Here is a 57,671-nt window from a genome sequence, read left to right as displayed (position 1 = left end):
TGTCATACGGGTGATATTTTTGGTAGTAAACGTTGTGATTGTGGGTTCCAATTAAAGCAATCCTTACAAATGATTACAGAACATGGCGCAGGCGCTCTATTCTACCTAGCAAATCATGAGGGAAGAGGAATTGGTTTGTTTAGTAAAGCGATGACGTATATCCTGCAAGAAAACGGCTTAGATACAGTAGAAGCTAATTTAAATTTAGGTTTTGATGATGACGTTCGTAATTACGATGATACAATTGAGGTATTAAAAGCATTACGCTTAAAACCTGTAAAGTTGATTACAAATAATCCAAGAAAACTAGAAGCGTTGCAAAAAGCAGGATTAAATGTTACGAGTCGTGAGCCATTATGGGGGGACGTCTCAGAATTTAATGAGAAATACTTACAAACGAAAATCCATCGCTCTGGGCATTTGGAGGGAGGTCATTCACATGGGTGAGCATGAGAAATATATGAGGTTAGCCCTTGAAAATGCTAAGGCTATGAAGGGACAAACTACTCCAAATCCACTGGTTGGATCCGTAATTGTAAATAACAATCGAATTGTAGGAATCGGAGTACATATGAAGGCAGGGGAACCACATGCCGAAATACACGCGATACGTATGGCGGCAGAACAGGCCCGTGGTGGCACGATTTATGTTACCCTAGAGCCTTGTTCTCATCATGGAAGAACAGGTCCTTGTGCAGAAGCAATTGTACAAGCAGGAATTAAAAGAGTAGTAGTTGCTACACTTGATCCTAATCCTCTTGTTTCTGGACGTGGAATTAGAATTCTACAAGATGCTGGTATTGAAGTAATTGTAGGAATCTATGAAGAAGAAGCGAGAAAGATGAATGAAGTCTTTAACAAATATATTATGACAAAACGCCCATTTGTAACAGTTAAATCTGGTGTTACATTAGATGGGAAAATTGCTACGTCTGAATCGGATAGTAAGTGGATTACATCTGAAGAAGCAAGACAGGATGTACATCAGATAAGAAATGAAAATGCAGCTATTTTAGTAGGGGCTAATACAGTACAAAAAGATAACCCTTCATTAACAACGCGTATTCCAAATGGACGAAATCCAATTCGGGTGATAGTAGATTCTACCTTACGGATCTCAATGAAATCAAAAGTTGTTACAGATGGAGAAGCTGCTACCTGGATCTTTACAACAAATAATCATGATGCAGTGAAAAAGCAAGTATTAGAACATGCAGGTGTCAAAGTGTTTGTTACTAGTGGAGAAAAATATATAAATTTACATGAAATGCTTGATATTTTAGGACAAAAAGGGGTTTCTTCTCTTCTTATTGAAGGTGGAGGAGAGGTGAATGCATCGTTTATTGAAAATAAATTAATGGATAAACTTGTATTGTATATCGCACCTAAGATTATTGGGGGAAGAATGGCACCTAGCTTTGTAGAGGGTACTGGCATTACTAAAATGCAAGATGCAATTGAATTTAAGGATATATCATTTACCCAAGTTGGAAAAGATTATAAATTTATTGGTTATCCTGAATGTGGTGAATATGAGGAAGAAGGAAAATAAAAAACTACTTATTTTTTACATTAAATGAAGTACAGAAAGGGGCGATGAAGAGTGAAGTTTGGATTTGATATCGATGATACTTTAATTAATTTAAGACAGCATGCTTTTCATTTATATAACAAAAAATTGAACAAAGAAGTAGGATTGGATGTATTTCATTCTTTAAAAACAATTGAAATTCATGAAGCATTTGGCATGACTTCGGAAGAAGGTGGTCAGATGTGGAACAGTTTGCTTGATGAAATTTATTATACTTCTTGTTTACCATTTCCGTATGCAGTAGAGACATTGCAAGAATTAGAAAGACAGGGACATGAAGTATATTATATAACTGCGCGACCTAAAGAACATGGAGAGCAAACAAAAAGATGGTTACTGGAAAAGAATTTTCCAGTACATGAGGATCGCTTTTTCTATGGGATGAAAGATGAAGAGAAAATTCACTTTATACAGGAAATACAGCTAGATTATTTCTTTGATGATAAGCCAGCTGTATTAGAAACTTTAATAGGGCAACCAATTAAAGTGTATGCAAAAAATACTTCTTACAATGATTACCTTAATATTCCCCGCATTACAAGTTGGAATGAATTAATAGATATCGTAAAAAAAGATACATATGTAGGTAACTAAAAAGAATTCAAATGGAGTCAAAATTATCTGGGGCTATATATTTTTAAAAGGAAAGACATATGTGGTATGTCTTTCCTTCTTTTTGTATATTATCATTATTTTACATTTAGAAAATAGGAAATATTTTTACAAAAACGATTAATATCTGATCAGTTGTTAAATCTTAATTTAAAATATATAATTGAATTTCATAAAAGTTTGTGATATAAAGCACATATTAATTTTTTTAATACATTATTTATAATTTGAGGTGTATAGAATGGGGAAATCCCGCGAGCAGACGATTGAAAACATCTTAGAAGCGGCTAAGAAAAAATTTGGAGAGCGTGGTTATGATGGTACAAGTATCCAAGAAATCGCAATAGAAGCAAGGGTAAATGTTGCTATGGTTTCATATTATTTTAAAGGGAAAGAGAATCTTTACTTAGAAGTGTTTAAAAAATATGGTTTTACAAAAAAACTACCCAATTTTCTTGAGGAAACGCAGCATAATTCTAGAAATGCCCTTAGACAATATTTAACTTTCCTTATTACACATATAAAACAACATCCTGAAATTGGAGCGCTTGTATATGAAGAAATTATCAAGGAAAGTTCACGATTAGAAAAAATTAAACCATACATCATTGGGAATTTCGAACAATTAAAACAAATTTTATTGAAAGGGAAAGAACAAGGCGTTTTTCATTTCTTTTCAACGAATCATGCAATTTATTGGATTACATCTATTGTCTTATTTCCGAAATTTAAAAAATTTATTGATTCCATTGATCAAAAAGATGCTGACGATATGAAAACAGAGTGGATAACAGATGATCTTGTAAACAGAATTATTTCTTCATTGATACATAATCCAACATTGTGAACTACTCGCCACTTAGCAAAGCTTGAAGTGGGAGCTTCTAAGTTCCACGACAAAAGTAATCTTTCGACTCCCTGAGCGTTACTTCAGGGTGTTTCACCCCAAGATGTCCGATGCATGAACGCTCTTTTGGTAAGGTTGATATGTTATGCAGAGACCGAATGGCTTGTTTTTCGCACTCTATTTTCTTCCTGCAACTTCTTATATCAAACTATCAAAGAACTTCATATAGCTCGTTTATCAAGAGTTTCTGGCTATGACAAACCGAAATTCATTTCCCACTTATAATTGACGCTTCACATCTTCACAATTTTGAGGAAGGTGTATATTATCGAAAAAAATAAAATTTTATTAATTTTTCAAGTAATAATTACTTTAATCCAATGATATCAATATTCAAAATATGTTACGATTTAAACAGGGAGGCGAAAATATGAAAATGATACAAGAGGATATGTATAAAGAACTAATAGATACAAAAAGAACGGTTACTATATTTTTGAAAAGTGGTGTTCCGATACGAGGACAAATACTTTCAATGGATACATACTCTGTCCTTGTAATGGCTCATAATAAACACCAATTAATTTATAAACAAGCTATTTCTACTATTACTAAGTAATTTTTAAAAGTTAATAAAATTATAGTTTCAAGAAAATAGATCTTATAAAATGCAAAAATGATATTGGCTTAATATATTCTATTAAAAAAGAAAAAGCATAATTCTTCTTTCTCGCAATATAAAGAAGGGTTATACTTTTGCTTTTGATATAGATGTTCAAATAACCCAAGATGATAAAATTTTACTAAACGCACAAATTGGGACAAGAAAGCGTAGCTTTTGATTAAAATTTAGGGTTTTAAAGATTTCAAGGTTAATTTCATATAAGTATCCATTCGCTGCACTAGTGAATACCCACCACCTAAAAGACACCAGTCTAATATAATTCCTCTTGCAATTATAAAAAGATACGTTGTTATTTCTTCTACACTCATATCATTTGTTAATTCTTTTTTCGTTTGTCCTTTATAAACAAGATTATTTAGAGTTCTATAAATTAAAGAAGGTTCATATACAAATATTCTTTTGTTGAAATCGTTAAGGAGATTTATATGTAACTCTAATTTAGTTGTATATTCTGCTATGCATTGGAAGAAATTCAAAATAGTTTTTTGCACTGTCGTATGTTGAGCTATATTTTCTAATTCAACATGTAGGTTTTCTTCAATTTGTTGAAATAATTTTTGATAAATATCTTCTTTGGAAGAAAAATAATGATAAAAAGTGCCTACGGAGATACTTGCCTTTTTACAAATATCCTCAATAGTAATATTTTCAATTTCTTTTTCTTTCGTTAAATTTAAAAACACAAGAAATATATTATTCTCTGTTTGTATAGCTTGTTGTTTTCTTTTCGTTAAATTTTTTTTATGCAACCCTTATTCCCCCTTACTTATATAGTAACTGATATCTTGAAAGTGAAAAAGTATTTTGAAAATTTGTGTTATTATTGTATAATTCTCAATACACCGAATATGATTCAATGAATATGATTCGGTGTATTGAGAATTATTTTTTAGAGGGGAGATTGTTATATATGAAAACACCTTATCAATCAATTTTTATGATTCCTACAAATAAGTTGGTAGGAAAAAAGGCTTTAGGAGATCCATATGAACCATTTGCATGGTATAAGGAGATGCGAGAAAAAGAACCGATTTATTTTAATCCGCAAGCTGACATGTGGAATGTTTTTTTGTACGATGATGTAAAAAGGGTTTTAGAGGATAAAGAGTTTTTTTCAAATGTTATGCCAGAGAAGAAAAATTCTCCATTTCCACAAAGTATTCTTGGGATGGATCCACCAAAACATACGCAAATTAGGTCTATTGTACATCGGTCCTTCACTCCTAAAGCATTAAAGGTATGGGAGCCGAGAATTCAGCAAATCACAAATGATATTCTTATTCAATTATCTAATCGTGAAAATTTTGATATTGTTCAAGAGTTATTTTATCCTTTACCGGTTATAGTAATTGCTGAAATGTTAGGTGTTTCTGTTAATGATATGGAAAGATTCAAGAAGTGGTCTGATATTATAGTAAGTTCACCCAGTCATGATGATCCGGATTATTTGAAAGAATTTTTTCATATACGTTTACAAGCAGAAAATGAATTAGAGGAATTTTTTGAAGAAATCATAGAACTCAATCGAGGGAAATCCAAAAAAGATTCAAATGACATTATTTCTTTATTAGTTCAAAGTGAAGTAGAAAAAAACATTTCGGGTAAGGAAGTAGTATCATTTTGTAAATTACTATTGGTAGCAGGAAATGAAACTACGACTAACTTACTTGGAAACGCATTATATTGTTTGATAGAACATCCAGGTGTTTATAAGCAAATACAACAGGATTTATCTCTTGTTCCAAAAGCAATTGAAGAAGTACTGCGGTATCGTTCGCCAGCTCAAAGAATAGTACGAAAAGTAAAAAAAGAGGTTCAATTAGGAAGCCAAACTCTACAAGTAGATCAAATCATCTCAGCTTGGCTCGGATCAGCTAATCGTGACTCTCTTCATTTTAAAGATCCTGATAACTTTAACATACATCGTAGTCGAAATCCCCATCTTGCATTTGGCCATGGAATACACTTTTGCTTAGGTGCTCCCCTAGCTAGATTAGAAGCTAAAATTGTATTGACGGAATTAATGAAAAAATATAAATCATTTTCGTTTATTGACCATAATCTTCCCGTTCCTATCTCAAGTGTTAGTTCTGTATATGGTTTGAAATCTCTCCCTGTTAAAAGTGAAATTATTCATATAAAGTAAATAGTTTGGCTCTGGTACAGGCTGTATTAGAGCCAACTCTATTTATAAACTAGAACTATCAAAAAATTATTGCAAAGATAGTTATGATTATAGTGAAGTTCTTGATTTTGATTTTTATAAAGAGAAGCCAGAAAAAACAAGGGTTGTCATTACTTTCTGAATATTTATATCGATATATGTCTCCCGATACACTTAAACAATTAGCTATATAAATCTTACTTTTTAATTTTCGATTTTATCGTTGATTGTTATGTGTTAATAAAAAGTTAAATATTTCTGCACAACTTCTGCACATATCTAGGTAGTTTCTATGTCATGATATATCAGTCAAGTGAAATATTTCACATATGGGGTAGGATACATATTCACTATAGTTCCTGCGTAACTTACGCATACCCGAAACGATTTACTCTCTTGTTATACTTTTACATCAAAGCCCACATCACACTACAAAGCATAACAAGAAGGGGACAGGAATAACCAAATGATTAAACACCTAAAAAACTTAAAAATGAACAAAAACAGTCTAGGGGCTGTTGCATTAGCAGCTGGAATTATTGGCACGACACTTATTCCTCAAAACGTATACGCGCACGGTTTTGTTGAAAAACCTGGTAGCCGTTCCGCTTTATGTAGCCAAACTTACGGCGCGCTAAATGTAAACTGCGGAAGTATTATGTATGAACCACAAAGTTTAGAAGCTCCAAAAGGATTTCCGCAAGCCGGCCCAGTTGATGGACAAATTGCTTCTGCAGGAGGCAAATTTGGTGGTATTTTAGATCAACAAACGGTAGATCGTTGGTTTAAAAATACAATTACTGGCGGGGAAAATACGTTTACTTGGAAGTTTACAGCGCCACACTTAACAAGCAAGTGGCATTATTACATTACAAAAAAAGGTTGGAATCCAAATAAAGCGTTAACAAGAGCAGACTTTGAGCCAATTGGTACTGTACAACATGATGGTTCTGCAGCCTCAAATAATGTAGCGCACAAAATCAATGTACCTACTGATCGTAATGGATACCATGTGATTTTAGCTGTATGGGATGTAGCGGATACTGTGAATGCGTTCTATAATGTTATTGATGTGAATCTGATTAATGATGTGAAACCAGACACAGAGGCTCCAAGTATTCCGAATGGCCTTCAAGCTCAAAAAGTAACAGCAAATAGTATTGAACTAACATGGAACGCTTCTACGGATAATGTGGGGGTAAAAGGATATCAAGTATTCCGTAATGGAGAGCTGATTGATACCGTACCAGGCACTCATTTTATTAATAAACAATTAGAACCAAGTATGGAATACACTTATACTGTAAAAGCAATTGACACAGCTGGAAATGTATCAAAAGAAAGTGAAGCGCTTACAGTGAAAACGACTGTTGAGGCTCCTGATACAGAAGCACCAACACAACCAAAAGGATTACATAGTATGGGAACAACAGCGTCAAGTGTAGATTTAATGTGGAGTCCATCTGACGATAATATTGGTGTAGACCATTACGATATTTATAGAGAAACAGAAGGATCAATGAAAAAGATTGCAACATCCACTACGACTTCTTATATGGATAAAAACTTAGTTGCTAATACTACTTATAAATATGTAGTGAAGGCGGTTGATGTAGCTGGAAATGAATCTGTACAGAGTGATACATTCACAATTACTACAAAAACTGAAAACGCTCCATATGAAGCATGGGATGCAAAGAAAGCATATAAAAAGGGAGATAGAGTTCTACACGAGGGAAAAGTGTATGAAGCAGTCCAGAATTATCAAGGAAATGGGGATCCAAGCTGGATTTATGCTTTATCATTATGGAAAACAGTGTAAGCTTTACCTGAATATAAACTAAGAGATAATTGGCTTTGATGTAATAAGAAAACTTTGAGAAATCACTTTGCTCTTTATAAAAAAGACGACGTATTCAGCGTCGTCTTTTTTTATCCTTTTAGCCAAGAAGACTCCTTCCTCAAGGAGCGCGAAGTGAGTAGGTGGGAGATGAATTGGCTTCGAACAAGGGATGGCAGGAAGCCATCTTAATTGTTCGACATACAGAAAGTGTTACTTCACTATCAATCGAATGTATGTTTGGTGTATAATAGTCATATACCGAAATGGAGATGAATCAAATGATAATTAATAAAGCCTTTAAGTTTCGTATCTATCCAAATCAAGCACAAGCAATTCTAATTAATAAAACGATAGGTTGTTCTCGCTTTGTATTCAATCATTTCCTATCCCTATGGAATCACGCATATAAAGAAACTGGAAAAGGTTTAACATATGGTACATGCTCTGCCAAACTTCCTGCCATGAAGAAAGAGTTTGTTTGGCTAAAGGAAGTGGATAGTATCGCGATTCAGTCGTCTGTTCGCAACCTTGCGGATGCGTATACACGATTTTTCAAAAAACAAAATAGTGCCCCGCGTTTCAAATCCAAGAAGAATAACGTACAATCTTATATTACAAAACAAACAAATGAAAACATTGCCGTTGTAGGAAACAAAATAAAATTGCCAAAACTAGGTCTTGTTCAATTTGCCAAAAGTCGTGAAATAACGGGACGTATTGTAAATGCTACAGTTAGACGAAACCCTTCTGGTAGATATTTTGTGTCACTATTAGTTGAAACAGAAGTACAAGAACTTCCGAAAACACATTCTTACATTGGAATAGATGTAGGACTAAAAGATTTCGCCATTTTGTCAGATGGAAAACCCTATGAAAATCCGAAGTTTTTCCGATCATTAGAAGATAAGTTGGCGAAAGCACAGCGTGTTCTTTCTAGAAGAATGAAAGGATCTTCTCGTTGGAATAAACAACGAGTAAAAGTAGCTAGAATTCATGAATACATTTCAAATGCTAGAAAAGATTACTTAGACAAAATCTCAACTGAAATCATCAAAAACCACGATGTTATCGGTATAGAGGATTTGCAAGTATCAAATATGTTAAAAAATCGTAAGTTAGCAAAAGCAATTAGTGAAGTATCTTGGTCACAGTTTCGAACCATGTTGGAATATAAAGCAAAATGGTATGGCAAACAAGTCATTGTCGTATCGAAAACATTTGCTTCCAGCCAATTATGTTCTTGTTGTGGATATCAAAACAAAGACGTTAAAAATCTAAACCTACGTGAATGGGACTGTCCTTCTTGTCGTACACACCATGATAGGGATATTAACGCAAGTATCAATTTAAAGAATGAAGCGATAAGGCTTCTAACCGCAGGGACTGCGGGGTTAGCCTAATCAATTAGAGTTCGATAGAACTCTTTACTTAGGAATCCCTCACTTCTAAACGAAGTGAAAGTGGGGGGAGTTCAATGACCTGAAATTTGTTTTTAGCGTTTTGGAGATAACAGTTGTTGTAAGTCATTACAAATTGAAAAAACGAAGTTTGGTTGTTACAAACTTCGTTTTCGTTATTTCTTTCTATTGTTTTAAAAATTCTCCCATTATTTCCATTACGTCCTCTGAATCGTTTATTTTATCTTTCGAAAAACGCCATTGTTCTTTTCCGTAGCGCTCCATCTCAACCTTTATTACTTTTTCTTTATCTGAAACTTTTGCTTCTGGCAAAATAGATATAAAGTAACTAAACGATTGGCTAGATAATTTAGACTGTTCGATTCCTGGAGTTACTTTTAGCAATCTTTCATTTTCCTTATTTAATTTTGGCTGCAATTCACTTAATAATAATGGTTTCACTTTTAATTCCACTTCAACTTTATCTTCCTCAGGAGAAGAACCTACTGATTTTACTTTAAATGTAACTTTTTCCTGAAGTACAGATTTCAACTTTTTATAATAACTTTCAAATTCCTGATCACTAATTCCATTATGCGTACTGGACATTGCGTCTTTTTTAAATTCTTGTTGTATATTTTGAGTAAATTGTTTTCCGTCTTCACCGGATAATTTATTAATTTTGTCTATATCTTTATCATAATAAACAGCATTTATATAGGCTTTTAGAACTTCAGCTGGTTTGTTTAAGTCTTTTGTATTCTTTTCTATTTCTTGCGTATCAATTTTGAAAGAAACTTTTTCTGTTTCCTCGTCTCTTTTTTTTGTTTCTTCATTGGAATAAACGAGCTCATATGATGAGGCTTTATTCACTTCATAGTAGAGAATCCCCGATGTTTTTTTACCAGGTTCTAATTCTATTAAACGTAATTTATCTGAATCAGCCTTATCATATTTCTTCATTTTTTCATCACCTTGATATAGTGTAAAGAGATAAGGTGATATCTCTAACATTTTATCCCCTTTATTTTTCAAACTCACTTTGAATTTCAATACTTTATCTTTATTTATTCCTCCCATTGAGCCATTTAATGGTAATACGTATTCAGCATTTTCAACTTCAATTTCCACATTCTTTGAAGACGAAGATGCCTTTCCATTTTTTACAGTTGTGGAACTTTGTGAAGAACTACAACCAGTCACAATAGTTAATGTGAATATAAACAAAAAACAAAACATAAAAATCTTTCTAAGTTTCACTTAAAAACCCTCCATCCCCTTATTTAAAAATATTTACTATTTTACCATGAAATTCTATGTATATGTCTATTGAGCGACAAGATAGCCAAACTTAGAGATAGAAGAACTAGAAATCCTCCAAGCCATGCTGGTCAAATAGTGAACTTGTTACCTTCGACTGCAGAAATGAGTGGAATTCCTATTTGTAGAGAAAAATTATTAAAAATTCACTTTATATCTGATGTGTTCGGATCAGTTTAAATTAAATAATTTTGCTGAAGTAGTGCAAGTCACCAACTCAATGCATCCCAAATTATTATAACGGGAATACAAAGATAAAAAGGACAATCCTATATATAGAAGAAGTTAGTTGATAATTCTGATATGAAAATAAATGAAGAGGTATTAAAAGACATGTATAAAAAGAAAGAAGTAATTGAAAAAAGCTCACCAAAATAAGAAAGTTTTAAGCAGTATCAATCTATGATTCATTATAAAAAATACCAAACAAGATGATATTGTTTTCCAATGAGATAAAATGTATAATGAGAGTGTAGAGATAAACCCTTTATTAAAGGTTTTAACTCACTAACTATGTGCATAATAATAAAAGACGAGATGCTGGTAACATCCCGTCTAATTTGTAACTGCTGCCGTTAGGTGGTAGATTGCAAAGTTTAATTATTTTTTCTTTGAACCACCTTTCTTACGTTTGGCAGACGTCTGGGTGGTTCTTTTACTTTTATTATTACGTTTTGCTACTAACTTGTTAGCACAAGCAGTTGCAAAAGTTGTTATGAACACTGTTACGAATAGTTTCGTAGCGTCCTGTAATAATTGTTGTAAAAATTCCATATCGGTTACACCTCCTTCCCCTCTAAATTAAGAGAAAGAAAGGCTGCAACCTCCCACCACACGCCTTCAGTTACTTGCTATATTATACCATAATTAGAATACGTTATAGTTTATATTTTATTTTAAAACTTATTATTGAAGAAAGTATTGGAGATAACTATCTTTATCGCTTTTTTATGAAATTTGACCTTTCTATTACCTAACTCCTATAAATACCAGTAAATAATTTATGAATTTACATAAAACTCATAATACATATTAAAATTATATAATCAATTTAAGATATAAAAAATATATTTATAGATATATTCATATATTACAAATAAAAATACTATTAGAAAGTGAGGCTATATCAAGAATAGAATTCTAGATACTAATATTGATACTCAAATTCCCGAAGATGATATCGAACTATTAAAAGCAATGGCACACCCATTACGCTTACAGATTATTAATAAATTAACTAATAAGAAAACGTTAAATGTAACTCAACTAACAGAGATTTTGAATATTCCACAATCTACAACATCTCAACATCTATCTAAACTAAAAAGGAACGTTCTACGTGCTGAAAGAAAAGGGCTAGAGGTATACTACTCTATAAACAATTCAAAAGCAGATAAAATTGTAGAAATACTCAATGTTTCGAATATGAATTAAAACATAAATATAACCAAATAAGAAGCCGTTATAAAAATTTCATCCACGATATTTTTATAACGGCTTCTTATTTGGTTATTTGGTCAACAATAGTCAAAATGTTTTTTTGTTAGAGATAACTAACTCCTGAATATGAATTAAAACATAAATATAACCAAATAAGAAGCCGTTATAAAAATTTCATCCACGATAAACGGCTTCTTATTTGGTTATTTGGTCAACAATAGTCAAAATGTTTTTTTGTTAGAGATAACTAACTCCTGATATATAAATATTAATGATATGTATTTTTCCATATATGTTGTAAGAATATTTGTTCGTTGTTAAAATTACATTAGGGATACGGCCATATCGCTATCAAGCTAAACAAATAGGTCACCCCAAAAAAATGAAAAAACAGGTTAAATACCCATAGATAACTATCTTATATTAATTACATAACGTAGTGTGTAATATTATAATATAAAGATGTTATATTTAAAGGGGGATTCAAATTGGTTAAAAACTTACCTTTACTAATAGTAATTTTAATACCTGGTGTAAGTTTTTCTACATTAAGTACGAATGGATACTTTTCTCCAGTTATAGAATGGTCTTTAATGATTATAAGTATTATTTTAAACATTACTGCAGTGATAGGTTTATCACTACACGTTCTTGTATACCAACCTATGAAAAGATTTGAAGCAAATTTAAAAGAGACCTTCAAATAAAATTATTATATTTGAGGTACCATCACATCGCTATTGAGGTAAAAAAGTGTATCCATAAAAAGAAAAAATACGCTATTCTTTCTGTAGAATCATAGGAAAGGATGGCGTATTTTTTAATTATATAGATACTTTGTGGTAACCTCAAGTAGGAGGATTTTTTTTGAAATACACATTAAGAAAACAATTAAGGGTATTTTTTATAGGATTATTAGTACTAGTAATAATCGCTTCTATTTTCGTTTATTATAAGTTTTTAACACCTTCAGCAGATATTCAACAATACAAGGCGTATTATGCTCCAAAAACAACACAAAAAGTATTGAATCAAGGTGAGGTAAAGGTCACATTTTTAGGAACGTCATCTTTACTATTTGATGATGGAAATACACAATTAATGATTGATGGTTTTATTTCTAGGCCATCCTTACCCAAAATATTGTTCAGCAATATAAAAACAGATGAAGATACTGTGGATAAAATTTTTAATCAAATAGGGGCTGATAATAATAAACTTAAGGGATTATTTATTGCACATACACATTATGATCATGCGTTTGATTTAGTTTATATAGCTAAACGAACTGGAACACATATATATGGTTCAGAATCAGCAATTAACATAGGTATTGGTGGTGATATAAATAAGAACCAGATGTCTGTATATGAAGTAAATAAGGCTATGAAGTTTGGTGATTTTACTGTTACTGTCCTTCCATCGAAACATTCACCAACCTTTGATGAAGGAGAAAAAATAAAAAATCCACTTAAACAACCAGCTAAAGCCCTAGATTATCATGAAGACTCTTCATATGATTACTTGATTACGTATAATAATAAAACTTTCCTTGTTAAACCAAGTGCTAACTATATAGAAGGTGTATTAGATGATATTCGAGCTGATGTCTTGTTTTTAGGAATAGGGGTATTAGGAAAGCAGGAAAGTACTTTCCAAAATACGTATTACGAGCAAACTGTACAAAAAGTACAACCGAAGCTTGTTATCCCAATACATTGGGACGATTTCACCAAACCATTGACCGATACTCTTGAAGCAATGCCTAAATATGCGGACAATATCAAAAATGGATTAGATTTTATAATTCAAAGGACACAAGCAGATAAAATTGATCTTCAAATACTACAGGGTTTTAGAAGTATTTACTTCTAAAAAAGGGATATACCACACCTCTATCAAGCTAATGAAAAAGACACCCAAAAAACAGTAAAATTGATCTTTTTAGATAAAAATCTTATTTGAGGTCGTTATAAAATTCTTAAGTTGAGGGATATGTAATATATCCTTAATTTGTTGTCAACAAATCAAAAATGTATTATTAGTTAGGTAATGGAAATATTACTATCTATGAAGTAATTTATGCCCTTTGGTGTTATTCCACTTTCGATAAAATTCAAATACAATAAAAATAAACATTGCAAATAAAAGTGTAAATAAGGCGGATATAACATTCGTATCTGGTATATATACATCCCAGAATGAATTAATAAAGGCATGGAAAATAATACATAGAAAAATACTATTGGTGAATGAATAAATGACTGTCAGCAGAAAAGATAATGCTAAAGCACTTAGAGTGAACCAGAGGAAATTCATGCTCATTTGATTTGAACCAACCACAAACCACAATGGCAGATGCCATACTGCCCAAATACTACCTACAATGAGCGTACTTGTGAATGACGACCATTTTTTTTGCAACGTTGGCTGTAAATAACCACGCCAACCGATTTCTTCCAAACCACCCCCTATAATCATAATTGGGAATTCAATCAATGCCAGATAGAGAGGGTTCTCCATAGATGCTCCACCCCAAAGAGTAGGCAAAAAACAAGCTGCAAATGCAAGTCCGATGGTAAATAAGTACCATGCTAATGGGTGCCTAGGATTTTTTATATTATTAATAAGTGATTTAAACTCTTCTTTTGAGGTATATTTCCTTTTCAGCCAAATTTCACAAATAGCAGGGGTAACACCACCAAGAATAAACAATATTATTGAAAATACAGTTCCAAACCTGAGCAGATTAAACTGTGTTAATATTGCTAGGCCGCCCCATAGTATCCAAGACGAAACAAAGGTATAGAATAGAAACCTTCTTATCTCTTTCCCCATTTGTGAAACCTCCTTATTTAGATCCTAACAATAATAATACAGATTTACATAGAGTATCCATCAGACGGATTTCGTCAAATTGCATTTGTTCATTGTGGAACATACCGTAGCATTTTTGTAACATGACATCTCTTACAATTCCATCAATGGATGTGATGATAAAAGTAAATAAATCTTCTGAAGATAATGTAGGCTGAAAGCTCTCTGAAGAAATTCCAGTAAGAATTGTATTAAATAATTGCTCAACCAAGTATTGTCCGCTTTCATTTTCAGTGATATTGGATAAAATTTTCTTTTGCCTGTTTGGATTGTTCGCAAATAAGACTGTAAGCTCAAATTGAATTTTGCCAATCGTTGATAAGTTTTCTGTAATGTACTCCCCAAGAAAAGTAAAAACCTTTTCTATGGTTTCTTTAGGAGTATTGCTATTTTTCATGATTGTATCTACAGCCTGCTTATAGTCGGCATTAGCATTCGCTTGATTAATAAGTGCAACAAGTATCTCATCTAAATCTGAATAATAACGATAAATCCCACCTTGACTTAATCCCGAGGCTTTAATAATATCTCTCATCCTAATTTCATAGAGTGGCTTAACTTTACATACTGATAATGCTGCTTCTAAAATAGCATTTTTCTTACTTGTTACATATTCTTGGCTTACCTTTGGCATAGTTACCTCCTAACAAAAAAATAAAATGACACTATTGTCATTTTATTGTATGTCAATATCCATTTGTTGTCAAAATAAAACGACACTATTGTCATTTTAATACAATAATAAAATCCACCATGTAATATATCCCACTAAAAAGGGGTATACCAGTACCAATTAAGAGATATACAAACCAGTGTATTATCTTTTTTTCAGTTAGATCAACGATAAACGAGGGCTAGCACCACCTCCCCCAGCCAGCACTCACATTCAAAAACAAGGGGGATTTTTATATAACTTATAAAAAATACTTGCAATTTTTAAATTCTCTACACGAAACCTTTAGAAAAAAGAAGCAACCTCTACTATTATTAACGTTATATGACCTTAGCTTGATAGCGATGTGGCGGTACCCCATCGCTATCAAGCTAAAATTTTATAGTACCCCCCAGAACGAAATTTTGTGTTAACTTATAACAAAAAATATATATTTTAGAACGTACTACAACTTCTGTTTGGCTACCAAAGTATCTAAAAAGACAAGGTCAACGCCAACTCAGAAACTAGATTTAACCGATAAACGATATTAATAAACTGGGCAATCATCCTTATGATTTTTTTAGAGGTTCCTGTGGAATTTTATGTTAAACTCACTATAAAGATTATGAAAATTCAATCTTCAATAAACATGCAGGATTATTGAACAAGTTTTATGAACTTTAGTGAAATGCTTTATAACAACTAATTAAGGAGAGATAGAATATGAGAAATAACTTTCAAATCGTTGCGTTACAAGAGAAGGAATTTAATAACCTATTTCTAATGAGTGAAGAAGTATTAAAAAGTATCGGGGCAGTCAAAATAATAGCAAATAAAAATCCTGGATATCCTTGCAGGATAAGTTTGAAGGATGCAGAGGTAGGAGAAGAGGTAATCTTACTGAATTACCAATATCATAGTGTTAATTCGCCTTATAAAGCAAGTGGTCCTATATTTATACGAAAGGGAGCAACTACCGCTAAGCTAGATGTAAATGAAATTCCGCTTATGTTACATCATAGGTATCTATCTATACGTGGCTACAATGCTGACTCAATGATTGTAGAAGCAAGGGTTACAGAAGGTGTAAATTTAAGAGAAAATATAGATGAAATTTTTGATAATAAAGAAGTAGAATATATTCACGTTCTTAACGCTAAACCAGGATGCTATAACTGCCTTGTTAATAGAGTGTGAAAAAATTGAAAATGCAAACTTCTATTAGCCTATAAGGGATACCACCAATCGCTATTAGGCTAATTCAACAAAATCCTCCCTAAAATTAAAAAATACGCTATTCTTTTTGTAGAATCATAGGAAAGGATGGCATTTTTGTATGTCTATTTCTGTATCTGATGAATTACAACTATTTGCTCAAGAGATTCAAAGTTTTTTATCTCCAAATACCTTACGGGATCTTGCTCGAGATGTTGGTTTCGTACAACGAACCAGTAAGTACCAAGCAAAAGATTTAGTGGCTTTATGTATATGGATGAGTCAAAATATCGCTACAACCTCTTTAACTCAGTTATCTAGCTGTTTAGAGGCATCTACAGAAGTACTCACTAGTCCGGAAGGACTGAATCAAAGGTTTAATAAATCAGCCGTTCAATTTTTACAACACGTATTGACTAACCTTCTAAATAAAAAACTAACTTCATCTATGCGAATTTCTTCTCCATACACCTCTGTTTTCAAGCGTATTCGTATTTTAGATTCAACTGCATTTCAGCTTCCAGATATATTTTCATCCATTTACCCTGGGGCGGGAGGATGTAGCCATACTGCTGGGATGAAAATTCAACTTGAATATGATCTATTAAGCGGACAATTCCTACATATCCATACAGGTCCAGGTAAACAACATGATTGAACCTATGGCTCTCTGTGTGTCCCAACTGTAACAGCGAATGATTTGTGTATCCGAGATTTAGGGTATTTTCACTTAAAAGATCTTCAACATATACAAGATAAAAAGACTTATTATATCTTTCGTATTAAATCCAACACACGTATTTATCAAAAAAATCCCAACCCTGATTATTTTAAAAATAGAAAAAAGAAGAAACGTAAAAATTATATACAAATAAATATGGACACATTAATAACCGCCTTTCAACCAAAACAATACTTGAAGTTAGATTGCCAAAAGAAGAGAATTTAAATTTTTAATAAATATTTAATTTTTACCCCACTTTTTATTTAATTAATTTCATCTATCCTATATATGTTAGGTCAAAGAGGAGTTATAGAAATAAAAAGAGAGGCTTTTTATTTTGTGTACAGTATGCACGAGGGGCTTTACATAACACGATGATTTTAAAAGAAGTTGTTTATATGTTGAAATCTAATTTATTTATATTTCCAAATAAAATTAACTAATTACACAAAAAGAAATAATAGTTTGATTGTAAGGATTTAATAAAAAAGAGTGAATAATATCGTTAGTATTCTCTCTTTTTGCAAATAAGGATTTTCGTGATGTGCCCATCGAACTAATTTTCTTGTATGGGTTAACGGAATTAAAGAAAATTAACGTGCTATAGATTTTAGAAGAAAAGAGTGATATAGAGATGAAAATAGTGTTAGAAGCAAAAAATATTAAAAAAGTATATGACACAGGTGGAAATAAATTTGAAGCATTAAGGGGTATTAACTTACAAGTGAAAGAAGGGGAGTTTGTTGGCATTATGGGACCGTCTGGTTCTGGTAAGACTACGCTATTGAATGTTATTTCTACAATTGACAATGCAACGAGCGGTGAGATTTTAATTGATGGAAAAGATATTGTAAAGATGAATGATGAAAAGCTGGCGTTATTCCGTCGTAATCATTTAGGTTTTATTTTCCAAGATTATAATTTATTAGATACGTTAACGGTGAGAGAAAATATCGCTCTTCCACTTGCGCTATCAAGAGTGGAAGCGAGAGAAATTGATCGATGCGTTTTGGTGATTGCGAAGAAGTTTGGAATTGATCATATTTTAAATCAATTTCCATATCAAGTATCTGGGGGACAGAAGCAACGCTGTGCAGCATCTCGTGCACTAGTTACAAACCCAAGTATGATTTTGGGAGACGAGCCAACAGGGGCGCTTGATTCTAAGTCAGCAAAAGATTTATTAGAAAGTATGAAGTCATTAAACGAACATGATAATTCAACAATTTTAATGGTAACGCATGACGCGCTAGCAGCAAGTTATTGTAAACGAGTTATTTTTATAAAAGATGGTAAGTTATGTAAAGAATTATATCGTGGAAAATTAACACGTAAACAGTTCTTTCAAGAAATAGTTGATGTAATGTCCGCAATTTCGGGAGTTGCAATGGAGGGCCTTATCTAGTAACAATTTCAGAACACACAGCGGAAGTTTCTAAGAAAACTGGAGCTCTATTCTAAGCATGAAGTGTGATACTTATTATTTTCGTGACAATATGTATTATATATTTTAATGGATTTTTCACACATAATTGTAAAAATACAATAGGCACTTTAAGTTAAACTGTGAAACTAATAAAGTGGTCTATGTTCCACTGACACAAATATTTATGGAGGTCAAAAAATGACTTTATTTGATATCGTTCAACGTAATATACGGCGTAATTTTAAAGAATACATACTCTATTTTGTTTCCCTAACTATGAGTATGGTTATCTATTTTATATTTGCCTCACTTCGCTATAGTGCTCAAATCAAAAAAGTAATGGTTGATAGTGTGATAGTTAATAGTGTTCTTCAATCATCCAAAGTAATTCTCATCCTTTTTATAGCGATATTTATTATTTACTCTACTAATTTTTTTATGAGGAAGCGTAAAAAGAGGTAGGATTGTACTCTTTATTAGAGATAACTAAAAAACAGATCAGTACTATGCTATTTTTGGAAACCATTATAATGGGGGGCGTAGCTTTAGTAATTGGAGTACTAATTGGTAGCTTAGGTTCTAAATTAGCTTTAGAACTGCTAACAAACTTGATGAAATTGAATGTACCTGTTTATTTTGAGTTTTCTATAAAAGCGCTAATAGATACATCCGTGCTCTTTTTAGTTATTTTATTATATACTGCATGGAAAAGTTCTCGTGTAATTTATCAATTTTCTTTAATTGAGATGTTTCAAGCCGATCATAAAGGAGAAAACATGCCAAAAGGATCTAAAATATTGGCGTACATGAGTATTATTTTACTTGGAATAGGTTATTTGTTAGCAATTTTTTTCAAAGAAGTTGTAAAACTTGTAAGGACCCCTGGGAATCCGGAACCTATGTACATCCCGATTATTATTTTGATTGCAATTATTCATGGAACATACTTTCTATTTTCATCTTACACAGTAATTGTATTAAAGAAAATGAGAAGTAAAAGAAACATACTTTATAATGGTATGAACATACTAAATATTCCACAGTTGTTATATCGGGTAAAAGGAAATGCAAAGTTACTTGCGATTATTGCTCTGTTAAGTGCTGTAGCTTTAACAGCAATTAGTACTGTTGTATCAGGGTATTTCGGTGGACAATTGGAAGCAAAAAGCGAGGCGCCGTACAGTTTTTCATATAAAAAACAAGAGGATGCGATTGAAAAGCGCATACAGACTGTTTTCGAAGAGAACAAGAAAAAAAATTCAATTATCCGTGATTTTGAAGTTGAAATGGTAACAGTTAAGGGGGGCCCTTTTGAGGAAAAAGGAAATACAAATCTACCCAATCCCCCTTCTAAAATACCATATGATTTTCAGCTTATGTCCCAATCTATGTTGAATAGAAATGCTAAAAATATGGGAGTGAAGAAAGTCAACTTAAATCCGGGGGAAGTATTTATATATAATCTACATGAGGATAAGAATTTTGAAAAGGGAAATAGACTTCAATTACCCCTTGAAGTTGAGCCGAAAATATCTGTCATACAGGACGTCAAAATTCGTAAACTAACAAATTTAGGGGATTTGGTTGTCGTTGTATCTGATCAGATCTATGAAATGGTTAAGCAAACACATAAGACCTATATTGTGAAAAATATTGATGTGACACAACAAAAGGATAGTAAGGAATTGACTGAAGGTTTATTAAAGATAGTACCTGATGATGATGTTTTTAAAATCAATACTTTCTATAAAACAAATTTAGATGTTATGGAGATGTACGGGCTCACGTTATTTATTGGAATCTTTTTAGGGGCTGTATTTGTACTGGAAACAGGCTCTATCATTTACTATAAACAATTATCTGAAGCATATGCAAATCAGAGATATTATGAGACTCTTCGTAAAATCGGTGTTACGAAAAAAGAAGTAAGAAAGTCAATTTCAAAACAAGTTCGCTTTAGTTTTATTTTACCTGTAATAATCGGACTTGCTCATAGCATATTTGCTGTCCCAATACTAACAAATATGCCTATATATACTATCATAATTCCTATTTTAATTGGTGGTGGTGTATATTCCATAATTTATTTTGGATATTATGTATTAACTGTTTATTCTTATTTTAAAATTGTGCATAAGTAATAACTAATAAATAATTTTAATATCTGAAGTGAAATTTACTAAGTTCTAAATGATAAAGAATAATAAAAAGAACAAAATCGATATTTTTAACATACAGAAATCGGTTGTTTCTATATGAAAAATTGCTTAGCTTACGAAATTCGCTTTTTTGGTACTATCTCAATTAATAAAAGCCTCAAAAACATAAATGTTTTTGAGGCTTTTATTTTATAAACATTATTTTGAAAAGACGCTTTCATCATTTCTATCCATTTGGAAATATGAAACAATCAAATGGTGTTTCTACGAATTTTAAATCGTATGTTATAGCTTTATGATAAATAAAAAGGCGAGGAATTCTTGTGTATGTGAGGGTACAAGAACTTCTTAAAGCAGAAGAACGAAAGTATTATATAAAAATCTCATCTGATGAGTCTTTTTTTATCCTTTGAATAACTCACAGCATACCAATTACGTGGGAATACTCTATTTATATTTAGAGTCATTTATTTTCTCCTTCTTTTTTATTCACGTAGTAGATTCTAATGATGTCTACTACATATTGTCTATTCTATGCTATAAAATATTTTAAATGTTCGTTTAAAATTAAGAAATCTCCAGTTTGATCTAATCATTATGAAAACGTGTATAATCTTTCTAAATGTAGCAAAAATGACTATAGTACAATAGATTTTAAAAAGGAGAAAGTAAATAAATTCAGATTCACTGATAAATAGGATCAAAAAGAGAGGGGATTATTTTTATGGAACGATGGAGCATTTCAGATACGGTGATACATGTATAACCATTGTTTTTAAGGTGAATCAGGATGCTTTCTAATGCTTCAACTGTCTGAGATGTCTCAGAAAATTCGCTACCATTCCAATCATGAAGTAGAATGATATTTCCAGGCTGTACATCTTTTATGATATGCTTCGAAATTTTGCTAGCTGCTGGACTTCTCCAATCTTGGGGATCCTGATGCCACGACCATAAGATCACAAGTTTTCCATTTTGTATGGCTGTATTAATAATTAAATCATTATGTAGCCCTCCAACTGGACGATACAGAGTTGGTTTATAACCAGTAATTTGTTTGATAACTTCATCCGTTTGATTTAATTCTGATGTTAATTTAGCTGCAGTAATGTTTTTATCATAAATGTGATTATAAGTATGATTAGCAATTTCGTGTCCTTCTTTTACTTCCCTTATTAAAATAGCAGGAAACCTTTTAACTTTATTACCTGCTACGAAAAAAGTTGCTTTCGCATTGTATTTAGCCAATATATCAAGTATTTGAGGTGTGAAAACAGGATGAGGACCATCATCAAATGTTAGAGAAACTATTTTTTCTTTTGTATTTACTTCCCAAATTACTTTCCCTGTTTTTTCATATGCGTTACGATTATCTGTAAAAGCATATATGGACATTGGTTTGGAACAAAGAGAGATAATAAAAAGAATAAGGAATATCAAAATTTTTTTCACAACTAATACACTCCTATGAGATAAAAGTAAGTTTAGTTTATGAATTAATTTTTAAATTATTTAATAGAAAATTAAAAAGTAAAAGAGATTAGAATCAGGACTATCTTTTTTATTAGCTAAGTATAAAAATGATATATCTATATTTATTAATATCTAAAGAGGAACCTTCATAATCGAATATACATATTGAATGATTTGATTGATTATTCAGAATCATATTGATAAATATATTATAGCATTTACCTTTTATTCTCTGTCGTGTTAATATGTTAATATACGGTTTATTAAATATATTTTGAAGGGGTGGAAAAATGATTAAATTCAAGAAATTATCTACATTATTACTTGTAAGCGCTTTACTAATGTTACCTACAAGTGCAAGTGCAGCAAATCTGTATGGTGTTGTGAGTAATAAATGGGATGGAAATGGCACTATCCAGGAAGCTGTAGATATCGATGGAGATACTATTTTTGTTGGAAATTCTACTGATTTAGCTGTATTAAGCACTGAATCTGGTGGATCAATGGTTTCACATGAAAAGAACAAACCTTCTTTTCCTACAAAAGGCATTGTAAAAACATCTGATGGTAACTTTTTTATTGCGGGTACATCAGGAAAATGGAAAGTTGTAGATTCATCTGCAGGTTTAGTTGAACAAGGGCAATTATCGGACAAACGTAATCCGAGATTTGTTAAGAAACTATTGGATGGAAGGCTTTTATTAGTTTACGATAAAGGTTATTATGCTATTCTTGATGGTGATTCTTATGGCGTAACACGAACAGGAAAATGGCCAAATGATTGGAATATTAACGATTCAATTCAGTTATGTGGACACCTGATCTTGATGGTAGGTGATAAAGGAAAATATCAAGTCATGTCACTAACAAATGGAAACGTAATCAACTTTGGGGATTGGGGATCAACAAAACATGATATTACGTCAATTGACAGACTTTCTGATGGTACTATAATAGCTGTTGGAGAGGGTGCAAAATTCGCCCTTTTTAATAAAGACGGGGAAAAGATTGAGAGTTCAGAACTGACTGATCAAGAAAGTAAAAATTATAAATGGAATAAAGTGGTGGCCCTCAAGGATAAACATGCAATAGTAATTAGTTCCACTGGTCAGATGCTTTTGGTTCAGATTGATGGAAATAATAAAATTTCTGTTAAAGCAAAAACAAAATTAAATAATTATACTTCTAACGGCACTGCAGTAAAAATTAAAGATAACCAAGTATTCGTTACCCTTTCTAGTGGTCGATATATGGTTTATCAAGCAGATTTCTAAAAATTCTAATTCAATAGTAAAACCTTTGAAATGCAACAACTTTATTATATATATCATTAAATTTAAATATAAAAATAACTAAGGGGGATTATTTTGAAAAAAATATACTTGTTTGTTGGTTTTTTGATGGGGTTTATAGTATTTAATTTGGATGGTATTAAAGTTGAAGCTGCTGAGCTAAATGTAGAGCAAATAAAACATTTAGAGTCTTTAGGTTTCACTAAAGAAGAAATTTCGGACATGCCTGAAATGGAAATAATGAAAAACTTAGAAATTGATGGCCAAGTTGTAGCTACCAATGAAAAGTTTATTAAAGTTACTGAAAATGGAGTTAATAATTCAAGTAAAGAAATTGAAATTGATAAGAACACGTATTTAAATGGAATTCAACTTGAAGAAGCAAAAAGAGTTCAAAAAAGCAATGGTGTGGCAAAACTTTCTAGCGATACAAATACCACATCTTATAAAAAAGTTACAACTAATATTGTCTCATTAAAAGCGAAACAAAAGTACAGAGTAAAAACTTCAATAGAATGGAGTGTTATGCCTAGTAATAGAAAAATAGATGTTATAGGAACAGGTGTTAACAGTTCCTTTTGGGCCCCTTCTCCAGGATCACAATACGGACAACAAAAATGGAAACTAAAGTATGATTGTAATAAAACTAAATCTAAGAATGCAACTTATACCAAGGACAGCAACAAATGGTCAAAAGGGCCTTCTGGCTATGCTTTAAATATTGATTTACCTAATGATGTTAATAAATCCTACGCTTGTTATAACGAAAAAGTACTAACTTTATCCGCATTCTCTTATTATACAGTTGATAAATTAGCAGCTACAACTCAGATAGATGCTTATGGTAAGTACTTGCATCAAGAAACAACATTCCAAGTTTCTCCATCTATATCGTTTTCACCTCTTACGTTTGGAGTTTCAGCTAGTCAATCTGATAAATTTACAGAAACTACTACACATGCACAAGTGAAATTCTAAAAACTTTTAAAAAGGTTAGCAAATGCTATATTGCAAGGAATAAGAGATGTAGCTCCTATGGAAAATAGAATGAAAGTAGCACGAAAATCTAGTTAACTTTCTGAACAAAATTATAGTAACGCTTCAATTAATTTAACTGAATTTGAAACAAAACTAAATAGTAAATAACTAAAAAAGAGAGCTATGCTCTCTTTTTTTAGTTCTCAGTAAAACCTTATTAAATGTGTAGTTAAACTAAAATGTAATTTAATTCTACATAAGTAACAAAAGATATTCATGAAGGATCTACTTTCTTGTCTAAATTGTTTAGACAAGAAAGTAGGAACTAATTTTATTTCACCTATAATAGTCGGACTTACTCGTAGCTTATTTGCTTTGCAAATAATAAACAACATGCTTATATATAGTATAATTATTCCCATTTCCATTAGTACGATTGCATATTGCATAATCTATTTTGGATATTATGTATTAACCGTTAATTCGTATTTTAAAATTGTGTATAAATAATAAATTCTTTTGATATTGCGTAATAAAATTAGGAAATACAACCTATCAAGTTCTAAATAATAAAGAATAATGGACTGAACAAAAGCCGATATGCTTAACGTGTAGGGAATCGGTTTTTTCTATATGGGGTACCGCCACATCGCTATAAAGCAAAAAAAATAGGTCACCCCCAAAAATGAAAAAACATGTTAAATACCCATAGATAACTATCTTATATTAATTACATAAAATAGTGTGATATAATAATATAAAATTATTATATTAAAATGGGGGATTTAAATTGGTTAAAAACTTACCTTTACTAATAGTGATTTTAATACTTGGTGTAAGTTCTTCTACATTAAGTACGAATGGATACTTTTCTCCAGTTATAGAATGGTCTTTAATGATTATAAGTATTATTTTAAACATTACTGCAGTGATAGGTTTATCACTACACGTTCTTGTATACCAACCTATGAAAAAAATTGAAACAAATTTAAAAGAGACCTTCAAATAAAATTATTATATTTGAGGTATCATCATATCGCTATCGAGCTAAAAAAATGTATCCATAAAAAGAAAAAATACGCTATTCTTTCTGTAGAATCATAGGAAAGGATGGCGTTTTTGTATGAATCTATCGATTCAAGATGAGTTTCATTTATTTGCTGAAGAACTACAGCGTTATTTATCTCCACATATTCTTTAACAGCTTGCACAAGAGACTGGTTTTATAAAACGTAGCAGTAAGTATGGGGCACGAGATTTGGCTGCTTTATGCATCTGGATTAGTCAACAGGTAGTAAGCGATTCTCTTACTCGATTATGTAGTCAGCTTTATGCAAATACAGCTACACTTATGAATATTGTAATATAAATCAAGTTCTACTTTATAATCACAAACTATACTTCTTTAATTTGAATGGTGACAGTACCTTTTAAAAGAATTGCCCCTTGGTTTAACAAATACTCTTTTGTAAATAATATATTTGTTAAACCATTAATTAAGGGGGAATAGTATGTCACAAGATCGAAAAGAAGAAGTTCAAAATGATACATATGAAGGAAAAGAGAGCATGCCAGATAATCCACAATATCTACCGCGTCACATGCAAATGGAGTTGCCTCCCGAATTTTCTGTAAATCCTCTGTTTGCCCGCAAAGGAGAATCAGTCGTTCCGCGCTTTAACATGCCTGATGAAGGCATGTTACCAGAAACAGCGTATCAAATCGTCCATGATGAAATTACTCTTGATGGCAATGCCCGCTTGAATCTTGCAACATTCGTTAGTACATGGATGGAGCCTACCGCAGAGCACTTATATGCCAAATCATTCGACAAGAACATGATTGACAAGGATGAATATCCACAGACAGCCGAAATTGAGGAACGGTGTGTCCGCATTTTAGCCAACCTTTGGCATTCGCCCAGCCCCCTTACGACTATGGGCGTTTCAACAACTGGATCGTCGGAAGCATGTATGCTCGGGGGGCTTGCGTTAAAGAGACGCTGGCAAAATGCACGTAAAAGCGAGGGGAAGCCGGTGGATCGTCCCAATATTGTGTTTAGTTCTGCTGTTCAAGTCGTTTGGGAAAAATTTGCGAACTATTGGGAGATTGAACCACGTTATGTGAAGATTAGCCCTGAGCATCCCCAATTGAATCCTCAGGGGGTCCTTGCAGCTGTGGATGAAAATACGATTGGTGTGGTACCGATTCTCGGTGAGACTTATACCGGACTTTACGAACCAGTTGCCGCCATTGCAAAAGCGTTGGACGATTTACAGGAGAGGACGGGACTCGATATTCCGATGCATGTAGATGCGGCTTCGGGCGGATTTATAGCCCCGTTTCTTCAACAAGATTTAGTCTGGGATTTTCAATTGCCGAGGGTGAAGTCCATCAATGTATCCGGACATAAATATGGGTTAGTCTATCCTGGGTTGGGTTGGATAATTTGGCGGGAAGCTGAGGATCTCCCTGAGGATCTAATCTTCCGCGTCTCATATCTAGGCGGAAACATGCCGACTTTTGCCCTGAATTTTTCACGTCCTGGTGCACAAGTGCTCCTGCAATATTACAATTACCTGCGTTTGGGGAAAAGTGGGTACTATGATGTACAAAAGGCTTCTCAGAAAGTCGCTCTTTTTCTTAGCAAGGCGATTCAGAAGATGAAACCGTTCGAACTTTTGTCTGATGGTTCGGATATTCCTGTTTTCGCTTGGCGATTGAAAGATGGTTACACATCAAACTGGAATCTTTATGATTTATCTCGACAATTGCGTGTGTTCGGCTGGCAAGTACCTGCCTATCCATTACCTCCCGATATGGAAACGGTGACGATTATGCGCGTTGTGGTTCGAAACGGATTTTCCATGGATCTCGCGCATTTATTTTTGAGGAACTTCAAACAGGCCGTTGCCTTTCTGGATTCCCTTGATGGGCCTATGCCACATGATACGAAATGTGATAATGGGTTTCATCACTAATTGGGGGCAAATTTCGTCGTCATTAAGCTGAGTTAACCAGCAATCATTTTTCGAGATATCCACAGGAAAGTGGTACAGAAAAGCTATGGGATACATGATGGTAGATGATGAGCGAATTGATACTAGAGAGCTTTACAATATCAAATCACACGCCCAGTTTGCAGCTATTTCCTTTTTAATTAAAAAATAGTTATAAATAAATAATCAGAGGCGCCTGATCTTTCCTCATGAAAAGATCAAAAAAGCCCTCAAAGATTTGGAGAGAGCAGGAGTGAACAGTCAGTTCACTCCTTTATTTTATTATTCCTTACTGAAACTTTCCAGGAACTTTCTGGCCAATGAGGACATGTAACGGTCCTTAATCCAGATTGCCGCGATCCTGGTCTGGAGCGAAGGACTGTCGATTTCCTTATAGATCAGACTACTGTGGTTCGCCAGCTCAAACGCGGATTTCGGGATAATTCCGATTCCGAGGCCGGCATTGGCCCATTGTAGGGTGGTACGTGCATCATCATTTTTACAGAATAGGTTTGGTTCGAAGCCGGATTTCTGACAAGTCTCGCGAATCAGCTGTTCGAATCGGCGGTAAATGATTAGAGGGCGCTCGTGCAGCTCTTCGATTTGGATTGCATCCCGCCCGCTGCTCCAGTCTAGCTCCGGGGTCATCACGGCGATCATCGGCTCGTTTTCCACACATTTGTATCCCATCCCCGCATTATGAAAGGGAGTTCTGACGATTCCCAGTTCGATGACCCCACTCTGTAACAATTCAATGACCCTGAACGTGTTTCCCTCATGGATTTCAAATTTAATTCCGGTGTAAGCCTTGTGAAATTCGGATAATCTATCCTTTAATAAAGTTGCTCCAGAGGAGGAAACCGTTCCAATTGCCAATGTTCCCTTCAATCCTTTGGCAAAGTCACTGACCTCTCTTGACGTCGAATCAGTTAAATCTACAATTTGCTGCGCTCTGCGGCGCAGAATCTCCCCGGCGTCCGTGAGTCGGATACTGCGTGCACCGCGCTCTACCAGCTTTACGCCAAGCTCCTCCTCCAACAGCTTAAGCTGCTGGCTGAGCGGGGGTTGAGCCATTTGTAGTTTTTTGGCGGCCGATGTAATCTGGCCTTCTTCCGCAATCATCAGGAAGTATTTCAATTGCCTAATGTCCATAAGGTTCTCCTTTTGAATTTCCATATTAATTTCATATAGATTAGATACTAATCAAATATTATTAATATGGAAGATGTTATGTTATTTTTTAATCATATCCGGTAAATAAATTTCGTCAAACCTTTTGAATTGCATTAAATTGAATATTTTAGTCCAAGTTCAGAGTTGCCGCTTTTTAGTATTGAGAAATTTGGATGAAGCTAGGCTGTGAGGAGCGGAGCGTACATAGTTTGTCCGTGAGCGCCGGAATGCCCAGGTGAATTCAAGATTCGATATCGAAATCACTTCATAATCAAAAGCGACCTTTATATCAATTATGATGGGGATGATACTTTGTTTAGACTCACAACATTTTTAAAACCTTACAAGAAGGAAAGTATTCTTGGCCCTTTCTTTAAGCTGGTGGAAGCAATTTTCGAGCTTCTTCTGCCGACGATTGTGGCCCTAATTGTGAACCATGGAATAGGCAGGCATGATATCGCTTATGTATGGAAGATGGGTGGTTTAATGGTCGTCATGTCGATAATGGGCTTCGGTAGCTCGCTGATTTGTCAATATTATGCAGCCCGGGCATCGCAGGGGTTCGGTACAATACTGCGTAATACGCTGTACCGGCATATCTCGACGCTGTCTTATACTGAGATTGACCGCTTTGGGACACCATCATTGATCAACCGTATCACAAATGATGTCAATCAGCTCCAGATTGCAGTAGCGATGCTGATTCGGCTTGTGATTCGTGCCCCGTTCATTTGCATTGGTGCAATCATTATGTCGATGCTGCTTGATTTTAGACTAGCGCTTATTCTGATTGCGACAACACCAGTGTTTGCTATTATTCTATATTTGATAATTACCAAGACAGCACCTATGTATCGGTTATACCAGAAGAAGTTGGACAGAATCGCACTAGTATTGAGCGAGAATTTGACGGGAGTTCGTGTCATTCGTGCATTCGCCAAGAGACAGGCCGAGAAGGCGAGATTTCGCGAAGCCTCCGACGACATTACGGCCACTGCAATCCGAGTAGGGAGGGTGTCTGCTCTGCTTAATCCGGTAACGACTGTTGTTGTCAACGGTGCGATTATCGCTATTCTATGGATTGGTGGTTTCCACATTAATGCGGGAATATTATCTTCTGGCGAGGTCATCGCCTTTATTAACTACGTGACGCAAATTTTGCTCGCTTTGATTGTCGTGTCGAATCTAATTATTATTTTTACAAAGGCAGCGTCCTCAGCATCACGGATCAATGAGGTGTTCGAAACCGTTCCTTCCATTGCTGACCTTGTGCTTGAGGAGCGAAAACAGTCTGCAGCAAAAATAGAAGACAAAAAGGATGTTCCAGCTGTTACATTTAATCATGTTACCTTCGGTTATAGTACAACGAGTGAACCGGCACTGACAGATATATCAGTGGAGATAAAACGTGGTGAGACTGTGGGGATTATCGGTGGTACTGGTTCAGGAAAATCTACATTTGTGAACCTGATTCCGAGATTTTATGACGCTACCTCGGGACAAATACTCGTCAACGGAATTGATGTAAGGGATTATAGTCTACATGAGCTACGTGGAAAAATCGGGATTGTTCCACAGAAGGCACTGCTCTTCACAGGGACGATTGCCGATAATATTCGCTGGGGTAACGAATTAGCTTCGGAACAAGAGGTCAAACGGGCAGCTATCATTGCCCAGGCCGATGAATTCATAACGAAAATGCCAGAAGGCTATAACACTCTGGTTTCCAGGGGCGGACTTAATCTGTCGGGTGGTCAGAAGCAGCGCTTAACAATCGCCCGGGCAATTGTTGCCAGTCCCGATATTCTTATCCTTGATGATTCTTCGAGTGCACTTGATTTTGCCACAGATGTGGCGTTAAGAAGATCAATCCGGGAAAACAGCCAGGGAATTACGGTATTCATCGTCTCGCAGCGGGTTAGCACCGTGCAGCAGGCGGATAAAATCATAGTCATCGAAGACGGACGGATTGCTGGCATCGGCACCGATGCTGAACTCAAGCGAGATTGTAGTGTCTATCAAGAGATTTGCCGCTCACAGTTCTCTAATGAGGAGGTAGGACAACAATGAACATGAAGCAAACATGGGGAAGACTACTAATTTATACAGGAAAATATAAAAGGTATACAATCTGGGCCTTCATTAGTGCGATTATTAGCGTAGCTTCCAGCTTGATCGGTCCATTTATGATTGGGATTACGATCGATCATATGGTCGGCAAGGGTGCTGTTGAGTTCGCGGATATCTTCAGACTACTTATACAGCTTAGTCTGGTGTATCTCATCGGAGGCTTGTTTGGTTGGTTGTTGACATATCTTACGAATCGGCTTGCTAATCAAACAGTAAACGATTTGCGCAGCGAAATGTTCGACAGGCTGAATGTACTGCCACTGAAATATCATGATAATCATCCGCAAGGGGACAGCATCAGCCGATTCGTAAACGATATGGATGCCATATCGGACGGGTTGCTGCAGGGATTCTCCACATTATTAACCGGTGTTGTTACAATCATTGGGGCGATCGCTCTCATGTTGTATACGAATCCGCTCATGACCGTGGTTGTACTGTTATCTGCACCAGTGACTTTCTTCGTAGCACGGTTCATCACGATGCGCTCCCAGCAGCTATTTCGTGATCAGGCCCGTATATTGGGTGGGCTGAATGGCTATGTCGAGGAGATGATCGGCGGGCAAAAGGTTGTTCAGGCCTTCCGTTATGAAGATCACTCTTTTGCGGAGTTTACAGCGCGAAATGATGAATTGTATCACACAGGGGTAAAATCACAATTCGTCAGCTCTCTGTCGAATCCATCCACCCGTTTGGTGAACAATGTTACCTTCTCAATCATCGCCTTAATTGGGAGTATTATGGTCATTATGTCTAGAATATCGGTTGGGGGACTATCGAGTTTCCTGATTTATGCCAATCTGTTCGCTAAACCGTTCAACGAGATTACCGGAGTAATTACACAGTTGCAATCAGCTACGGCCTCGGCGCAACGTATCTTTCAGGTACTTGATGAATCAGCGGAGTCACCGGAGGCTGAAGATGCAGTTCATATCCCGGCTAAGCAGGGGACGATTACATTCCATCATGTGAAGTTCGCTTACCAGCCTGACCGTCCCCTTATTACCGATTTGAACCTAGTTGTTGAACCAGGAACACGTGTCGCTATTGTGGGACAGACGGGTGCAGGCAAGACAACGTTAGTGAATCTGTTAATGCGATTTTATGATGTTGATGCCGGCGAGATTGCGATAGATGGTATTAACATTAAAGATATGGCCCGTGACAGCTTACGCCATACCTTTGGGATGGTGCTACAGGATACTTGGCTTTTTGACGGGACAGTTCATGACAATATCGCCTATGGAAAACCGAATGCTAGCGAGGAGGAGATTATTGCAGCCGCTAAGGCAGCTAACGCCCACAGCTTCATCAAGCGGTTGCCGCAGGGCTATGATACAGTAATCAATGGCTCAGGCGATAGCCTGTCCCAGGGACAGAAACAGCTATTGACAATCGCTCGGGTTATGCTGGTTGATCCGCCTATGCTAATTCTCGACGAAGCAACGAGCAGCATTGATACGCTTACGGAGATTCGTATCCAGGCGGCGTTCCTGAAGATGATGGAAGGCAGAACGAGTTTCGTTATCGCTCACCGTCTGTCGACGATCCGTGAGGCAGATATGATCCTCTACATGAAGGACGGGGATGTCATCGAAAGCGGGAGTCATGAGCAGTTGCTGGAGCGTAGCGGCTACTACGCCAAACTGTATAACAGCCAATTCGCGGCTGTTAATGATTAGTAGACCACCATTCCAAAAGTGCGCATAATGCGTGGACAGGATCTTGGCCTAACTAATCTCCATCATGTTATAACTAAATTTATCATATGTGTTAGAAGATAGTGCAACATCAAAAATTACCCCTGATACAGTGAAGTCATATTGTATCAGGGGTTGTATTGTTTTAATGAGTGATAAGAGTAATCAATGTGTCTCTTTAAATTTCTCATTATTGTCATTGCCCTTTAAAGAGATTGCTAAAGGGAAATCTACTGAACGATTGTACTTAAAATCCGATTTGGAAATTTTCAAAGAAAGAATTGAAAATAGATCAAAAGAGGAGTCGAAAGAAAAAAAGCAGCATTTGAGTCTCTATCTTGATGAAAAGGTAATAGAAGCAATAAAGAAAAAGGCTGCAAAGAAAGGGTATAATGGCTACAAGAAATTTGCTGAAGACATTTTATCCGCTGAAGTAAAAGAAGACATAGAAGAATAGAATTTCTAACAAAAATAGACCTCGAAAATGATAGAGTTATTTTAACAGGTCTATTTTTGTTTATAAGGCGTTTTTTGATTGTCGAACCTAATTATACTATCTTAGTTATAAAAGTTGTTTATAAGAGGATTTGAGAGGTCGTTTTTTCTTGTTCACTTGTGAAAAACCTTTTATTTTACATAAAAAGGAAAATGATGCATCGGATTTAGAAAATTGACTAATAGATGATAAATGAATGTAAGGAGAGGTTATTTTGGATGAAAGAATTGTAAATAGAGACATAAGAAATGCTATTAAAAATGGCGATATTAATAAAGTAAAACACTTAATAGGTAATGATACTAAAATTATAAATGTAAAGACTTCATTTGGAACATGGTTGCACATAGCTTCGAAAAAAGGAAATCTTGATATAGTTAAATTTCTAGTACAGGAAGGTATAGATATTGATGCTAGGGGAGGTACATTTGATTCATCAGCATTAAACTTAGCGGCAGGATCAGGCAATTTGGATATAGTAAAGTATTTAGTAAGGGCTGGCGCAGAATTAGATGTGAGCTTAGCCAAAAGAAATCCCTTATTTGGAGCTATTTATGGTGGGCATAAAAATGTAGTTGAGTTCCTGGTTGAAAAGGGTATAGATATTTCGATTAGATATACTGGAGAGAATATTAAGAACATGAATGCCTATGATTATGCTATGGAATTTGGGCAAATCGAAATCGCCGAATATTTAATACGGTAAATGGTGGCATACATCAGAAATAGCCTATCAAACTAAGGTTAATTATGAAGTTATCAAGAAACATAGTATACATATTTAGATTATAGTAAACTAAAACCTTGTAAAATTCCTAAACTAAAAGATTATGAACAGACTAAAATTGGACATATTTTCTATTTTAGAGTGTAGAAGTATAACTGTATATCGTGTGAAGGTGGGCTTGTTATTATCCCTTCTTTCCATTCGGAAGGAAAGAAGGGATAATAACATGGAATTTTTGTTTGAACTTTTAAAAGAAATTGCAAGAGCAGTTGTGCGTGAGATTTCAGCATACGCACTGAGAAAGCAATTCGAAAAAAAGACAACAAAAAACCCACGCTTCACCGTCCAAAGTACAAGCGTGGATCTAGAAAAAGATAATGCATAATAACAGACACCTTGACAGTAGCAGTTATGAGACGGGATGTTGACAGCATCTCGTCTTTTTTTAGTTTATGCAATTCAGTTAAGTACTATACTTTATATATATTGGATTTGCATTCAATATATATTTAATCTACTGTAAACATACCATATTTTTATTTTTGGGTCAATAAACCAGCTGATTATGTTTCCATTTAAAGCATATACGAAGACCCACATAAAAATTATAGGAATTTCTTCGTACGTAAAGAGCCTAAATGAAACTTGTCTCTTTGTTTTATTATACTATAAATAAAAAGAAAATTAAAACCTTAAAACACTTGTAATTAATTCTCCGGCATACAGAAATGCATTACATATATTAAACAACTATGAATTCAAAGCTGGAAATCATCTTTCATATGCGGGAGTAGGAAGTATTCAACAGTATTTGCGGAAAGCAGCTCCATATACTTATGAAGGTCCAAATGGCCAAAAGACAATAAGATTTAGAATGGGTGATTTAGCGGGGGACAAACATCCTGTTACAGGCATTCGGTATGATTTAGATGGTTTCCCTATTTTTAAAGCTCTTTCTGAAGTTAAATTAAAAGAAGCTGATTTTAAAAAATCTAGACCAACACATGATAGAATATGTAGTAAAGCATTATACGAACAAATAATGAAAGACCCTAAGTTAGCTGCAAAATTCACAGAAGAAGAAATAGAGTTATTTAAGCTAGGCGAGGTACCAGAAAATTATTCATGGCATCATCATCAAGAAGCAGGACGAATGCAACTTGTTGATTATGAAACACATAGGAAAACAGGTCACACTGGTGGATATAAAATTGGGGGAAAAGACAGCGATAAGTAAGGAGGAGTATATATGAGCAACGTTACTTGGATTGGAGTAAACAAAAAAGAAATTACAAATGAAAACATTCAGAAAGTAGAGCAATATTTCAATATTAAATTCCCTATGGATTTTGTAGAATGTGTAAAAAAATATGATAGTGGTTATCCAAGACCAAAAATATTTGATGTACCCGAACAGGATGAGAATGTATTTAGTAAGCTTTTAACTTTTGATTTAGAAAGTAGAAATTCAATCATTCAAGTTTATGATGATATAAAAGATAGATTAGCAAATAAAGTATATCCCTTTGGTAAGGATTCATTTGGGAATCATCTGTGTTTTGATTACCGTAGCAATCCTGAATCACCAACAGTAGTATTTTGGGAGCACGAGGAGGAAAACATAGAGGAAGCAATATACCCTGTTTGCTCAACATTTACAGGATTGCTTGATAGTCTACGTGATTTCGAAGAAGAAGATTGAGGGTACTAAAAAACGGTCTAGAATTCTAGACCGTTTTTTTGATTTACTAATTTTCCAACCATCATCCGTTTTCTCTGATGCAGAAAAACTTTCTCAATATCAAATTCACTAATTATTTAAAATTTAAAATGTTTTCATTTCATCCTAATGTTAATATTTTGTTGAAAAGAAAGAATATCATTTAGGAGGAAGACTATTATGAAAAAAGTACTAGTAAGTATTCTGAGTTTATTTTTATGCTTCACAGTTTTTGGTGCGTCCTCAGCAGCAGCAGCAAAATCTACACATTTTAAAAATACCCGAGGAGTAGGTCCTGGAGACAGTTATACATGGAAGCAAAAAATTTATCTAAAAAGTAATGGAGATGTAGAAATAGTAGCCGTACAATACTCAGATGATACAACAGATGTTAATGTAGAATATACATTAATAAATGTTGATAGTAAGAATGAAGAATCTGATTCAATAGATGGAACTTATAAAGGCAAATCTAAAATACTTAAATTTAAAAATGTCAAAAAAGGGACATATGAATTAAAAATTACAAATCACTCAGATGAAGTAGTATATGGTAATTTTTACGCATATTATTGATAGATAAGAATATAGCGAGGGGACATCCAAATAGGGGATAGTAAACAACTAAACATTATGCCAGTATAATAGAAGTCACCATACATGACCATCAACTTAAGATTAAGAAAATGTGAGTGGGCTTAAAAAAGATAATGAATATTAACAACCACCTTAACAGTAATAGTTATAAGACGAGATGTTGGAACATCTCGTCTTTTTTAGTTTATGCAATTTAATTAAGTGCTATATTGTACATATTAGATGTATATAAACGATTAATGTAATAGCTCTAGAAAATTTATTGGTCTGCCACTAAATAAAGAAAATACACCAACAAAGAAACACCATCGTTAACATAAAATTCTGTAATTAATCGATAAATATAGGAAAAATAACCAAATCTTAAATAAATATGCTAATGTTTATATAAATGAATAGAAAGGGGATAAATTTATGAAACATTATATGAAAGTTTTATTGGGATTAAGTTTTATGTTTGGTTGTATTTTCATTTCATCTGGAAATGCTGAAGCTGCATCGGGAGGATGGTATAAAGTGACAGCTGCAGGTAACAATTGTAAAGCTAGAGTGAATACTGATCAAACTGAATATAAGTCCAATAATAAAACCGTGGGTATGCAATTAGAGGCAGAAGGAAATTGTAGTAAAATGTATTATGATGCGGCTTTAACAGATAGAGGCCTAGAGTCTGTAGCACATGATACAACTGTTGGAAGTTTTTCTTCAAAAACTCCAAAAAAACAACTAAAAATAGGTAATGTTCGCGAAAAAGAAACTACAGTTATTATGGTTCAATTATACAAAGATGCCGCTCATACACAGCCTATAGGAAAACTAATTTCAAATAATATTATAATTTATCCAAGGTAACCAATACATATACTATATAAATTGGCTACTTAGAAATTGAAAATAGGTACCTATATAATCAAAACAAAGGAATTCCTTTGTTTTGATTATATTATTATAGGGTTTCTTTACCCATTAGCATTTAACTACAGCGAAACTGTAATTTGAAAAATATAAAGCGTTTGAATTTAACTGCAAATGCAAATGCAGATATAAGACCACTTAGCGGAATGAAAAAAGCAAATGTGCAAGGACAGAAGATCATATTAAATGAAGCAAATATGAGTGACACAAGCAGATTACGATTATTTGATCCAGCTGGAAAACTTCCTGAAAATAATATATTAAAGGATGGAGATAAATAGGACCCTTGTATTCCAGGAGTCCTTTATTTTACATATGCATCGATAAGAAAGACAACTTTTAACAAAAACGTCATTTGAATAAAGGCTAAGGGGCTAGGTTTTAGCATACACTGAAATTAATATGAATAACATACTTTGCAATTACCTATATGGAAGTGAGTTGAATAATAATGTTTTATTCATATTTTGATACCCGAGTTAGAATGCGTCCATATAGTACGGCGGGTATTACTTATAGTGGAGGAAAAAGTGCAATTCAAGCTATTCAACAAGCATCACAAGTAAGTAGCAAATGCAACAAGGCATACAGCCGTACTATTCATTTAAGGAAATTATTACCCTATGCATCATATTACGCTATACGGAATTTCTTTTTCAACAATCCTATATGAAGCTGTGTACGATGGATAAAAATATATAGGGGAAATAAAGTTGTGTATTTAATTAAGGGCGCAATTACAAAGTGCTATTATAAGAAGCGATTCATGTATTATGAATTAAAATTAAATATATTACTATTCTAGCTATAATTGTATATAAATGCATGGGCTTTTATAATGATGTATGATCTGTATTTTGGAATTTGGGGGATTTTAATGTTGAAAATTAAAATGATATATAATGGGAATGAAAGAATTGAGGAAATTTCACTAGAAGATTTAAAATTATTTACAACGGATCTTAATAATTCTATACCTGGCTACGTGGGGGATTTTCAATTATTTATTAATAAGATAGGACAAGCATTGGAAATGATAAATGAAATTCAAAAACATCAAAGTAATAAACTATTTAGGTCCTATATGGATATAAATTATTGGCGATCCTGTATAGAGTATATAGAAGCTGTACAATGTTTTGAAACAGCAATTAATTACATGAATAGGTTTGAGCGATATAGTGATTTATTTACGAAAGATCTTGCTAATTATGCAATGATAGAAATAATGGATAAACAGGATTCACTGGTAAGAATCTTTGGAGTTGCTGCTAATAAACAATTGCGAATGAATAATATTGCACAAATGGGAGCCAATAATATTCAAAGTTATCAATTATATTGCAACGAAGCTACTGCTATGTTTAAAGAATGTATGGAGGTATATAATAAATTCCTTAAATTTTTGAAAAACCTTTGATGTTTTTCTATGAAAAAAGAATCTGTTTATCCCATACCTAAAGACTGACTAAAGTCCTATATGGTCTTTTCCGTATCGTGAAATCTAGCAAAAAGGATATGTATAAATCCAAGGAATAGAGATTTGTATAAACCAGATGCTCGGGAAAGAGATTCTTGGGAGACTTGAGAGAAGATATAATTCAGAATAGGATTGGAATCCAGTAGAAGCGTATTAGGGTGATGATTCCTAGAAGTAATTATAATCATTCTTTTAGATTGTAGAATTAGAAAGTTTAGGAATAAAACCAGTTTTTTTACTAGCGCTGCTAACAATAAGTCTATACAATCGGATTTGTTTGATGGGTACAAAGGTGAGGAGAACCACTTAAACGTGAAAGAGAGTTGTCATCTGGTTGAACTAAATCTCTAAATAGCAGTTATGCGAGTTTTATCCTTTATGGGAAATCCAGGAAAATCCACAGGTCGTCCTAAGTTTCCGAATTATTCTGGTTCAACTGACAAACGAATCATTGAAATCTATCAAGTTCCAAAAGTTGATGATAATGGGTATTGGATGATTCCGATGAATGTTGAATTCAGAAAAAAATTCGGTTCCATTAAAATACGTATGCCTAAAAATTTAATAAATAAAAAAATCTCCTACATTGAGATTGTACCCAAGCAAAAAGGTCGGTTCTTTGAGGTGCATTATACATATGAGATGCACGTTTCTCAAATGAAGAAGCAATCCACGACTACTAGTAACGCTTTGAGTTGCGATTTAGGTGTAGATAGATTATTAAGTTGTGCAACAAATCCAGGTGATACATTCTTAATCGATGGAAAAAACTAAAATCCATTAACTAGTACTTCAATAAAATGATAAGTAATCTGCAAAAATGGGATTTCAAAACGTGTTGTAACGAGTAAAATAGCTGAACTTTGGAATAAATGAGAAAGACAAATTAATGGTTACATTTTACAAACTGTAAACCTGTTGTTCAAAAAAGCGAAAGCATTCAACATAGATACTGTTGTCGTAGGTTATAACACTGGTTGGAAACAAGAATCTGATATGGGAAAAAAGAATAATCAAAAATTTGTTCAAATCCCATTTCATAAACTGGGTTCAGCAATTGAGAATAAATGTATAAAAGAAGGCATCCGATTTTTAAAACAAGAAGAAAGTTATACCTCAAAAGCCAGTTTCCTAGATAAAGATATGATTCCAGTTTGGTCTAAGGATGATGGGACTCATTATCGTTTTAGTGGCAAACGAATCACTCGTGGTCTGTATCGAAGTAAATCAGGAAAATGTATCTATGCTGATATTAATGGTGCGTTGAATACATTGTAAAAATCAAGAGTTGTAGAATTGAATGAAAATCTCAAAGTGAAAACTACGATTCTATTAGAGGTGCAAAAAGGTAAGGCTGTTGCTTCGTGCATATCTTAGTGGGTGCGTCAACCATCCATGTGTACTCGGCTTGTTGAGGCTTGTAGCATACGCCGAAGTAATCTGGGTGGTGGCTCTTCCACAAGGAAGAATTGCTCTTTATCAAAAGGGTGGTGCAAGCGGGAAAACGGTAGTTCATTTCCAGTACCAAGCAAAAACTTACTTGGGTTGTTACCGTAAGGTGCCATGAATTCTAGGACGTCAAACTGTCTAGCGATAGACGAAAAGACCTAGAGTTCTAACTCAAGCCCCCCCACTGAAACGTTTCACCTCAGTGATGTTAGTGGACTTTTGAACAGGAGAAAAATATTGATGAATTCATATTTCAAAATAATAGTTGACAGCCTTTTGGGGTGAAAGGTAAAATAGAATATATGATAATGATAATCATTTTCAATCAGTTCAGTACATCTAAAATCTTATGTTATTATTTGAGAATGTATCTCATTTTAATATTGTTATGTTACCCGAAGTCACAGTTATATGGAAAATTGTAAACCGTTCAGCGTAAGCACTATCAGATGGGCAGCGTTAAGATGTACGAATTACGATGGCTTTCTTGTACAAGGGACAGATTTACTCATGCTAGATAAGCCAAAAATATACTTAGATATGGCTCATCAACTTGAATTATTAAATTTACTGAAGAAGTTAAATCAAGAAGAAGAAAGAACGATTGTTATGGTTATTTACGATTTAAATCATGCTTCTCGTTTTTCAGATCATATGATTACATTAAAAGTTGAGAAGTTAATGAAACAAGGAATACCACATGAAGTTATGATAAGTGAAACACTTCGTAACGTATTTGAAGTTAAGGCTTAAATCGTTCCATGTCTAGTGAGCTATCAAACGATTTATTTAAAGTATAATTTAATGATAATTAATAATCAATGGTGAAAAAAGCACAAATGAAATCTCATCTTCTTCGCAATTTAGGAAGAGGGAGATTCTAGTGGGTGTTGAACTTCTTATTTACGAATAGGAAGTTCAACACCCGTTAGAACGGGTGGTTAACAACAATTAATGTGAATATAATAATTAAGCGTTGTTTTCTGATTCTTATAGTTCAATACAACTTATAAGAAAAATACATCTAGAAGGAGTGGGAACATGAAGAATTTTAAAATGGCATTACTAGCAATGGTACTAGCTGTTACTTCTATACTATTTGCAGCTTGTTCTTCTAACAAAGAAGAACAAAAAGCAGATGCGAAGGCCGAAGAGCGCACTGTACAACACGCAAAAGGAGAAATTAAAATCCCTGCAAATCCAAAGAAAATTGCTGATCTTAGTGGTTCAACTGAGGAATTATTAATATTTGGTATGAAACCAATTATTACTGCAAACACAACAAAAGAAAAAATTGATTCACATATTGAGAAAAAATTGAAAGATGTAAAACCAGTTGGCTCCGCTTGGGGCGATAAAATTAATATCGAGGCTGTAGCTGCTGCAAAACCAGATCTAATTCTAGTAAACAATCGTCAAGAAAAGATTTATGATCAATTATCTAAAATTGCACCGACAGTTATGTTAAAAACTCCATTAGACCAATGGCGTCCAAAATTTGAAGAAGTAGGTCAAATCTTCGGTAAAGAAAAAGAAACAAAAGAATGGTTTAAAAAGTACGATGAAAAAGCAAATAAATTACATGACAAAATCGTTGCAAAAACTGGCGATGCTAAATTTATGAAAATGGCCGCATATCCAAATGCATTCCGTGTATACGGTGACTACGGTTACGGTAGCGTAATCTTTAAAGATTTAAAATTACCAGCAATTGAAGGTACTCCTATGGATGAACCATTAGTGCAAGTGCAAAAAGAAGCATTAATCAATTACAATCCAGATTATTTATTCGTATTTACAACTGGTGATGGTTCTCAGCGCTTAAAAGAATTCCAGAAAGAATCAATTTGGAAAAACATGAACGCTGTTAAAAACAACCACGTGTATACAATTAGTAATGCGGATGTAAACAAAGGTTACTTCCCACTAGGTAAAGAAATGATATTAGATGAAGTTGCTAAGTTCGTTTTAGGGAAATAATATAAAAAGAAAAATCACCTTTGCTTCGATAAGGGTGATTTTTCTTTTTATAAGGAAGAATAGGAAGAATAACCATAATTTAGTAGGTATTGTTTATGGAAATTTCATTGGTTTCTTTAATGTAGTGGTTTCTACAAGTTCTTTTTGTTTTTCTAGCTTAACACGAACAAAAAATTTCAAATAAACCCTTACCATAAAAAAGGAATAAATGTTTTCCGATGATTCGTAGCACATTAAAAACTGTAGCAGGTGATACATATGGTAAAAAAGAATAACAGAAATAATAATGAAGTATTGGTTCAAGGTACGGAGAGCGCAATTAATCAAATGAAGTATGAGATTGCCCAAGAATTTGGGGTACAACTTGGTCCAGATATAACATCACGTGCGAATGGTTCAGTTGGTGGTGAAATCACGATAAGTAGTAGCCTATATTCTTTTGTTTGTATTTAATTTTCAAAAAGTTTGGTTAAAATCAAATACAAACAAAAAAGCATCCCCATAGGATGCTTTTTTCTATATAAAAACTATACAATAAACGGTTGGTATTCTTTATACTTTATTAAGATACTAAAGTCATTCCCCAATTGCCTGGCAACATATCAATTTTTATGGCCGTTATGAATTATTAAAAACATCAATGAAGATGATATTTTAACCAGGTTAACGCAAGAGCCATTCACTTGGAGAAGAATAAGACAAAATACAATTTGGCATATTTTATTCCCCTTTTTCGGGGGATGGGCAAAAACACCCTTCAAGACTTTTATGGTTGTTCATTATTCGCTGTTATGCCTCTAGGCCAAGTAGTCGTAAAATAACTATGATGAATAACGCCCCTATTGTAAGAACCGCATTATTGACAGTGTGGATTAATAACACGTGCCAAATGTTTTTAGTCCATAGATATATTATATTTAGAAATAGACCTGCAAACATGAAGGGGATTGTACCTATTACGCTCCTAAAATTATAATAGTGAATTAGCCCGAAAAGAATTGAATTCAAAATGATAATACATGTTTTTTTTTTAAACTACCCTGAAATATTTTACCGAGAAGTGTATAACGAAAAACAGTATCTTCAATTAATCCTGTAACAATAGGACCTAAAGCGATATAAATTAAGAGCATGAACATTTCAGGACTTGCAGTTAAAGGGTCAATTAAAGGTGGTACATCTGTTTTTAAGCTGGTGCTAACTCTTGGAATAAGTGAGCGAACCAAACTAACTATTACTTGTAAAAGAACACCACCAACAATTACTAATAGAACGGAACGTTTCCATGCCAGTTTAAATTTACTCCAATGTCTACGAAGCATCGGAGCATAAACAACCAAAAGGAAAATAAACATAATAATGCGTAAACCGGTATCAATAAATGCTGACAATTGATTTTTTACTGAGAAATATTGAGTGATAAAGCCTACAAGTAATATTAATGGGATTAAAAGTAAAACGATAAAATCTTTCTTTGACCACACATTCTCTGAAAAATCTTCAGCAGCGACTAATTTAGTGAATTTGTTCATTTGAATTTACAACTCCTAATAATATTATAAAAATTTTTATTTAAAGTACATGATGTTAGCTATCACTATCTTCTAATTGACGTTGTTCCAAGCGTTCAATAGTTTCACGACGTTTTGGATCATCAATCTTTATTTTCGCTATACGGATTAGCTGCATATGAATGGTGCAACTGCTGAAGGCTGTTTTTCTCGTTAAATGCTCTAGTATATTTCTTTGTGAGTTTTTGTATAGCATTAACAGAAATTTGCGTATAGGAGCCTTTATTATTTGTTACAAATAGAATATTCTCATTTTTAAGGCACTTGTAACGCGCATTACGTACTTTTAGGTACTCTTGAACAGCATCTAGAGCTGTTTGTGTAGCTAAAATGGCCCTAGATGCTGTTTTATCTCCTTTTCGCACAACTTTAATGTAACGAGTACGAAAATTAATACTAGAAATAGTTAAACTAGCAACTTCAGATACCCGAAGGCTTGTACCTAAAATTAAACTTAGAATAGCGATATCACGCTCTTTATCGCGTTTAAAGAATTTTAACTTACCAGGAGCTTTTTCTTGCAGCATTTGCTTATATTCATTAGATAAAAACGCATAAATTTAATGTTATCAATATTGTGGAAAATAATCTTAGGAATATCTTTTGCTTTCGCTGCAGCATCAATTTTTTCTTTAGGAATTTCCATTTTAGCCATAACATTTCTATAAAAGTAACATTCCTCATTATTACCTTCAGTATTGCTTGTTAGGTATTTAAATAATGACTTTAGAGCCGAAAATGATCTTATAATTGATTTTGTTTTATTATCTTTTCTCTCTAAATATCTTTTAAATTTTTTTACTCGTTTAAGAGGAAGTTTTTCCAACGTTTCAATTGGCACCTCATGTATTATCGTTACAACTTTTCCATTTGCGACAGCAAGACGTGCAGAAGCAGCATTTTTAAATAGAATGCTACGTGTAGTAGGTAATGAGAACATGATTAATAAATCAACAAAACTTTTAGAGATAAAAAATCCTGAAAATAATATTGTTGCTACTTCATATGAAGAGATTGATAGTTTTATTGCAAAATACCATTCAGATAGTCCATTAGCTGGACATGGGAAAGATTTTATTACTGCGCAAAATAAATATGGTGTTAACGCCCTTTATTTAGCAGCACATGCAATTTTAGAATCTGGTTATGGAAAATCAGAAATAGCGTACCGCAAACATAATCTCTTTGGATTACGTGCGTATGATGGAGATCCGTTTAGACATGCGAAATATTTACCAACTTACGGCGACAGTATTGCTTATAACGCAAATTATGTACGAGAAAGATATTTAGAAGAAAGTGGTATGCATTATAACGGACCAACGTTAGCTGGTATGAATGTGAAATATGCATCAGATAAAGGCTGGGTTGGGAAAATTGCTAGTATTATGGGACGTATTAAACCGTTCAAATCAAAAGATTATACATCAGCGAAAAAATTACCAAAGAATCCAGAAACATTAGATGTTGAAGCGTTATCTAATGAAATTCCGTATAAATTGTATGCAGATGGGTCAAAAGCAAACGTTGTATCCTCAGCTGCTTACTACCATGTACCATATTCATTTGATTTACAGATTAAAAGTAAACCAGGTATCGAGAAAAACAAAGTTGCGACATTAACTCCTGGAACAAACATCATTATTTATCGTGAAGATCTAAATGAATGGGTTGAATTCTCTTTTGAAGCTAATGGAGAAAAATACTGGACATTAAAAAATAAAGTAAGTGTGTAACCAAAAAAGGTCTGCTTAACTTTGAGTGGATCTTTTTTGCTTGTAATTAATAATTTGTCTTATTACATTTTGGGAAATTTCCGTATGTATTTGTAAGGGTTTTATTGGGCTTTTGTATGCCGGAAGCCATGTACTAATAGTATCTTCGGCAACTAAAGATAATACTTATTTCCATTCTTTTTTATTCATATAAGAGAAGGACGCAGAAGATTGGAGGAAAAGTGTCTGCCATGCTAAATGTGAAAAAAGTGTGAAAAGAAGTATCTTTATCTTAAATATGTAAGATTGCATATTAAATACAGTTGATAATCACTATCAATGTAACTATACTGATTACAGTTAGCTTGATGTTAACTGTAATTAAAATTACAACATGAATGGAGATGTTATTAAAATGGGTATGAAAAAAATTATTTTAGCTGGTACATTAGGAATTGCAGCACTTGCAGGAACAAATTTACCAGGATTAGAAGCAACAAAAGCGAGTGCAGCTTCTATTGAAACGAATATGTCAACAATTGAAGGTCGTGTAGTTGAGATTGATAACAATGTAATTTCTGTTGAATCAAAACAGTATACAAATTCTGTTCGTGTCTATTTAAATTCTATACCAAATGTAAAAATAGGAGATGAAGTAAAAGTTACTGGCACAATGATGCGTGATTTTGCTGAATATATGCTTGCAAATTCTATTGAAAAAGTTCAAGGTACTGATACATTACACCAGGGAAGCTATATTGAGGATGGTTTTGGATACGAATATGAAATAGGATATGTTACAAAAGCAGGTAAGTTTAAAGCTGGAAAAGCAGAAATTAATTATGTAATTGTTCAATATACTGGAATAAATGACAGTAAACGAGATGTTAGAGTGGAGTTGACACAAGGACAGAAATTTAATGTAGGGGATAAAGTTAAAGTGCATTTGGCAAGGGCTTTAAGAAGCGATGTATTGTCAATGCAAGATGGAATTGAAAAAGTTAATGATTCAATAAATAGTACTAGTACTGGGTCTTTAGAAAAAAAAGGTACAACATTGAAACCAGGAATGTATGAAAAAGAAGATGGTCAGCCTAATTTTGTAATTGGAGAAATCACAAAAATAGATAAAGATTATACAGATTATGTATCTGTCACATACCCTTCTAAAAATGGGAAAAATGATCTTGTTTATGTGGAGTTAACACAGGGTCAACAATTTAATATAGGTGATATGGTTCGAGTAGAGTTTCATGATGGGTCTAATTTCCATGGACCTGATAAAACAACGTATGACCATATTCAAAAATTTAACGATAAAATAAAACAGAATACAAATAAAGAGCAATGGGTTTGGTCTTGATTTTAATAAAATAAAATTATCCATCTATAATGTATATACCAATTCAAAAAGCCTTGTAATATATTACAAGGCTTTTTGAATTGGTTACTTTAAAACATTATCTTTTATTTCATTTTTATTAGCTGTTTGCAAAAATGTCATATTTATTTCGTTGACACTCGTGTATACAAGTAACTATAATTGTTACATCTATTGGATATATGTTACATTTTTATAATTTCTCAGAGAGACATGTTTATATAATGATGGTTCTGTGTATATTCTTATGACTGGAAATTCTGTTCATACACTTAATTTCGTAAAATTTGTTTATAAAGATATAAATAACTGATTTACTAATAATTTTTAATGCATCAAATCAGTATGAACCTTCTGTAATCTTTTAATTTTGGAATTATAATGTTAGCATTGTCCAATTCATTTGTAAGCAGGCTAGAGTACTAGACGTATTTGTGTCATTTTATGAGAAAAAGGATGCAAAGAATTATGGTAATTTATCATTTTCCGACAGAAGATTCTTCACTTCTCAAAAATGTGAAGGGGTGACACACCAATTTTAGGTGGGGGATGAATGTCGGTAGGTGTAAGCCTACTTTTTAAAGAAAGGATAAGAAAAATGAAAATGAAAAATGTAGTAATAACAGGTGCAGTATTTGTAACAGCTCTGCTTTCAACAGGAGGAGTAAAAGCAGAAGAAGTAACTTATAAAGATATACCAAAGGGACATTGGGCAGAGGAAGGGATTCAGTATTTATCGAGCCAGGGTATCTTTAAAGGATACGGAAATGGTCTATTTGGCTTTGGAGATAAGATTACTAGGGGACAAGTAGCTTCTCTAGTAAAACGTTATTTAAAATTAGAGAACAATGTTTATGTAGGAAGTAAGTTCTTAGATACGAAAGGACACCTTTTTGAAAAGGATATTGAAATTGTGGCACAAGCAGGGATCATGTGTGGGGATGGTTCGGGTAATTTTCTTCCAGATGGTATTTTAACTCGATATGAGATGGCAGTAGTATTGCAGCATACTTTGAAATTAGAAATAGATGGTGTGAATGGTAATACACATGGATTTAAAGATATCCAAGAAGGTCATTGGGCAGTACCATATGTAAAAGCAATTGCGGATGCAGGGATATCTAAAGGTGACGGAGCAGGGAATTTTATGGGTGGACAAAATGTAACACGTGAACAATATGCTCAGTTTTTATTTAATTCAATGAAATTGAATAAGAAAGAGACGAGTAGAACTGAAGAAGGAAAAGGCAAGGTAGAAAAACGGGAAGAGTTGAAAGCTTCAGAGGTAGTAGCCTCTGTTGAAAATGCAAGTAAAGAAGAAGGAAAAGATAAGACAGAAAAACAGGAAGAGAAGAAACTGCCAGAGGTAGTAGTAGCCCCTGTTGAAAATCTAAGTAAGGTAGAAAAGGACAGATATAAGGAAGTTAAGCAAACAAATATAAAAGAGATTTTTAGTTTGAAAGAGCCAAGCTGGATATTTAAGGCAGGAATAAGTAAAGGGAAATACCATGATCGACAAGAATTAGGTTTTATTTTACAAGAAAACACGCTTCTAAAAGTAAGACAGACAAATCCCCAATTTAAGAAAAAGTTAACATTACGTTTGTTATCTAATGATTCAAATGAGGAGAAATCGATTCAAGTAGGGAATGAATGGGTAACGGTTCAAGTAAATGTACCCTTAGTTCCGTTTGTAGATACTCCTTACGAAGAAGATGGTGCAAAATTGGAGTATCTAGTGGAGAGTGAAAAATCTCAGAAACCTCTTCCTATTTATCAGGAAAAAGAAAGTGCTTTTCAGTTTTTTGAAACATGGGATCAATCTGATGGAGAATACGCATTAATTCAAGGAAAAAGTTTTCAATTATTTGTACCTAAACAAGACAAAGAATCATTAAGAAATTTAAAGGACTTTCAATCTTTAAATGAATTAATCAACTATTATGAAGAGATTTTTGCTATGTATGATTCGATTATTGGTTTGGATGGCTCAACACCGGAAAATGAAAAAAGCCATAATCGCTACTTTTTAAAGGCAGATTTACATGGTGCTGGTGGTGCCTACTATGGATCCAATTGGACAGCGAATAGTTCAGATAATACAAAGATGTGGTTAGACAAAATGAGTTGGGGAACGTTACATGAGATTGCGCATGGCTACCAAGCTGGTTTTGATAATCAAGGAATATATACAGGAGAAGTCTCCAATAATTTGTTTGGTGTCCAATATCAATACAGTAAATACGGCAAGAAAGCAGATCAAGTTGGTTGGTTGTTTAATTTTGGAAAAAAACAAGCCGTTGAGAAAAATTTATATAATGCTGTAATGAAGGAAAATAAAGAATATGATGAATTAGATTTAAGACAAAAGCTCATTCTTCTGTCTATGGCAAAACAAAAGGCCGGAAATGAAGCTTTTACAAAAATGTATCAAGGTTATCGGAAATTAGCTAGCCAAGCTGGTTTCAATAATAGGGACTATCCTTTACCAGATTTAATGAACCAGTATTACAGTGAGCATAGTCAGTTTGATTTTACACCTGTTTTCGAAAGATGGGGGCTAAACCTTAATTATAATCAAACAGAGATGAACCGAGCAAATGGCTATCAGGCAATTAGCTCATTAGCTGATATAGTACCTGAATCGCAATTAGTTGAAGCAAGAGCGATAGTAGATCCAGAAATCTTAATCAATTCTAATTTTGAAATGGTTACAAATCAGCAAATAGCTCCACTAGGGTTAAAAGGAAACTTAAACATCCATTTGAATACTGATCATATAGAAAGCTTTAAAGGGAAAAAAATTCAGTTAAAAGAAGGAAATAAGGTAATTCAAGAGCAAAAGATTGAAACAGAAAATATTAAATTCCAATATATCCCAAACGGTATTTATACCGTTGATATTCCAGATGGGAAGGATGGAAAGTATCATTTCAAACAACATTACGCTTACGTAAAGGAAAAGAATAACGCTTTATCGATTGATATTAACAAAATTGAAGTGAGTAATCTAATTAACCAGAACATTTATTTTTTAGGGTTAGCAGATAATCAATTTGCTGAATTAAATACAGATTTGAATCAGCAACAAGCTACTTTTACAATTACTACTAAAACTCCTCACAGCTACTATGCAGGAGAAAAATACGCATCGATTGAAGTATTTAATGATAAAGGAGAAAAAATTTACACACAAGAAATGCAAGGAACAAATGTAATGATTGGGAAAGACGTTATCCCTTTAAAAGAAGGTTATCAAATCAAGATTTATCATGATGAAACAAAAAAAAGATTAACTAGTGAAAGCGAGCTCATTAATTCTTCGATTAAAACAAACAGTTTCATTATGACAAAATGGGGATTGAAAAATGATTCTCTTCAAAACAAACCAGAAGAAGACCTTATGAAACGGATTGATAATGCAGCAACAGTGATTCTAAACAATCCTAGTTTAAAAGATAGTCCTGTGCAACAATTAGAAACGAAAAAACATTTATGGTCGGCAATAAATGGTTTGCCAGACCCATATAAAGTAAGCTATATGAATAAATATCAAGACATCCTTCATTGAACTATTCCCAATCCAAACGATCTTGCAGGTCGTTTGAATTGGGAGATTCCTATGAATACTGATGTATCCACCAGTTATCTTAGTAGGATTTGTTCATAGTTCATACGGTGAGAATTGAAATGTCTTGTACGTTGTCTCACTACGCTTCCTACTTTAGCTTGGTTTTCACAACTTCGGCAAATATGAGACGATAGAAAGTTGAAAATTTTAGGATTGCAATGAAATTTCTAAAACCAACCTCATATCTTCAGTTTACAAAGATTAATCTGTACAAATATGTGGTAGCAAACATTTTGGCTTATACCAATCGACAGAAGTCTCTCACTTATTTGCTGGTGTTATCACAACTTCATACAAATTGAGGAGGGCGTCTTCTTGGCTAAAATGATGAAGGACATAGCCTCACTGGAAGTGAGGAAAGATATACTAAGAAAAGGGTTGGTACAAATTTAAATAAAGAGACATGGTAAAGTCCATGTCTCTTTTCGTCTTTCATTCTCAAGTTAATATAGCTATTTCAATCTACTGCTGAGTATTGTACCAAGACAAAAATTCAAAGATAATTAATCAGTAATAACGTAGTATTTTTGCCAATCGGATATATATGAACGACAGAATACAAGGTTTTCTATAGGCTTAGGATTTTATGTCCTTGTAAAAAAAATGTGTGGATGAAAATTAGCGCCGATAACGATAATGAATTTTATTATCGTTTATATGTAGGTGATTTGTTAATAAAAAACGCACTAAATATATAAGGTTCTGGTGCAAACACTCCAAAACGTTTGTAAGTAACCTCCTAAACTTGGACATACTAGTACTCTAAAAAAGGATGTAATTGGTATGGAAAAGCAAAATCTATTCAAGTGGAAACATTATCAACCGGATATTATTTTATTAACCGTGAAATCGTACCTACGGTATAACCTCAGTTTTCGTGATTTAGTCGAAATGATGGAAGAACGCGGGCTATCCCTTTCTCATACAACTATCATGCGATGGGTTCATCAATTTGGTCCCGAATTAAATAAGCGAGTACGACGTCATCTTAAGTCAACCAATGATTCTTGGCGAGTCGATGAGACGTATGTGAAAGTCAAAGGTCAATGGATGTACCTATATCGTGCTGTTGATTCAAAAGGAAATACAATTGATTTTCATTTAAGCAAAACAAGAGATCATAGGGCTGCAAAGCGTTTTTTCAAGAAAGCTTTGCAGTCTTTTCATGTTTCAAAGCCCCGTGTGATTACAGTGGACAAAAACCCGGCCTATCCTATAGCGATTGAAGAGTTGAAGACAGAGAAAAAGATGCCTGTAGGCATCCAGATAAGGCAGGTAAAATACCTTAATAACATTGTAGAGCAAGATCATCGTTTTATTAAAAAGAGAGTTCGTTCAATGTTAGGATTGAAATCTTTTCGTAAAGCTAAATCTATTCTTTCAGGAATAGAAGCGATGCATATCATTAAAAAAGGACAACTTATTTTACGAGACAAGTCTGTCCAAAATGAAGTGAAGTTTATTCATCAACTATTGGGAATGGTTGCATAAGAATACATTCCATTAGGAATCTATATACCTCTTTCAAATAAATGCAATCTTTGCACCAGAACCCGTTCTTCTAATGTTGTTTTTCTTCTATTTTTCATAGAGTTTGTCATTCCTTTACCAGTATCATTTAATTCTCTATGACTATTATACTTTTTAATCCATTTTCCCAAAACCTCCGTACTGGATATATTGTATTTTTGGATAACGCTTCCAAGAAAGAGCTTCTTCTAGGCCGTCTTCACCATGCACTTCATATCTTCTCTTCCAATCTCTAATCGTCCCAATATCAACCGAGAATTTAGCAGTAATGTCAGCTACTGACTGATGACCATCTTTATAAAGTGCTAAAATTGCCAGTTTTACAGCTTTAGAATATTTCATTCGAGTCATAAAAAAATAATCCCCTTTAGGTAGACATATTTTATTTTTTATCTGTCTACCTAAAGGGGAGCATATCATCCATCCATCATACCAGATGGACTCTTTTTTTACTGTCTGCCTATAGAGGATAATACCAAAAGGCTATCTCTTTTAAAGTGATTTCTTACTTTGCTAATTTACCAGAGGCGATTGATTGAAGAAGGAATTATAAAAATGCTGACTTCTATAATATATCATTTAACTCAGTGTCCGAATAAAGCGAGATGAAGACTACTGCCTTGCTATCTCCAATGTTTTTTACGAAGTGTGGGACACTGGCATTCCAGCTAAAAGACTCACCTTCTTTTACAATAAAGGAATCCTCCCCTTGTTCAATCAGGATTTTCCCTTCCAATACTAAATGACATTCTTCTCCCTCATGTAAATGCGGTTCGCCGATGGAATATCCTGGAGGAAATTCGGCTATTATGGTTTTTAATCCCCCCTTTGAGGCCAAATGCTCGATTTTTAGTTGGTTAAAAGAAGAATGTGCTCTTGCATCTCTTCGAACAATACGCATGTTCTGTTTCTTTTTCATTAGTAAGTAGGATAAAGGGACCCCTAGAAACGCTGCAATTGTACTTAGTGTACCAATAGAGGGTGAAGTGTTGTTGTTTTCAACGTTGCTTATGAATCCTTTTGAAAGACCTGTCCCCTCATACATTTGAGTGATGGTGATTTTCTTTTTGTTTCTTATCGCTCGAATTTTTGAACCGATATCCAGTTTAATCCCTCCTAGTGTTTTTTTAGAAACGTATGTATATATTAGCAAAAAAAACATTGACATTCTACAGTTCTTGTTGTTATCTTAGGGGTAATAAATATTCATATAAAGAATCGTCATGGAAAGTTCTTATTTTTTTGCCTTTATGTTTTGTTATATGAATATTTTTTATTTATAGGTAAACTTAATTGTGATTAGTTTATCTATAAAGAAAACTATTAAGAAGGGATGATTGGTTTTGAATTCACCTATGATTTATGAGCTTCGCAAACCATCTCAGATTGAACCAAATAAAAACTATCCTGCCATTTTTGTCATGCATGGAATGGGCAGCAATGAACAAAATATGCTTTCGTTAGTCGATGGGTTAGAAGATACGTTTTACATTTTTAGTGTTCGCGGTCATTTATCTCAACCGCCAGGCTTCGCCTATTTTACAATTCAAGGCTTTGGAAGACCACACAGGGAAGTATTTAATGAAGGAATCAGCCAGATCACTAACTTTATTGAATATGCAACCGAACAATATCCAATAGATCACGACCATTTATATTTACTTGGATTTAGCCAGGGAGCCATTGTATCTATGACACTTGGTCTAACATTGGGAAATCGAATTAAAGGTATTGTAGCACTCAGTGGATATATTCCCGCATTCGTCAAGGAAGAATACCCAATAAAATCTGTTGATAAGCTTTCTTTGTTTATTTCTCACGGCGAATTTGACAACGTTCTGCCTTATGAATGGGGATTAAAGAGTAATGAGTTTTTTCAAGGTCTAGGTGCACAAGTATCCTTTCAGGCCTATACAGAAGGACATACTGTTTCATTAGAGAACCAACAAGATTTTAAGAAGTGGCTCATTGATGATTTAGGAAAATAATAAAAAACAGCATCAAAGTTCAAACTAAATAAAAAAAGGAGCAATATTTATGACACAAACAAAGTTTGATTCAAAAGTTCTTTCTGTCCTGGAAGATAAAATTCAATTAATTAAAACGGATAAAGGGGCCATTTATTTGGTTGGGCCTATTCGACTTCCCGTTAACTTGTACGGGGAGACGGTCGTTTTCCAATGGTATTGTTGGTTGAATTGTGATGAAGTGACAGTAAACAATGAGCGAATTATCGAGAAATTATCTGCTGCTAATTTGGCTGAATTGCAGCAATCAAGCGTTTTAGTATATGGTGATTTTTCATACGGTGATGATGCCATTATCAGGATGCATTCTATCTGTCATACAGGCGATATATTTGGGAGTAAGCGATGTGATTGTGGTTATCAATTGAAACAATCCATGAAAATGATTGTGGAGCATGGAACCGGTGCGTTGTTTTATTTAGCCAATCATGAAGGAAGAGGAATCGGATTATTTAGTAAGGCTATGGCTTATATCCTTCAGGAAAATGGTTATGATACGGTTGATGCCAATGAAAGTCTAGGTTTTGTTGATGATTCTAGAAACTATGGTGATGCGATTCAAGTACTGAAAGCACTAAGATCTAAACCGGTTGCCCTCATGACCAATAATCCCAAGAAGCTAGAAGCATTGAAAAATGCTGGATTGAAGGTGTCAGGCAGACAGCCGTTATGGGGGGATATTTCAGAATTCAACGAGAACTATCTTCAGACAAAAATAAAGCGTTCCGGTCACATAGAGGAAGAGGGGACTTGTCCGAATGACTAATGATGAATTTTATATGGATTTAGCTTTACAAAATGCACGAGCTATGAAAGGACAAACAGACCCCAATCCATTAGTAGGCTCTGTGATTGTCAATGATAACCGTATAGTGGGAATTGGAACCCATTTGAAAGCAGGAGAACCACATGCTGAAATTCATGCTATTCGGATGGCTGGTGATCATGCGGAAGGTGGAACCATCTACGTTACTCTGGAACCCTGCTCTCATCACGGAAGAACAGGGCCTTGTGCAGTAGCTATTGTACAAGCTGGTATTAAAAAGGTAGTTATTGCTACACTTGATCCCAACCCCGTTGTGTCTGGTAATGGTGTTAAAATACTTCAAGACGCTGGGATAGAAGTCGTAATCGGGGTCGGCATGGAAAAATCCCAACAGATGAATGAAGTATTTAATAAATTTATTGTTGAAAAAAAGCCGTTTGTGACATTAAAATCCGGGATAACCTTAGATGGTAAAATTGCCACACATTCTTCTGATAGCAAATGGATTACTTCTGAACAAGCGAGAGAGGATGTCCATCAACTTAGGAATGAACATATGGCTATACTAGTCGGTGTTAATACAGTGATTAAAGATAATCCAGAATTGACAACCCGAATTTCTAATGGACGTAACCCTATTCGAGTGGTGATGGATTCTACGTTAAAAATACCTTTAGATTCAAAGATAGTTACAGATAAACAAGCTGAAACATGGATTTTCACCAGTGTGAACTATGACCCAGAAAAGAAAACAGCACTAGAATCTTTAGGAATCAAAATTTTTCATACGAATGGAATGAACCAAGTAGATCCAAATGAAGTTGTAACCATACTAGGTGAGAACCTTGTCTCTTCTTTATTAATTGAAGGAGGAGGAGGCATCAGTGCTTCATTTTTTGAAAATCAATTGATTGATAAAGTCGTCCTCTATATTGCTCCCAAATTAATTGGCGGGCAGCAAGCTCCGACTTTCTTGGAAGGAACAGGGATTAAGAAAATGAGAGAAGCAGTAGAGTTAACGGATATGACCGTTGAATGTATGGGTAAAGATTTTAAGTTTGTCGGTTACCCAGTCTATTAAAAAAAGTAGACGCCTGTAATAGCTTTAGGCTTACTTGGAAAAGCGGAAAATAAGGAGTTTTCAGATGAGATTCGGGTTTGATATTGATGATACGTTAATTAATTTAAGAGAACATGCTTTTACCATTTATAATAAGAATTTAAATCAAAAAGTCTCTATTAACGCTTTCCTAGAATTAAATAGGGTAGAGATACATGAATTGTTTGGATTAACCGATCAACAAGGAAAAGAAATGTGGAATCGTTCACTAGAAGAAATATATTATACATCCTGTCCAGCTTACCCCGATGCACGTGAAATGCTTCAAAAGCTAGAGACCCAAGGACATGAAATATATTATATTACAGCGAGACCAAAGGCACATGGGGAACGAACGAAAAGCTGGCTAAAAGAACAGGGATTCCCCGTGCGGGGTGACAGGTTTTTCTATGGCATGTTAGATCACGAAAAGGTGAAGATTATAAAAAAGCTGAACCTTGACTATTATTTTGACGACAAACCTGATGTTCTAAATACACTTCGAAACGAATCTGTTAAGGTGTATGTGAAGGAGCAATCTTATAACCGGCATGTGGATTTACCCCGAATTGTAAACTGGACGGAGTTGGAGCGAATCGTGAATAATGGAGCAGTGATAGATTAGTGTTTCTGTCTGCTTTAAAAACTAATCATGTTATCTAAAAAATGCACAAACACCCCCCTTTGAGTACCAAGGGGGGTGTTTGTGGGATTTCTTACAAAAATAGTTATATAAGCTGAAATAGGGACTCGATGATTTGTTTTTCTCTTTGACTGGTCTAATCGTTTTCTTAGTTCCACATCAAAATTACAATGAATGCAAATACTTCATTGTAATAATCGAATAGATTCCTTAAAAAAGAAATTGAAATCCTCCTTATTACTTGCTGTATCCTTTTGTCTTGCCTCTGAACGTTGAATAGATAATCAAAGATTATACGATAGTGAACTACTCGCCACTTACGCTAATGCTTAGAGATGGGAACTTCTCATTTTTGGACGAAAATAATCTTTCATCTCTCTAGGCGCTACTTCCCATAGCCCCTACAGTAGATGACTAAAAAATGGTGATTCTTTCAATACCTTGACTTTTTTGATTGGAAGATTACAACTCAGGTCCTTCTTCACCGAATGGACAATATGCAAGTAACGGAATAAGCTATACGGTCATATTCGACTTTATGAGGGAACAATATAACAGATTAACAAATAACGATGAAAACTACATACCTGAAGTACATGATCCTCAGGTTGCTGAAATAGCTGCTAAACGTTTTGGGATTACAGCTAAAGAGGCTGGATATATTTATGAGAAAGTACAGATGGATGCTTTTAATTAAAATATAGATTTTTTTCACTTTTACGATACATTTATGAAACATTTATATGTTACGTTATATAAGTCCTTTTTTTGAATCATTTTCATTCTTTCAAAAAGTCCTAGTCCCCCTAGGACTTTTTGCGTTTAAATAAAAAGGTAACGTATTTCTCAATGCACAATATTACTTAACATGGTAAAATAATATTTGGATGGGAGTCCAATACATATTATTAAAATTAAAGTGGTTCAAGTCGGAGGGAGGCACCTTAGGGTGTCTTTTCTTTATGTAATTTATAATGTTTTATATCGATAAAGAGATTTATATTAGAAATGATGATGTATTTTTATTTTAGAAAGAATCATTCTACGCAGTTGTGCATAAAAAGTTCTCTATTAATTAATAGAATTGCTATTAAAAATCATGATAAAGATACACGTATATATAACTAAAGCACTTCCATTATAAAAAGTATCAATTTTCTTGTCTTTCTACAGTACAACAGTAAAAGGGGATGCTGAAAGTCTATCTCTTTATAGTAGAATCTTATTGGATTGTTAAGTTTATA

At 33.8% G+C, this 57,671-nt stretch carries 47 protein-coding genes and 13 pseudogenes (1 of these 60 only partly in view); 48 read left to right on the top strand and 12 right to left on the bottom strand.

Features of this window, described 5'->3' with window-relative positions; translation table 11 throughout:
- The 5 genes from DT250_RS03610 to hfq form a co-directional block, all read left to right on the top strand.
- On the top strand, positions 1 to 447 hold the 3' portion of the coding sequence (locus DT250_RS03610; RefSeq protein ID WP_149212545.1) for a GTP cyclohydrolase II. 291 nt of this gene lie to the left of the window's left edge; only the last 447 of its 738 coding nucleotides appear in the window; its start codon lies beyond the left edge, outside the window; the stop codon is at positions 445 to 447.
- Positions 440 to 1,552 (top strand): bifunctional diaminohydroxyphosphoribosylaminopyrimidine deaminase/5-amino-6-(5-phosphoribosylamino)uracil reductase RibD, encoded by a 1,113-nt coding sequence (gene ribD, locus DT250_RS03605; RefSeq protein WP_149212544.1) that lies wholly within the window; start codon positions 440 to 442, stop codon positions 1,550 to 1,552. The genes DT250_RS03610 and ribD (DT250_RS03605) overlap by 8 nt, the downstream gene beginning before the upstream one ends.
- Positions 1,553 to 1,603: 51 nt before the next feature.
- Positions 1,604 to 2,185: a 5' nucleotidase, NT5C type gene (locus DT250_RS03600; protein WP_149212543.1), complete on the top strand. Its 582-nt coding sequence runs from the start codon at positions 1,604 to 1,606 to the stop codon at positions 2,183 to 2,185.
- A 259-nt stretch (positions 2,186 to 2,444) separates the two neighbouring features.
- Positions 2,445 to 3,050: a TetR/AcrR family transcriptional regulator gene (locus DT250_RS03595; RefSeq protein WP_149212542.1), complete on the top strand. Its 606-nt coding sequence runs from the start codon at positions 2,445 to 2,447 to the stop codon at positions 3,048 to 3,050.
- A gap of 430 nt (positions 3,051 to 3,480) precedes the next feature.
- On the top strand, positions 3,481 to 3,669 hold the full coding sequence (hfq, locus tag DT250_RS03590) for an RNA chaperone Hfq (protein WP_088609988.1): 189 nt from the start codon (positions 3,481 to 3,483) through the stop codon (positions 3,667 to 3,669).
- 230 nt (positions 3,670 to 3,899) lie between these two features.
- Here the strand turns inward: hfq and DT250_RS03585 are convergent, their stop codons facing one another.
- The gene (locus tag DT250_RS03585) at positions 3,900 to 4,484 is read right to left on the bottom strand and encodes a TetR/AcrR family transcriptional regulator (RefSeq protein WP_149212541.1); all 585 of its coding nucleotides are present in this window, start codon (positions 4,482 to 4,484) and stop codon (positions 3,900 to 3,902) included.
- Between the two features lie 161 nt (positions 4,485 to 4,645).
- On the opposite strand from DT250_RS03585, the gene DT250_RS03580 reads away from it, so the two are divergent.
- From DT250_RS03580 to tnpB, 3 genes are all read left to right on the top strand, one after another.
- Positions 4,646 to 5,881 carry a cytochrome P450 gene (locus DT250_RS03580; RefSeq protein WP_149212540.1) on the top strand — a complete coding sequence of 412 codons (1,236 nt, stop codon included), beginning with the start codon at positions 4,646 to 4,648 and terminating at the stop codon, positions 5,879 to 5,881.
- Positions 5,882 to 6,365: 484 nt separating this feature from the next.
- Positions 6,366 to 7,721 carry a lytic polysaccharide monooxygenase gene (locus DT250_RS03575; RefSeq protein WP_149212539.1) on the top strand — a complete coding sequence of 452 codons (1,356 nt, stop codon included), beginning with the start codon at positions 6,366 to 6,368 and terminating at the stop codon, positions 7,719 to 7,721.
- A 299-nt stretch (positions 7,722 to 8,020) separates the two neighbouring features.
- Positions 8,021 to 9,142 carry an IS200/IS605 family element RNA-guided endonuclease TnpB gene (gene tnpB / locus DT250_RS03570; protein ID WP_149212538.1) on the top strand — a complete coding sequence of 374 codons (1,122 nt, stop codon included), beginning with the start codon at positions 8,021 to 8,023 and terminating at the stop codon, positions 9,140 to 9,142.
- A gap of 183 nt (positions 9,143 to 9,325) precedes the next feature.
- Here tnpB and DT250_RS03565 read toward each other — a convergent pair whose 3' ends face one another.
- Together DT250_RS03565 and DT250_RS31575 are read right to left on the bottom strand one after the other, a co-directional pair.
- On the bottom strand, positions 9,326 to 10,399 hold the full coding sequence (locus DT250_RS03565) for a DUF5105 domain-containing protein (protein WP_149212537.1): 1,074 nt from the start codon (positions 10,397 to 10,399) through the stop codon (positions 9,326 to 9,328).
- A gap of 660 nt (positions 10,400 to 11,059) precedes the next feature.
- A complete protein-coding gene (locus DT250_RS31575; protein WP_000395068.1) occupies positions 11,060 to 11,233 on the bottom strand; it encodes a hypothetical protein in 174 nt (57 codons plus the stop codon).
- Between the two features lie 363 nt (positions 11,234 to 11,596).
- Here DT250_RS31575 and DT250_RS03560 point away from each other — a divergent pair, with 363 nt between their 5' ends.
- The 3 genes from DT250_RS03560 to DT250_RS03550 all read left to right on the top strand — a co-directional run bounded on the left by DT250_RS03560 (position 11,597) and on the right by DT250_RS03550 (position 13,774).
- On the top strand, positions 11,597 to 11,893 hold the full coding sequence (locus DT250_RS03560; protein ID WP_255449984.1) for an ArsR/SmtB family transcription factor: 297 nt from the start codon (positions 11,597 to 11,599) through the stop codon (positions 11,891 to 11,893).
- Between the two features lie 494 nt (positions 11,894 to 12,387).
- A complete protein-coding gene (locus tag DT250_RS03555) occupies positions 12,388 to 12,606 on the top strand; it encodes a hypothetical protein (protein ID WP_149212535.1) in 219 nt (72 codons plus the stop codon).
- A 160-nt stretch (positions 12,607 to 12,766) separates the two neighbouring features.
- Complete coding sequence (locus DT250_RS03550; RefSeq protein WP_149212534.1) at positions 12,767 to 13,774, top strand: MBL fold metallo-hydrolase; 1,008 nt, start codon at positions 12,767 to 12,769, stop codon at positions 13,772 to 13,774.
- A 189-nt stretch (positions 13,775 to 13,963) separates the two neighbouring features.
- On the opposite strand, the gene DT250_RS03545 is transcribed toward DT250_RS03550, so the two are convergent.
- Both DT250_RS03545 and DT250_RS03540 read right to left on the bottom strand, forming a co-directional pair.
- Positions 13,964 to 14,737 carry a CPBP family intramembrane glutamic endopeptidase gene (locus tag DT250_RS03545; RefSeq protein ID WP_149212533.1) on the bottom strand — a complete coding sequence of 258 codons (774 nt, stop codon included), beginning with the start codon at positions 14,735 to 14,737 and terminating at the stop codon, positions 13,964 to 13,966.
- Between the two features lie 13 nt (positions 14,738 to 14,750).
- Complete coding sequence (locus tag DT250_RS03540) at positions 14,751 to 15,410, bottom strand: TetR/AcrR family transcriptional regulator (RefSeq protein ID WP_149212532.1); 660 nt, start codon at positions 15,408 to 15,410, stop codon at positions 14,751 to 14,753.
- Positions 15,411 to 16,154: 744 nt separating this feature from the next.
- Here DT250_RS03540 and DT250_RS03535 point away from each other — a divergent pair.
- From DT250_RS03535 to DT250_RS03520, 4 genes and pseudogenes are all read left to right on the top strand, one after another.
- Entirely contained in the window at positions 16,155 to 16,628 is a 474-nt protein-coding gene (locus DT250_RS03535; RefSeq protein WP_149212531.1) for a DUF1203 domain-containing protein, read from the top strand.
- 139 nt (positions 16,629 to 16,767) lie between these two features.
- Positions 16,768 to 17,559 (top strand): annotated as a pseudogene (locus DT250_RS03530) (IS4 family transposase); the annotation flags it as partial.
- A 445-nt stretch (positions 17,560 to 18,004) separates the two neighbouring features.
- The gene (locus tag DT250_RS03525; RefSeq protein WP_149212530.1) at positions 18,005 to 18,775 is read left to right on the top strand and encodes an ABC transporter ATP-binding protein; all 771 of its coding nucleotides are present in this window, start codon (positions 18,005 to 18,007) and stop codon (positions 18,773 to 18,775) included.
- A 527-nt stretch (positions 18,776 to 19,302) separates the two neighbouring features.
- Positions 19,303 to 20,937, top strand: a complete 1,635-nt coding sequence (locus tag DT250_RS03520) for an ABC transporter permease (RefSeq protein WP_304488580.1) — start codon at positions 19,303 to 19,305, stop codon at positions 20,935 to 20,937.
- Positions 20,938 to 21,639: 702 nt separating this feature from the next.
- On the opposite strand, the gene DT250_RS03510 is transcribed toward DT250_RS03520, so the two are convergent.
- Positions 21,640 to 22,407 carry a polysaccharide deacetylase family protein gene (locus tag DT250_RS03510; RefSeq protein WP_149212529.1) on the bottom strand — a complete coding sequence of 256 codons (768 nt, stop codon included), beginning with the start codon at positions 22,405 to 22,407 and terminating at the stop codon, positions 21,640 to 21,642.
- Positions 22,408 to 22,718: 311 nt separating this feature from the next.
- Between DT250_RS03510 and DT250_RS03505 the strand changes: the two genes are divergently transcribed.
- The 7 genes and pseudogenes from DT250_RS03505 to DT250_RS03480 all read left to right on the top strand — a co-directional run bounded on the left by DT250_RS03505 (position 22,719) and on the right by DT250_RS03480 (position 27,679).
- The gene (locus DT250_RS03505; protein ID WP_149212528.1) at positions 22,719 to 23,702 is read left to right on the top strand and encodes a hypothetical protein; all 984 of its coding nucleotides are present in this window, start codon (positions 22,719 to 22,721) and stop codon (positions 23,700 to 23,702) included.
- 93 nt (positions 23,703 to 23,795) lie between these two features.
- Positions 23,796 to 24,698, top strand: coding sequence for a hypothetical protein (locus DT250_RS03500; RefSeq protein ID WP_149212527.1), 903 nt, complete (start codon positions 23,796 to 23,798; stop codon positions 24,696 to 24,698).
- Between the two features lie 18 nt (positions 24,699 to 24,716).
- Positions 24,717 to 24,866 (top strand): annotated as a pseudogene (locus tag DT250_RS32090) (ribonuclease); the annotation flags it as partial.
- A 150-nt stretch (positions 24,867 to 25,016) separates the two neighbouring features.
- Positions 25,017 to 25,208: pseudogene (locus DT250_RS32630) on the top strand (FtsX-like permease family protein); the annotation flags it as partial.
- 280 nt (positions 25,209 to 25,488) lie between these two features.
- Complete coding sequence (locus DT250_RS03490; protein ID WP_149212526.1) at positions 25,489 to 25,707, top strand: hypothetical protein; 219 nt, start codon at positions 25,489 to 25,491, stop codon at positions 25,705 to 25,707.
- A gap of 114 nt (positions 25,708 to 25,821) precedes the next feature.
- Positions 25,822 to 26,055, top strand: a pseudogene (locus DT250_RS03485) (IS4 family transposase); the annotation flags it as partial.
- A gap of 154 nt (positions 26,056 to 26,209) precedes the next feature.
- Positions 26,210 to 27,679, top strand: coding sequence for a glutamate decarboxylase (locus tag DT250_RS03480; protein WP_149212525.1), 1,470 nt, complete (start codon positions 26,210 to 26,212; stop codon positions 27,677 to 27,679).
- A 300-nt stretch (positions 27,680 to 27,979) separates the two neighbouring features.
- On the opposite strand, the gene DT250_RS03475 is transcribed toward DT250_RS03480, so the two are convergent.
- Positions 27,980 to 28,849 carry a LysR family transcriptional regulator gene (locus DT250_RS03475; protein ID WP_097817184.1) on the bottom strand — a complete coding sequence of 290 codons (870 nt, stop codon included), beginning with the start codon at positions 28,847 to 28,849 and terminating at the stop codon, positions 27,980 to 27,982.
- Between the two features lie 333 nt (positions 28,850 to 29,182).
- On the opposite strand from DT250_RS03475, the gene DT250_RS03470 reads away from it, so the two are divergent.
- The 16 genes and pseudogenes from DT250_RS03470 to DT250_RS03395 all read left to right on the top strand — a co-directional run bounded on the left by DT250_RS03470 (position 29,183) and on the right by DT250_RS03395 (position 42,517).
- Complete coding sequence (locus DT250_RS03470; RefSeq protein ID WP_149212524.1) at positions 29,183 to 30,940, top strand: ABC transporter ATP-binding protein; 1,758 nt, start codon at positions 29,183 to 29,185, stop codon at positions 30,938 to 30,940.
- Positions 30,937 to 32,682 carry an ABC transporter ATP-binding protein gene (locus DT250_RS03465; protein ID WP_149212523.1) on the top strand — a complete coding sequence of 582 codons (1,746 nt, stop codon included), beginning with the start codon at positions 30,937 to 30,939 and terminating at the stop codon, positions 32,680 to 32,682. The genes DT250_RS03470 and DT250_RS03465 overlap by 4 nt, the downstream gene beginning before the upstream one ends.
- Positions 32,683 to 32,899: 217 nt before the next feature.
- Positions 32,900 to 33,157, top strand: a pseudogene (locus DT250_RS03460) (helix-turn-helix domain-containing protein); the annotation flags it as partial.
- Between the two features lie 253 nt (positions 33,158 to 33,410).
- Entirely contained in the window at positions 33,411 to 33,902 is a 492-nt protein-coding gene (locus DT250_RS03455; RefSeq protein WP_149212522.1) for an ankyrin repeat domain-containing protein, read from the top strand.
- A gap of 247 nt (positions 33,903 to 34,149) precedes the next feature.
- Entirely contained in the window at positions 34,150 to 34,308 is a 159-nt protein-coding gene (locus DT250_RS31570; RefSeq protein ID WP_179952826.1) for a hypothetical protein, read from the top strand.
- Between the two features lie 309 nt (positions 34,309 to 34,617).
- Positions 34,618 to 35,160 (top strand): annotated as a pseudogene (locus DT250_RS03450) (HNH endonuclease); the annotation flags it as partial.
- A 12-nt stretch (positions 35,161 to 35,172) separates the two neighbouring features.
- Positions 35,173 to 35,625: an SMI1/KNR4 family protein gene (locus DT250_RS03445; protein ID WP_149212521.1), complete on the top strand. Its 453-nt coding sequence runs from the start codon at positions 35,173 to 35,175 to the stop codon at positions 35,623 to 35,625.
- 198 nt (positions 35,626 to 35,823) lie between these two features.
- Positions 35,824 to 36,219 carry a hypothetical protein gene (locus DT250_RS03440; protein ID WP_149212520.1) on the top strand — a complete coding sequence of 132 codons (396 nt, stop codon included), beginning with the start codon at positions 35,824 to 35,826 and terminating at the stop codon, positions 36,217 to 36,219.
- Between the two features lie 435 nt (positions 36,220 to 36,654).
- On the top strand, positions 36,655 to 37,092 hold the full coding sequence (locus tag DT250_RS03435) for a hypothetical protein (protein WP_255449978.1): 438 nt from the start codon (positions 36,655 to 36,657) through the stop codon (positions 37,090 to 37,092).
- A 143-nt stretch (positions 37,093 to 37,235) separates the two neighbouring features.
- A complete protein-coding gene (locus DT250_RS03430) occupies positions 37,236 to 37,436 on the top strand; it encodes a hypothetical protein (RefSeq protein WP_149212519.1) in 201 nt (66 codons plus the stop codon).
- 170 nt (positions 37,437 to 37,606) lie between these two features.
- Positions 37,607 to 37,847, top strand: a pseudogene (locus DT250_RS03425) (DUF3947 family protein).
- Between the two features lie 185 nt (positions 37,848 to 38,032).
- Positions 38,033 to 38,575 carry a hypothetical protein gene (locus DT250_RS03420; RefSeq protein ID WP_149212518.1) on the top strand — a complete coding sequence of 181 codons (543 nt, stop codon included), beginning with the start codon at positions 38,033 to 38,035 and terminating at the stop codon, positions 38,573 to 38,575.
- A 447-nt stretch (positions 38,576 to 39,022) separates the two neighbouring features.
- Positions 39,023 to 40,012: pseudogene (locus DT250_RS03415) on the top strand (RNA-guided endonuclease TnpB family protein); the annotation flags it as partial.
- A gap of 558 nt (positions 40,013 to 40,570) precedes the next feature.
- Positions 40,571 to 40,912: pseudogene (locus tag DT250_RS03405) on the top strand (ATP-binding cassette domain-containing protein); the annotation flags it as partial.
- Between the two features lie 213 nt (positions 40,913 to 41,125).
- Complete coding sequence (locus DT250_RS03400) at positions 41,126 to 42,064, top strand: ABC transporter substrate-binding protein (RefSeq protein ID WP_149212516.1); 939 nt, start codon at positions 41,126 to 41,128, stop codon at positions 42,062 to 42,064.
- A gap of 258 nt (positions 42,065 to 42,322) precedes the next feature.
- Positions 42,323 to 42,517 carry an alpha/beta-type small acid-soluble spore protein gene (locus DT250_RS03395; RefSeq protein WP_149212515.1) on the top strand — a complete coding sequence of 65 codons (195 nt, stop codon included), beginning with the start codon at positions 42,323 to 42,325 and terminating at the stop codon, positions 42,515 to 42,517.
- 336 nt (positions 42,518 to 42,853) lie between these two features.
- Here the strand turns inward: DT250_RS03395 and DT250_RS32625 are convergent, their stop codons facing one another.
- The 3 genes and pseudogenes from DT250_RS32625 to xerS form a co-directional block, all read right to left on the bottom strand.
- The gene (locus tag DT250_RS32625; RefSeq protein ID WP_218951292.1) at positions 42,854 to 43,072 is read right to left on the bottom strand and encodes a CPBP family glutamic-type intramembrane protease; all 219 of its coding nucleotides are present in this window, start codon (positions 43,070 to 43,072) and stop codon (positions 42,854 to 42,856) included.
- Positions 43,069 to 43,596: a hypothetical protein gene (locus tag DT250_RS03390; protein WP_218951291.1), complete on the bottom strand. Its 528-nt coding sequence runs from the start codon at positions 43,594 to 43,596 to the stop codon at positions 43,069 to 43,071. Before DT250_RS03390 ends, DT250_RS32625 begins: the two co-directional genes overlap by 4 nt.
- 55 nt (positions 43,597 to 43,651) lie before the next feature.
- Positions 43,652 to 44,527, bottom strand: a pseudogene (gene xerS / locus DT250_RS03385) (tyrosine recombinase XerS); the annotation flags it as partial.
- Positions 44,528 to 44,630: 103 nt separating this feature from the next.
- Between xerS and DT250_RS03380 the strand changes: the two are divergent.
- The 5 genes and pseudogenes from DT250_RS03380 to DT250_RS03360 form a co-directional block, all read left to right on the top strand.
- Positions 44,631 to 45,371, top strand: a pseudogene (locus DT250_RS03380) (glucosaminidase domain-containing protein); the annotation flags it as partial.
- Positions 45,372 to 45,771: 400 nt separating this feature from the next.
- Positions 45,772 to 46,362 (top strand): annotated as a pseudogene (locus DT250_RS32785) (hypothetical protein); the annotation flags it as partial.
- Positions 46,363 to 47,398: 1,036 nt separating this feature from the next.
- Positions 47,399 to 47,935: pseudogene (locus DT250_RS32000) on the top strand (S-layer homology domain-containing protein); the annotation flags it as partial.
- 153 nt (positions 47,936 to 48,088) lie between these two features.
- Positions 48,089 to 50,302, top strand: coding sequence for a putative mucin/carbohydrate-binding domain-containing protein (locus tag DT250_RS03370; RefSeq protein WP_218951293.1), 2,214 nt, complete (start codon positions 48,089 to 48,091; stop codon positions 50,300 to 50,302).
- Positions 50,303 to 51,145: 843 nt separating this feature from the next.
- The gene (locus DT250_RS03360; protein WP_149212512.1) at positions 51,146 to 51,853 is read left to right on the top strand and encodes an IS6 family transposase; all 708 of its coding nucleotides are present in this window, start codon (positions 51,146 to 51,148) and stop codon (positions 51,851 to 51,853) included.
- Positions 51,854 to 52,006: 153 nt separating this feature from the next.
- On the opposite strand, the gene DT250_RS03355 is transcribed toward DT250_RS03360, so the two are convergent.
- Complete coding sequence (locus DT250_RS03355; protein ID WP_149212511.1) at positions 52,007 to 52,243, bottom strand: helix-turn-helix domain-containing protein; 237 nt, start codon at positions 52,241 to 52,243, stop codon at positions 52,007 to 52,009.
- Between the two features lie 214 nt (positions 52,244 to 52,457).
- The gene (locus DT250_RS03350) at positions 52,458 to 52,997 is read right to left on the bottom strand and encodes a helix-turn-helix domain-containing protein (RefSeq protein ID WP_149212583.1); all 540 of its coding nucleotides are present in this window, start codon (positions 52,995 to 52,997) and stop codon (positions 52,458 to 52,460) included.
- Between the two features lie 238 nt (positions 52,998 to 53,235).
- Between DT250_RS03350 and DT250_RS03345 the strand changes: the two genes are divergently transcribed.
- The 5 genes from DT250_RS03345 (at position 53,236) to DT250_RS03325 (ending at position 57,124) form a co-directional block, all read left to right on the top strand.
- Positions 53,236 to 53,880: an alpha/beta hydrolase gene (locus tag DT250_RS03345; protein ID WP_149212510.1), complete on the top strand. Its 645-nt coding sequence runs from the start codon at positions 53,236 to 53,238 to the stop codon at positions 53,878 to 53,880.
- Positions 53,881 to 53,929: 49 nt separating this feature from the next.
- Positions 53,930 to 54,685, top strand: a complete 756-nt coding sequence (locus DT250_RS03340) for a GTP cyclohydrolase II (RefSeq protein WP_149212509.1) — start codon at positions 53,930 to 53,932, stop codon at positions 54,683 to 54,685.
- Entirely contained in the window at positions 54,678 to 55,766 is a 1,089-nt protein-coding gene (ribD, locus tag DT250_RS03335) for a bifunctional diaminohydroxyphosphoribosylaminopyrimidine deaminase/5-amino-6-(5-phosphoribosylamino)uracil reductase RibD (protein ID WP_149212508.1), read from the top strand. The genes DT250_RS03340 and ribD (DT250_RS03335) overlap by 8 nt, the downstream gene beginning before the upstream one ends.
- A gap of 64 nt (positions 55,767 to 55,830) precedes the next feature.
- Positions 55,831 to 56,409 carry a 5' nucleotidase, NT5C type gene (locus DT250_RS03330; protein WP_149212507.1) on the top strand — a complete coding sequence of 193 codons (579 nt, stop codon included), beginning with the start codon at positions 55,831 to 55,833 and terminating at the stop codon, positions 56,407 to 56,409.
- A gap of 472 nt (positions 56,410 to 56,881) precedes the next feature.
- Positions 56,882 to 57,124, top strand: a complete 243-nt coding sequence (locus tag DT250_RS03325) for a hypothetical protein (protein WP_255449976.1) — start codon at positions 56,882 to 56,884, stop codon at positions 57,122 to 57,124.
- Positions 57,125 to 57,671 lie beyond the last annotated feature (547 nt).

The sequence above is a fragment of the Bacillus sp. AR2-1 genome (genome assembly GCF_008368755.1).
GTDB lineage: Bacteria > Bacillota > Bacilli > Bacillales > Bacillaceae_G > Bacillus_A > Bacillus_A wiedmannii.
This window is presented reverse-complemented; position numbering and strand designations above follow the sequence as displayed.

Excerpts from the sequence above, each read along its gene's own strand:
- DT250_RS31575 (WP_000395068.1), bottom strand. The coding sequence starts at position 11,233 with ATGGAATTTTTACAACAATTATTACAGGACGCTACGAAACTATTCGTA.
- DT250_RS31570 (WP_179952826.1), top strand. The coding sequence starts at position 34,150 with ATGGAATTTTTGTTTGAACTTTTAAAAGAAATTGCAAGAGCAGTTGTG.
- DT250_RS03545 (WP_149212533.1), bottom strand. The coding sequence starts at position 14,737 with ATGGGGAAAGAGATAAGAAGGTTTCTATTCTATACCTTTGTTTCGTCT.
- DT250_RS03330 (WP_149212507.1), top strand. The coding sequence starts at position 55,831 with ATGAGATTCGGGTTTGATATTGATGATACGTTAATTAATTTAAGAGAA.
- DT250_RS03420 (WP_149212518.1), top strand. The coding sequence starts at position 38,033 with ATGTTGAAAATTAAAATGATATATAATGGGAATGAAAGAATTGAGGAA.
- DT250_RS03580 (WP_149212540.1), top strand. The coding sequence starts at position 4,646 with ATGAAAACACCTTATCAATCAATTTTTATGATTCCTACAAATAAGTTG.
- DT250_RS03390 (WP_218951291.1), bottom strand. The coding sequence starts at position 43,596 with ATGAACAAATTCACTAAATTAGTCGCTGCTGAAGATTTTTCAGAGAAT.
- DT250_RS03360 (WP_149212512.1), top strand. The coding sequence starts at position 51,146 with ATGGAAAAGCAAAATCTATTCAAGTGGAAACATTATCAACCGGATATT.
- DT250_RS03440 (WP_149212520.1), top strand. The coding sequence starts at position 35,824 with ATGAAAAAAGTACTAGTAAGTATTCTGAGTTTATTTTTATGCTTCACA.
- DT250_RS03525 (WP_149212530.1), top strand. The coding sequence starts at position 18,005 with ATGAAAATAGTGTTAGAAGCAAAAAATATTAAAAAAGTATATGACACA.
- DT250_RS03535 (WP_149212531.1), top strand. The coding sequence starts at position 16,155 with ATGAGAAATAACTTTCAAATCGTTGCGTTACAAGAGAAGGAATTTAAT.
- hfq (WP_088609988.1), top strand. The coding sequence starts at position 3,481 with ATGAAAATGATACAAGAGGATATGTATAAAGAACTAATAGATACAAAA.
- tnpB (WP_149212538.1), top strand. The coding sequence starts at position 8,021 with ATGATAATTAATAAAGCCTTTAAGTTTCGTATCTATCCAAATCAAGCA.
- DT250_RS03540 (WP_149212532.1), bottom strand. The coding sequence starts at position 15,410 with ATGCCAAAGGTAAGCCAAGAATATGTAACAAGTAAGAAAAATGCTATT.
- DT250_RS03465 (WP_149212523.1), top strand. The coding sequence starts at position 30,937 with ATGAACATGAAGCAAACATGGGGAAGACTACTAATTTATACAGGAAAA.
- DT250_RS03400 (WP_149212516.1), top strand. The coding sequence starts at position 41,126 with ATGAAGAATTTTAAAATGGCATTACTAGCAATGGTACTAGCTGTTACT.
- DT250_RS03395 (WP_149212515.1), top strand. The coding sequence starts at position 42,323 with ATGGTAAAAAAGAATAACAGAAATAATAATGAAGTATTGGTTCAAGGT.
- DT250_RS03480 (WP_149212525.1), top strand. The coding sequence starts at position 26,210 with ATGTCACAAGATCGAAAAGAAGAAGTTCAAAATGATACATATGAAGGA.
- DT250_RS03475 (WP_097817184.1), bottom strand. The coding sequence starts at position 28,849 with ATGGACATTAGGCAATTGAAATACTTCCTGATGATTGCGGAAGAAGGC.
- DT250_RS03340 (WP_149212509.1), top strand. The coding sequence starts at position 53,930 with ATGACACAAACAAAGTTTGATTCAAAAGTTCTTTCTGTCCTGGAAGAT.
- DT250_RS03505 (WP_149212528.1), top strand. The coding sequence starts at position 22,719 with ATGATTAAATTCAAGAAATTATCTACATTATTACTTGTAAGCGCTTTA.
- DT250_RS03520 (WP_304488580.1), top strand. The coding sequence starts at position 19,303 with ATGCTATTTTTGGAAACCATTATAATGGGGGGCGTAGCTTTAGTAATT.
- ribD (WP_149212544.1), top strand. The coding sequence starts at position 440 with ATGGGTGAGCATGAGAAATATATGAGGTTAGCCCTTGAAAATGCTAAG.
- DT250_RS03575 (WP_149212539.1), top strand. The coding sequence starts at position 6,366 with ATGATTAAACACCTAAAAAACTTAAAAATGAACAAAAACAGTCTAGGG.
- DT250_RS03445 (WP_149212521.1), top strand. The coding sequence starts at position 35,173 with ATGAGCAACGTTACTTGGATTGGAGTAAACAAAAAAGAAATTACAAAT.
- DT250_RS03355 (WP_149212511.1), bottom strand. The coding sequence starts at position 52,243 with ATGACTCGAATGAAATATTCTAAAGCTGTAAAACTGGCAATTTTAGCA.
- DT250_RS03435 (WP_255449978.1), top strand. The coding sequence starts at position 36,655 with ATGAAACATTATATGAAAGTTTTATTGGGATTAAGTTTTATGTTTGGT.
- DT250_RS03595 (WP_149212542.1), top strand. The coding sequence starts at position 2,445 with ATGGGGAAATCCCGCGAGCAGACGATTGAAAACATCTTAGAAGCGGCT.
- ribD (WP_149212508.1), top strand. The coding sequence starts at position 54,678 with ATGACTAATGATGAATTTTATATGGATTTAGCTTTACAAAATGCACGA.